The following is a 56,123-nucleotide window of genomic DNA, read 5'->3' as shown; positions in this document are numbered from 1 at the left end:
TGAAGTCCTGGTCACCGGTGACCAGCACGAACTGACCGCAGCCCTGGTGGAGGTAGTCCATGGCGAGCACGGTGAGGTGGATGTCGGCCTGTTCCTTCAGGCTGACCACCACCTCGGCGTCGATGAGGTGCTCCGTCATGGCGGTGGTGATGCTGCCGTCGAACCGCACCGCCGCCATGTGCTTGTACTGGAGGTGGCCACCGCACCTGGTGGTCGCGTCGCTCCAGAGCGCGTCGACGATGCCCCGCTCGACCAGGTGGCCACGACCGATGACGGCGCCGGCCAGGTTGTCCCAGTCGACGAGTAGGACGCCCGTGTTCCCGACCGGCATGCGCATTCCTCCCCGAGCTGATCGAGGTGCTTGTATCCGAATTCTGGCCCCCCGTCCTGCCGTTGCCGCTTCATCCGTTCGGGCACGATGCCTGTCAGTTCGGTGTGCGGTGCGTGACCTCAAGGTGACCGATCGTCTACAGAAGACGGTAATTCAGGTGGTGGAATGCCTGGCTGCCGCCCACCGACAATGAGGTTTCCTGTTCGTCTTCCGCCCGGAGGCGGTCTTGGCGCGCTTCTTCCCGCGGCATCAGCGAACGAACGCCACGCGCGGCGAGCGGGTCGTCTTCGAGCGTCTCCGCTCCCTGAACGACTCGTGGTGCGTGCTGCACAACCTGGCGTACGTCGACTCCGGCCAGGCCCGGCTCCGGATCGGTGAGACCGACTTCGTCCTGCTCCATCCCCGGCACGGGCTGCTGATCATGGAGGTCAAGGACGGCGGCTACCGGGTCACCGACCGGCAGTGGTTCGCCTCCCGGCGCGGCGCCGACGTGCCGCTCGGCGATCCGTTCGACCAGGCGGTGCGCAACCGGTACGCGCTGGCCAACTGGCTGCGCCGCAGCACGGGTATCCGGCAGGTGCCGGCCGGGCACTGCGTCGTGTTCACCGACGGGCGGCCGTCGGGCAACCTCGGTCCGCACGCCCCGGACACGATCGTGCTGACCGCAGCCTCGCTGGAGCATGCGCCGGTCCTGGTGGAACGCGTCATGGCCCACTGGGACCAGCGCGGATGGACCAGCCGGTCGGACTTCGAGCAGGCGTTGGCGGCGCTGGCGCCGAGCGCGGTGGTCGCGCGCACCCTGCGCTACGACGTCGACCTGGCCGCTGACGACCTGGACCGCCTGACCCGGCGCCAGATCCAGCTCACCGGGCGGCAGTTGGAGGTGCTGGCGGGCACGTCCCGCCGCCCGGCGTCGCTCGTACTCGGCGCGGCGGGCACCGGCAAGACCCTGCTGGCCCAGGAACGGGCGCGGGAGCTGGCGGCCCGCGGGCTGCGCGTGGCGGTGATCGGGCAGCAGCGTGACCTGCGCCTGGAGATCCGCCGCCAGTTGCGGGTACCGGGGGTGAGCTCCGGCGATCCGCAGGACGTCCTGTGCGACCTGTTCGGGGCCGACCGGATCGGCGGGTACGAGGGCGAGCCGTTGTGGGCCACCGTGCTGAGCCTGGTCGAGGCGTACGGGCGACCGCTGGACTGCCTCATCGTGGACGAGGCGCAGAGCCACGACGAGGACCTGCTGGTGGCGTTGCGCGAACTCGTCCGGCCGGACGGCTCGGTCGTGCTGTTCGCCGACCCGTACCAGCGGGACCGGTCCGGCACGTGGCGTCCGGACGGGGCGTTCAACGAGTTCTGGCTGACCGAGAACTGCCGCAACACGCTGCCCATCGCCAAGTTGGTGGCACGCGTCTCCGGGGCGCACACGCCGTTCACCGGCCCGGACGGCCGGCGGCCCCGGTTCACCGACGGCACGGCGGATCTCGTCGGGGCCTGCGTGGACGCGGTCGTGGAGATCGTGAAGGACCTGGCGACCAGCCAGGCGGTCCTGGTGACCGCGACGCAGGGCAGCCATGCCGCGATCCGCCGGGCACTGGCCGGCCAGGGCGTGCGGGTCAGCCCCGGACTGCGCGGTGACGGCCTGGCGGTGTGCACGGTGCGTCAGTTCCACGGGTGCGAGGCACCGGCCGTGGTCTACGCCGACGACGGGGACGAGGACTGGACGACCAGCTACATCGCGGTCAGCCGGGCCTGCGCGTTCCTGCACGTCGTCGGCGGTCACGACAGATGGGAACCCTTCCGATTCCTGATGGAGGATGATCGATGACGCTCTACGACGAGGCGGTGACGTTCCTCGAGTCGGAGGGGTGGTCGGTTCCCGTGCAGACGCGGGCCGAGGTGGTCCGGGCCCGCCGTGCGGCGTACGCGGACAACAGCGAGCACATGACCGTCTGGTGCCCCGCGGTCCCGGACGCCGACGACCTGCACCGGCGGGAGGCGAGCCTTCTGCAACGCTTCGCCGAGGAGGCCCGTACGCCGGGGGCGAAGTTCCTGCTCGTGGAGTCCACCCAGGGCCTGTCGACGGAGTTCCGCAGGCTTGCCAAGCACGAGTTCAACGTGGACATCCGGGTGCCGATCCAGTTCTTCGACGCCCGGTTCAAGTGGGACGACTCACCGACGTCGGCGATGGCCGGCACCGCCGCGCAGCAACTGTCCCGGGACGGGGAGTCGGCGGCTCGCCGGCGGACACCGCAGCCCTTCCGGGCGGTGGGTACCGGCGCGGTCGGCGACGACCTGCTGACCGAGCTGGCCCGCCGGTTCGACAGCCAGAGCGGATGGGACCGCCCGATCGTCCTGGTGACCGCGCCCGCCGGTTTCGGCAAGAGCGTGCTGTTCCAGTCGCTGTTCGCGACGCTCTACACCAACTTCCAGAAGGCGAAGAAGCAGCTCCGCCGTGCCTACCGGCCGTTGCCGCTGCTGCCCGACTACGCCGCGCTGGCGAGCGCGCCGGCGTTGGGCCCGATGGTCGACGCCCTGTTGCAGACCGAGGTCGCCCGCCCGGTCAAGCAGCCCACCTTCCAGTGGATGCTCACCCGGGGCTTCGCGAGCTGGCTGCTGGACGGGTTGGACGAGGTCATCGCCCAGGACCCCGACTTCTTCGAGTACATCCGTGAGATCGTGGCCCGGCCGGACAACCCGACCACGCCGCGCATCCTGCTCTGCGTCCGGGACTCGCTGCTCAGCTCCAATCAGGCACTGCGTGACTTCCTCGCGGTGGCGCACGAGTACGTCGAGGAGTTCCGCCTGCTGCCCTGGCGACCCGAGTCGATCCGCACGTTCGCGCGGATCCGCCTTCAGGACGACGACCAACGCCTGCTCGACATCGTCGACGCGAAGCCGCAGCTGATGCGGCTCTGCGGTACCCCGTACTACGCCGAACTGCTGGCCGAGCGGGTCGCGCTCGGCCAGACCGACGGCATTCCGGACGACTACTCGGAGATGGACCTGGTCCATGACGCGGTGGACGCGATCATGGACCGGGAGTACAAGAAGGAGCAGTTGCAGGAGAACGTCGTCAACCGGGCGGATCTCCTCGACATCATCAGCGACGTCGCGGTCGCCGAGCTGGAGAACGACAACCGGGGTGTGCCGGTCCACGAGATCGGCGAACTCGCCGCCTTCGTGCTCCCGGCCGACCTCTCCGACGTGGAGCGGGAACGCTGCACCGACGCCATCTGCCGCCTGCCGGTCTTCCGTGCCGCGTCGGAGCGGCAGCGGGTGCGCTTCGCCCAGGACGTCATCTTCGAGCATCAGATCGGCGACCGGGCCGCCCGGTACTTCGCGGTGAACCCGGTGCGATTCGCGCAACTGCTGGACTGCCGGCCCTTCCCGCCGGACTCCTTCGCCATCCGCGTGTTGTGCGCGCGGATCAGGGAACTCGCCGCCGGCGAGGAACTGCTCACCCGGCTGGCGAGCGCGACCACGGCGCCGACCGCGTTCCGCAACATGCTCCAGGTGCTGCTCGGGCTTCCCGACTGCGACCGGCTGCTGCCGCACGCTCCGCTGGAACGGCAGAACCTGTCCGGGCTGACCTTCGCGAACCTGTCGCTGGCCGAGGTCAGCTTCCGCGGCGCGAACCTGGAGTCGACCCGCTTCCAGAACTGCGAGATGGCCGGTTGTGACCTGTCCGACGCGACGCTGCACGGCACTCGCTTCGACGCCTGCCTGCCGAGTCTGGCCGAGGCCGACTTCGGGCAGCTCACCGGCTTCGTCTCGGTCGAGATCGACAGCCGTCCGGCGATCGAGGACGTCAACGACTTCGTCCGCCTGCTCGGCGGTGACGGCCGCCGGGAGCGCCACTTCGTCGGTCCCTGCCCCACCGCGCTGCAACTGCGGTTCCTGTTCCTGAAGTTCGTCCGGCCGGACGGGCACTACCGGCGCGATTCGCTCGACGAGAAGGGCCTGCTGTCGGGCCGTCGCATCGTCGACCCGGCCTCGGTGCTCAGCGGCGCGGTGCGGGCCGGCTTCCTCACCGCCATCCCGAAGCGTCGCCGCTACGAGCGCACCCACAACCAGCTCTACGCGGACATGGTGGGCTTTGCGCAGAACCTGCGGGTGACGCCGGCCATCCGCGCGTTGCTGGAGGACACCTGCCGGGTGGAGGGGTGCCCGCACGTGGTCCACGAGAACGCGGGCGCCGGCTGAGCCGCCGCCCTCGGCGCGCGGCGCTGGCGGCGGTGCGTTAGACAGGGATCATGACCGCGAGCGTGCTGCCCTGGCTGGGCGGGGGAGTGGTGGCGGTGGCCGCCGGTTTCCTCGCCGTGTCGCTGCCCCGGCGCCGCGTCCGGGCCGAGGGCCGGCGGGTCGCCTGGTCGTCGGCGCGGGCGGCGATCCACGACGCCACAGTCAGCCGGGACGCGTCTTCGACGACGGTGCCGGAGGCCGAGCGGCTGCTGGCCCACGCCGAGATGCTCGCCGCCGCCCGCGGCGGCGCCGACGCGGCCCGCGCGGCGGCCGAGCACGCCCGCCGCGCCGACGAGCTGTGGCGGGCCGGGCGGTGACGAGGGTACGCCGGGAGCTGCTGCGCTGGTCGCTGCTGGCCGCCGCGGCGGCGGTGCTCGTGGTGTTCCTGGTGGCGCAGCGGCAGAGCGTGGAGGTCAGCTACGGGCGTTCCCCGTCGACGGCCGCGCTGCCCGAGGGCTCGGCCGGGGAGTTGAGCGACGCGAGCGTGCCCTCGGTCGAGGAGATGACGGCGCTCGTGGCCGCCGATCCGGTGGTCCGGCTGCCGGGCGCGGTCGCGCGCTGGGACGAGCAGCGGGTCCGGGCCGCCGTCGGTGACCGGGGCACCCGCATCCTGGTCGCCCCGCCCGGTCTGGACGAGGCCGAACGCCGGCGGGTGAAGGACGTGGAGAACGCCGAGATCCGGATCGTCGGCACCGAGGTCAGCGGCGGGCTCTACGTGGCCTCGCCGGACGACCTGCCGGGCTGGCGGGCCCGGTTCGCCACCGGCGACGTGACCGGCTCGGTGCTCGCGCTGCTGGCCGCGCTGCACGACCAGCCGACCCCGCAGGACGGCGACGACCTGCGCTGGCGGGAGCCGACCGGCCCGGAACTGGCCCCGGTGGTCGCCGCGCTGCGCGCCACCGGCCGGTACGTGGGCACCGGCGCCACGCTGCCCGAGCTGCCGGAGAAGGCGGCGAGCGCCGCGTTCCCGGACGGCGCCTGGTTCGTGGTGCTGCCCGCCCAGCCGTACGGCGAGCCGTTGCCCGCGTACGGGCCGGCGCTGCACCGGCTCGCCCCGGACCAGCCGCTGGTGGTGATGTACGGCGACTGGATCGAGTACCACGGTCCGGGTGCGGCGTCGTTCGCCGAGGTGGCCGGCGCGAGCTTCTACGCCCAGTTCGGCGGACGGCTCGGCCGTTACGCCTATCCCCAGCAGAACGTGCTCGGCGCGTATCTGGCCCAGGTCACCGACGTGCGGTACGCGGGGCTGTTCGACCGTCCGCTGCCGTACCGGCCGTTCGACCCGCTGCGGGTGGCGTTGCCGGCGCTGCCCTGGATCTTCGCCGGGTGCGTGGCGGGTTTCGTGGTGCTGTCGATCCGTACCGTGCGGGGGTCCGGCCGCCGTCCGGCCGACGTCGGTCCGGGTGGCACGCCGGCCCGGCTGGCCGGGCTCTCCGCGCTGGCTGTGGAGTTGTCGCTGCTCACCGACGCGCGCAGCGACCCGGCGCTGGTCCGGGGGGTCGGCCGGTTGCGGGCGGCCCGGGACGCGTTCGACGAGGGGTTGCCCGACCGGCACGTACGCGAACTGCTCGCCGACGCGGCGGCCGAGCTGGACGACGTGGCCCGGGACGTGCGGATGCCCGGTTACCGGCCGGACGTCTACCTGCGGGCGAGGCTGTCGTGAGCCGCGTCGCGACCCGTCCCGAGCGGACGGCGACCCGTCGTGGCGTGGCGGCGACCGGCCCGCGCCGGCTGCTCGGCCGCCTGGTCGGCACCGCGTTCGGCCGCGCGGTGCTCGCCTGCCTGGCGCTGGCCGGCTGGGCGCTGTGGACCGGCGGCGTCCTGGACGGTCCGGCCGCCCGGCAGGTACGCGGCTCCTCGGTCTACGCGGCGCCCGGAGTGGACCTGGACCGGGCCGCCGCCGAACGGGTCATCGGCAACCGGCGGCTGGTGGTGCTGATCATGGAGCCGGGCGCCGACCTGCGGGAGGCGTGCGACGACACCGAACGCGCCACCCAGGGCACGCTGGTGCTGGCGATGAGCCGCGACGGCGAGGACTGGGACACGTACGGCTGCTCCCGCCTCGGCGGCGACGGCCCGCGTGACCTCGGGCGGGCCATGGTCGCCGAGACCACGATCAGCCGGGGCGCCGACGCGTTCGTGGACCGGCCGGTCGAGGCGCTGAAGGTGATCGTGCTCAACTACGACCGGCTGGTCCGGGCCGGTCTGGTGCCTGACGGCGCCCGTACCATCAGCCCGTCGCTGCCCCGGTATCTGCTGGCCGGCGGCGCGGTGGCCGGGGTCGTGGCCGGTGCGGCGGTGCTCTGGCTGGGCGGCCGGCGGGCCGGACGCCTGGCCGACGCGCGCCGGGCCGGGCGGGACGCACGCGCCGACGAGCGGGCCGCGCTCGGCGCCGCCACCGCGGTTCTCGCCCAGCAGATCATCGACCTGGACCGGTACGCCGGGCCGGTCGCCCCGGCGCACCGGCGGCTGGCCGCCGACTACGTCGGCCTGCTCGACGAGGTTTCCGACGTGGACGGGAACGCCGAGGCGCTGCGCCGGCTCCGGGAGCGGGTCGAAGGGCTGAGCCGCCGTGCGGCGGATCTCGCCGACGACGCCGCGTCGGGTCGGCGCGGGACGCGCGGACGGGGCCGGCGGTGACCCGCCGACCCCGTCGTCACTGCGTCGTCAGCGCTGGGCGCCCACCGTCGAGGCGGCCGGCCAGCTGCCGGTGAAGACCTGGGCGGGCGTCGCGCTGCGGGCGGCGAAGCCGAACAGCGAGTCGACCCGGGCGGCCTCGGTGGAGCTGGGGTACGGGTTGGTGCAGCTCGTGCCGGCGCTGCCACCGGACATCAGGATGGCGCAGTTGCCGTTGTAGTTGTCCGGCAGGCCGAGGATGTGGCCGATCTCGTGCGTCATGATGCGCAGCGGCGAGTACTGCTGGGCCTGGTAGTAGTCGATCACCACGCGGCCGTTGCCGAGGCTGGTGCGCTGGGCGTACGAGCCGCCGCCGTAGGTGTAGGTGATCCGCAGGTTGGACCCGCACTGGGCCATGTTGATGTTGTTCGTGTAGTTGTTCCAGATCGCCGCCGCCTGCACCGCCGTGTTGGCGAACGGGCCGGCCTGGCTGATGTTGTAGCAGACGTTGCGGACGGCGGCGGAGGCCGGAGCCGGGTTGACGGCTACCGCGCCGAGCGCTGCCAGCGTCGCGGCCGCGAGGGTGGCGAGGATCCGGGACAGCTTGGGCTTACGCATGGTTCACACTCCTTGGGATGGGGGGTGAGCGGAACGCCGCCAGCCTATAGATAGGTATTCATCGATATCAAGGGTTGCGATGAACTGACCGGACTCGATCATCCGTACCCCTGGTCGTGCGGACCACGGAGGTGGCGACCTGTTCCCGCGAGCCCCGCGACCGGCTCGGCCCGGTCGCCGTGCGCGCGGCGGTGCACCGCTGGCTGCGGCTGATCGCGGCCGACGCGGAGTTGGCGCCGTACCTGATCGGGGTGGACCGCCAGCGGCTCGCCGCGCTGTTCACCGCCCGGCTGGGCGCGGCGCTCGGCGGGGTGCGGCGGGGTTCGGACGGCGACCCCGCGGACGCCGGCGGACCGGCCCTCGGTGGATCGCGGCGCCCGCCGCTGACCGGGGAGCAGCGCTGGCGCGTCCTGGACTACCTGGCCGCCGCGCTCTGGGCGCTCGATCTGCCGGCGGCGACGGTCGTCGACGCGCAGCGGGCCGTCGCCGGGTTGCTCCGGGCCTGAGCGACGGCGGGTCGCGTGAATGCGGCACAGGAACAGTCGTTCACGCCGCCGGGTATCCCCGGCTTTCCTGTCGACCTCCCGTCACACAGGGTGTTTTCCTGATCGCTTCCGGTCGATAACGTCGGGCCACTGCCGTCGACGAAGGGCCGACGATGAACGACAACGGACACCCATTCGACCGTCGGCGACTGCTCGCCGGCGCGGCGGCGGCCTCGGCGGTCACAGTGACCGGCCTGGCCGTCGCCTCCACCACCGGCGCCGCGGCGGCCGCTCCGAGCCGCCCCGCGACGCCGCTCATCACCAGGGACCGCATCGCCACCGCCGCGCTGCGCGCGCCCGACGGGTCCGCGCTCGCGGTCGCCGTCCAGGCCGACTTCCACGCCCGGCTCGCCGCCTGGCTGGCGTTCTGGTCGGCGAACTCGCCGTCGGCCTGGAGCGTGCCGGTGCAGGTGGTCGCCCGGATCGAGGCGGCCGGCGACGCGCTGGTGCTGCACGGGATCCGGCACCGCCGCGACGACGAGCTGCGCGCCGGCTTCGCCGCCGGCCGGCGGGACGCCACCCACCTGGCCACGCTGGCCAGCCTGCACCACCACTTCCCGAGCGTGCGGGTCCGCCCGGACGGCACGATCCGGGTCGCCGACGGACCCGCCGGGTTCACCGGCGCGCCGGAACAGGCCGCCTTCGCGGTCGCGGCCTGCCGCGAACTGTGGGGCGACGCGGCGGCGACCGTCCCCCGCTGGGCGGAGCACGCCGCCCGGGTGCTCGCCCGCGCCGGGCACCGCACCGACGCCGCCTCGCACGCCGGCTGGGCGGCCTTCACCCGCACCAGCCTGCGTCGCGGGCTGGGCACCGAATCGTACGAGTGACCGGAGGTAGCACATGGCCCGCAACGAGTTCCGCTTCGTGGTCGACGGCGTCGACCTGAGCCCCGAGCAGCAGACCCTGATCGCCGCGGAGATCCAGAAGGCCGGCCTGGCCGCCCTGCGTACCGCCGACGCCAAGCTGACCAACCCGCTGACCGTCGGTCACGGCAACATCAAGCTGCGTCCCGAGTGGTACGGCCTCTGGGTCATCGACGGCCCGTTCGCCCAGGACCTCGGGCAGAAGATCAACGACATCGGGTTCTGGATCCAGCGGTGACCGACGCCGCCCGGCCGGCCGGCACGCCGGAGCGGATGTGCCCGAGCACCCCGGCGTCGAACGCCACCGTGTTCCTCGGCATGATCACTCCGGCGGGCCGGGTGGCCTACGTGACCCCGGCCGTACCGGCCGAGGTGGCGCTCGCCGGGCTCGGTGACTCCGACGAGCCGATCGAGTCGCGGGCCCGGCTCGCCGGCCCGTGCGTCACCTCGTCCTGCGGCTTCTGGACCGGCTCGCACTGCGGGCTGGGCGCCCGGATGGCCGCCTCGTACGCCGAGACCGCCCCGCCCGCGGAGGAGACGCTGCCGAAGTGCGCGATCCGGCGTACCTGCCGGTGGTTCGCCGAACAGGGACCGGCCGCCTGCCCGGCGTGCGCGCACGTCGTCACCGACGCGCGGATCTGAACGCTCCCCGGTTTGTCGGACCCTTCGACTAGCGTCGTGAGGTCATGGAGCCGAGGTTCGGCCAACACATCATCGGGCGGGAGCATCCCGCTGCGCTGCTGCGCGCCGAGGTGGCCCGGCTGGTCGACAGCCACGGCGGTCTCGTCCTGGTCACCGGCGAGCCGGGCATCGGCAAGACCACACTGGTCTCGGCCGCCGCCGACGAGGCCCGTCGCAGCGGGGCGCTGGTGCTCGGCGCCGCCTGCTGGGACTCCGACACCGCACCCGACTACTGGCCATGGGTGCAGGTCCTGCGGCGGCTGGCCCGGTCCGCCGACGACCGGCGCGGGGTGCGGGAGGCGGCCGACGCGGGCCTGGCGGCACTGCTCGGCGAGCGGGCGGCGGGTGACACCGCGGAGGCAACCGAGCCGGGCGACCCGACCGAGCCCGGCGACACGCACGTGGCCGAGCCGGGCGACGCGGGCCGGGACGAGTTTGACAGGCACGACGCGGTGACCGCCGCCCTGGTCGCCGTCGCCCAGCACCGCCCGGTCGCCGTGGTCTTCGACGACCTGCACTGGGCCGACCCGGCGTCGCTGCGGCTGCTCCAGTTCGTCACCCAGCACGCCTGGTTCGAGCGGTTGCTGCTGATCGGCACCTACCGGGACGCCGAAGTCGAATCCGTCGAGCACCCGCTGCGGCCGTGGCTGCTGCCGCTCACCGCCAAGGCGACCACAGTCACGCTCGCCGGGCTCGATCGCGCCGAGGTGGCCGCGCTGATGGCCCGCACCGCCGGCCGGGAGCCCGACGCGAGCCTGGTCGCCGAGGTGCACCGGCGCACCGGCGGGAACCCGTTCTTCGTGGAGCAGACCGCCCGGCTCTGGCACACCCACGGCCTCACCGACACCGTCGCCCCCGGCGTACGGGAGGTGGTGCGCCGCCGGCTCGACCAGCTGCCCGCCCCGGTGGTCGAGGCGCTCACGGTGGCCGCGGTGCTCGGCCGCGAGTTCGACAGGCTGACGCTCGCCGCCTGCGTACCCGCCCCGGTCGCGCAGGTCGACCGGTTGCTCGGCCGCGCCGCCGCGGCCCGGCTGGTGCTGCCCCGGAGCGACGGACGCTTCGTCTTCGTGCACGACCTGGTCCGCGAGACGCTCTACGACGGGCTGGCCGACGACGATCGGCGGGCCCGGCACGCGGCTGTGGTCCGGGCCGTCGACCGGTCGGACGCGCTCGCCGGCGTGCTCAGCCCGGCCCACCTGGCCCGGCACGCCTGGCTGGCCGGCGCCGAGCTGGAGCCGGAACGCGCCGGTGACCTGCTGCTGGCCGCCGCCCGCGACGCCGGGGGCCGGATCGCTGTGGACGAGTCGGTACGGCACTACCGGCGCGCGCTGGAACTGACCGGCGAGCCCGGCCGGCGGGTCCGGGTGCTGCTGGAACTGGCCGGGCTGTTGCACCACGCCGGCCCACCGGCCGAGGTCGAGCGGCTGCTGGCCGAGGCCGCCGCGCTGGCCCGGGAACTGCCCGATCCCGGCGTGCTGACCCGGGTGGCGCTCATCGCGCACCGGCAGCACTCCGCCACCCGCCGCAGGCTCGACGCCGCCGAGCTGGTCCGGGAGGCGTACCGGCGGTTGATCGCGGAACCGGAGCCGGAGCGGCCGGTACGCGCGCTGGTCACCGACCTGATCACGGCCACCGAGACGCTCGCCCGGCACGGCCGCGACGACGAGGCGCTCACCTTCAGCCTGTGGGCCCGCCACGACACCACCTGGGGGCTCGGCACCGCGCACGAACGAGCCGTGGTGACCGCTGAGATCCGCGAGGTGGCCCGTCGTAGCGGCGACCGGGAGACCGAGCTGTGGGCCACGGCGCTGCGCTGGGTCGCGTTGCTGGAGCTGGGCGATCCGGGCTACCGGCACGAGCTGACCGCGTTCGTGACCGGCGCGCGACGCGGCGACGTGGCCCGGCAGCGGGTGGCGGCGACCGCGGACAGCGCGATCATCGCCGCGTTCCGGGGTGACCTCGCCACCGCCGAGGCGTGCTTCGCCGAGGCGGAGAGCTACCGCGAGTCGGCGCACTCCGACCACGCGTTCATGACGCACCACATGCGCTGGTCGGTGCTGCTGCTGTACGGCCGCCTCACCGAGGCCGAGGCGGTGCTCGACCGGGTGGGCGCCGCGCACCCGCAGGCCGAGCTGCTCCGGGCGATCACCGCCGCCGAGCGCGGCGACGCGGCCACCGTGCTTCGGCTCACCGCCGCGATCGAGGCCGCGGGCACCGCGTACCCCCGGTCGGTGTCGCCGCTGTGGCTGCGCCTGCGGGCGCAGGCGGCGGCCGTGGACGGCGACCCGGCCCGGTGCGCGGAGGTGCGGGCCGCCCTGGCCCCGCACCGCGGGCAGTGGACGGCGGCGCTGTTCGGGTGCGACATCGGTGGCCCGGTCGACCTGTGGCTGGCCATGGCGGACGCGGCCGAGGGCCGGTGGGACGACGCGATCGACTGTTACCGGGCGGCCCGGGACGCCGCGGACCGGCTGGGCGCCCGGCCCTGGTCGGTGCTGGCCCGGGCCGGGCTGGTGGGCGCGCTAGCCGGGCGCGACGGGCCGGGCGACGCGGCCGAGGCGTGGCGGCTGCGGGCCGAGACGTTGGCCGAGGCGCGGACGCTGGGCATGGTCCAGGTGGTGGACCGGCTGGGCGCGACGGCTCCCGCCCCGGCGGCGGCCTCCGCCGTGGTCGCGCCGGTGGCGGTCCGGCTCGGCGCGGGCGCCCCGGCTCTGGTCGCGTCGTCGTCGCCCGGCCGCCGCGCCGCGTCGGGTCTGTCCCGGGCGGGTGCCGTCCACGGCAACGCACGGCCGCCCGACCCCGGCGCGGGCGGCGCGGACGTGATCCGGCCCGAGTTCCGGCCGGACGGGCCGGTGTGGCGCCTCGCGTACGACGGCGTCGTGGTGCACCTGCCCGACGCCAAAGGGCTGCACGACCTGCGGCTGCTGCTGAGCCGGCCCGGCACGGACGTGCCCGCCGTCGAACTGCTCGACCCGGCGGCCGGCCCGGAACTCGCCGCCGCGCGCCGCCTCGGCGCCGATCCGGTGCTCGACGACGAGGCGAAGGCCCGCTACCGACGGCACCTGCGGCGGCTCGACGACGAGATCGACCGGGCTGCGACGCGCGACGACGGGCGGCGGCTGGCCGAGCTGGACGCCGAGCGCGCGGCGCTGCTCGACCAGTTGCGTGCCGCCGCCGGGCTGGCCGGGCGCAGCCGGCGTCTCGGTGACCAGGCGGAACGGGCGCGCAAGGCGGTGACCGGGCGGATCCGGGACACCCTGCGCCGCATCGGCGAGCGGCATCCGGCGCTCGCCGCCCACCTGCGCGAGTCGATCACCACCGGCGGCGCCTGCCGGTACCAGCCGGCCGAGCCGGTGCCCTGGTGGCTCTGACCGGCGAGGTGGCGGGGCCGTGTGGACCCCGCCACCGGTGTCACGTCAGCGACGGTTGTAGCGGTACATCGTCAGCGTGCCGAACACGACCACGAAGAGGGCGCTCCAGAGCAGCATCCACATGGTGCTCGGGCCGTCCATCGAGCCGGCCATCGCCGCTCGGACCGAGGTGACGAGCTGGGTGATCGGGTTGACCTTGACGAACGCCTGCAGCCAACCGGGCATGGTGGACGGGTCGACGAACACGTTGCTCAGGAACGTCAGCGGGAACAGCACCATCATGCTGGTCCCCATCACCGACTTCTCGCTGCGCAGGACCAGGCCGAAGAACGTCCACACCCAGGAGAACGCGAACGAGAAGACCACCAGCAGCCCGATTCCGGCCAGCACCCCGAGCAGCCCGCCGTCGGGACGGAAGCCGAGCACCACGCCCACGGTGAGGATGACCACGGCGGCCAGGACGTAGCGCAGCACGTCGCCGAAGATCATCCCGACGAGCGCCGACGGCCGCCAGACCGGCAGCGTACGGATCCGGTCGAAGACGCCCTTCTCGATGTCGCTGTTGAGCCCGACCCCGGTGTACATGGTGATCATCACGACGCTCGTGACCATGATGCCGGGCAGGAAGAACTGGAGGTACGCACGCGGGCTGTCGGCGAGCGCGCCACCGAACAGGTACGTGAACATCAGCACCATGATGATCGGGAACGCGGTCACGTCGAACAGCTGCTCGGGCACGTGCTTGATCTTCAGCAGCGCGCGCCAGCCGAACGTCAGCGACGCCGACAGCGCGCCGGGCCGGGCCGGCCGCTCGGCCGGGGCGAGCACAGTGGCCAGCGCCTCGGCGGACGGCATGTAGACGGACGGCGCCCGCCCGGTGGTGATCGCGGTGTCGCTCATCGCGCCGTCTCCAGTTCGTCGTCCCGCTCGTCCGCCGGGACGGCCGGGTGGTCGGTCAGGGCCAGGAAGACCTCGTCCAGGCTGGGCTGGCCGAGGGAGAAGTCGTCCACCACGATGCCGGCGGCGGCCAGCTCGCCGAGCGCCCGCGCCGCCTGCGTACCCGCCTCCAGGTCGGTGCCGTGCTCGCCGACGCGGGCGGTCAGCGCCGCCGGGTCCGCGGCGAGCTGCACCGGTACGCCGAGCGACGCCCGCAGCACCTGCTCGGCCTGCGGCCGCTGCCCCGGATCGCGCAGCCGGATGTGGACGCTGCCCGCGCCGATCGACGCCTTCAACTCGCCCGGGGTGCCCTCCGCGATCACCCGGCCGTGGTCGACCACAGCGATCCGGCCGGCGAGCTGGTCCGCCTCGTCCAGGTACTGCGTGGTCAGCAGCACCGTCGTGCCGTACGCCACCACAGCCCGCACGATCGCCCACACCTGGTTGCGGCTGCGCGGGTCCAGCCCGGTGGTCGGCTCGTCGAGGAACAGCAGGTCCGGGGTGTTGAGGATGCTCGCGGCGATGTCGATGCGTCGCCGCATCCCGCCGGAGTACTTCTTCACCTGCCGTCCCGCCGCCTCGGTCAGCCCGAACGCGGCGAGCAGCTGCTCGGCCCGGTCCCGGGCGCCCGCCCGGCCCAGCCCGAGCAGCCGGCCCAGCAGGACCAGGTTCTCCGCCCCGGTCAGGTCCTCGTCCAGCGAGGCGTACTGGCCGGTCAGGCTCACCCGGGAGCGCACCGCGTCGGCGTCACGCACCACGTCGTGTCCGAAGACCCGGGCCGTGCCGCCGTCCGGGCGCAACAGCGTCGCCAGCACGCGTACGGCGGTGGTCTTCCCGGCGCCGTTCGGGCCCAGCACTCCGTAGACGGTGCCGGCGGGAACCCGCAGGTCCAGCCCGTCGAGTGCCCGGGTCGAACCGAAGGACCGGACCAGGCCCTCGGCCTCGACGGCCAGGCCGGTGTTCCGGTTGCTCATGAATCGCTACCTCTCCTCGTCGGTGTTCTCGACAGCCGTACGGGTGTGCCGCCCGACCGATCGCCTGTTTCAACGAGGCCGGGAAGCTGTGGTGTTGTGCCGGCCTCACCCCGAAGGCGCCAGACGGCCCGCCAGATCCGATCTGGCGGTGGCGATTCCCGGCCGACGATGGCCGGTACGGGAGGAAGGCGGGGTTATGACCGTTCCCGCAGCAGCCCGCCGGATGACCGATCGTGGACAGTGCTTGATCGATCGCCTGCCATATGCTGCGCCGGCATCCGACGCACGGGGGCGCGTCCCGGTTGTGGTTACGCGGACGCCTCTCTGCGCATTGAAACCGAGAGGGGTCCACCGTGTCCATCGTCCGAAGAGTGCTCGGCGCACTCGCCGTGGCGGCCCTGGCCGTCACCGCCGCACCCACCGCCGCCGGTGCGGCGGCGGATCCGGCAGGCGTGCTCCACCTGACCGTCAGCAGGCTCGACGGCAGCCCGGCCGCCGGTAACGTCGCCGTGACGGCCGCCGACAGCAGCTACGACAAGGACCTCCTGCCGCTGGACGAGTCCGGGCAGCTCAGCGTGGAGGTGCCGGCCGGCGACTACAAGATCGCTGTCACCCCGGTGTACAGCGACGGCCAGGACGACGAGGTGCTGAGGCAGTGGGTGCCGGGCCGGACCAGCTGGGCGCAGGCCGGAACGGTCCGGGTGTCCGCGGGGGACACGACGGAGGTCTCCGAGCGCCTGCTCGCGCCCAGCGGGTCGACCCTGCGGGCGCGCGACGCGGTCACCGGCGCCGCGGTCGACGGGCTGTGCGTGTTCCTCGACCCCCGGCGCAATCCGTGCGGCGACACCCGGGTGACCGTCCCGCCGCTGATCCCCGGCCCGCAGGAGGTGTGGGTCTACACCCGCGACGACACCCACCTGCCCCGCTACGCCACGGTGAACGTCCTGGCCGACGGCAGCGGCACCGCCGTGGTCGTCCTGACCCCGGCCGCGAACGTGGTCTCCCGGGTGGTCGACGCGGCGACCGGCGCGCCCGTCGCCGGGGCCTGTGTGACGCCGGTGCCCGCCGGTACCGGCGAGCTTCCCGACAACCCGGGACGGTACTGCTCCGACGCCTCCGGGAACGTCCGCGTCGGCCTGGTCGCGGCCGGCTCCTGGAACCTGTTCGCCCGTCCCGCCGGCGGATCGGCGTACGGCGCGCAGTGGGTCGGCGCGACCGGCGGCACCGGCGACGCGAAGCAGGCCCGGGTGGTCACCCTCCGGGCCGGGCAGACGGTCACCGTGCCCCCGATCCGGCTCGACCGCGCCGGTGTCGTCACCGGCACCGTGACCAGCGCGGCCACCGGCAGGCCGGCGACCTCCGGCGCCGTGACGCTCGCGCCCGAGTCGGGCTTCTTCCTGGATTGGGGTGTGAAGCTGGACGCGCAGGGCCGCTACCGGATCGACTGGCTCGGCCCGTACGCCTGGCCGCTGCTGTTCACCACTGCCGACAACGCCGCCCAGTGGTCCGGCGGGTTCGCCCTGCGCGGCAAGGCCGTGCCGGTCACGGTCCGGGCCGGCGCCACCACCGTCTACAACCTCGCCGTGCGGCGTGGCGTCCTGGTCACCGGCCGGCTCGTCGACCCGGAGGGCCGCCCGGTGGTCGCCGAGCTGACGGTGCGCAACGCGCGTACCCGTGAGGTCATCGGCTATACGTTGGATCTGGATCGCGACGGCGAGTACGCGCTGCGCGTGCTCGGCCCCCAGCCGGTCACCGTGGCGTGGCTGTGGACGCCGCCCTACGTCCTGTACGCCGGCTGGTACGACGGCGCGGCCCGCCCGGCCGACGCCACCGAGGTGACCCTGCCGGGCACCGGCACCCTGCGGCTCGACGTCGCTGTCGACCGGTTCCCCGCCGCTTGAGCGGCACGGGCCGGGTGGCGTGCGAGCCACCCGGCCCGGCGCCGGTCAGCGCGCCGAGTCCAGCCGGGTCCGCTGCTCGGCGGTCAGCTCCAGGTCGACGGCGGCAAGGCTCTCCTCCAACTGCGCCACCGAGGAGAAACCGACGAGCGGGATCGACGGGATGTCCCCGCCCGTCAGCCAGGCCAGCACCACCTGGTTGACGGTGGCACCGGTCTCGGCGGCCACCGCCCGCAGCGCCGCCAGCCGGGCGGGGGTGGCGGGCACCACGTACTCCTCGCCGAGCCGCTCCGGCCGGACGTACGCGCCCTTCAGCAGCGGCGAGTACGCGACCAGCGTGAGCTGCGGCTCCGTGCGCAGGTAGCTGAGCAGGTCGGGGCCGACCCAGCCGACGTCGCCGTCCGGGTCCAGCTCGCTCGGCACGTCCAGCCGCCGGGGCAGGTAGCTGCGGTGGTACTGGAGCACCTCGTACCCGGGCAGGCTGGCCGCGGCGGCGAGCGCACGGGCCCGCTCGACCCGCCAGGCGCGGTGGTTGCTGGCGCCCAGCAGCCCCACCGTGCCCTCGGCGACCAGCTCGGCGAAGCCCTCCACGGTCTCCCGCATCGGGATCGTCCGGTCCTCGATGTGGGCGTAGAGCAGGTCGATCCGCTCGACGCCGAGGCGCTCCCGGCTGCGCTCGGCGGACTCGCGGATCACCTTGGCCGACAGCCCTTCCGGGTTGTCCACATAGCTGGTGCCGGGCGCGAGCGGACGCGCGCCGAGCTTCGTGGCGATGACCACCTCGCCGCCGATTCCGCGGCTGCGCCGCCAGCGGCCGAGCAGCTCCTCGCTCTCGCCACCCTGGCCCCCGTTGTGCCAGAAGGCGTAGTTGTCCGAGGTGTCGATGAAGGTGCCGCCCGCCTCGACGTACCGGTCGAGGATGGCGAACGAGGTGGCCTCGTCGGTGGCGGTGCCGAACAGCATCGCGCCGAGGCTCAGCACACTGACCTCGCGACGCGTGGCCGGGTCCGTGCCGATGGTGCGGTAGCGCATGTCTTCCTCCCCGTCGGAGCTCTGGGGGTCACCCTGCCCCTTCGAGTGCGCGCGAAGTCAACAACGGAGGGGCCCCGGGATTCCGGGGCCCCTCCGACGCGTGACGCTCAGCTCGGGATGTAGTCGAACTCGTCCGGGTTGGGGCCCGTCCGGCCGGCCTCGCCCCGGTCCAGCGAGGTGAGCCGCTCCATCGCGGTGTCGTCGAGCGTGAAGTCGAAGATCGCGAAGTTCTCCTCGATCCGCTTCGGCGTGGTCGACTTCGGAAAGACGATGTCGCCGCGCTGCACGTGCCAGCGCAGCACCACCTGGGCCGGGGTACGGCCGACCTGCTCGGCCACGTCGACGACTGTCGGGTCGTCGAGCACCTTGCCCTGCGCGATCGGCGACCACGCCTCGGTGAGGATGCCGTGCGCCTTGTCGTACGCCCGCACCTCCTCGTTGCCGAGGTAGGGGTGCGCCTCGATCTGGTTGACCGCCGGCACCACGTCCGCCTCGGCGGCCAGCCGCTCCAGGTGGGCGACCTGGAAGTTGGACACGCCGATCGACCGGACCGTGCCCGCGTCACGCAGCTCCTCCAGCACCTTCCAGGTGGAGACGAAGTCGCCGTCGTAGCGGGTGGGCAGCGGCCAGTGGATCAGGAACAGGTCCAGGTAGTCGAACTTCAGCTCCCGCAGCGACTGCTCGAACGCCTTGCGGGCGTCGTCCGGGCGGTGGAAGCCGTTGTTCAGCTTGCTGGTGACGAAGACCTCGCCGCGGTCCAGCCCGGAGGCACGCAGCGCCTGACCCACCTCGGCCTCGTTGCCGTACATCTGGGCGGTGTCGATGTGCCGGTAGCCGACCTCCAGCGCGGTGCCGACGGCCCGGACGGTGTCCTTCGGCTCGATCTGGAAGACGCCGAAGCCGAGCTGCGGGATGGTGTTGCCGTCGTTGAGTGCGATGTCCGGAATGTCGTTCTGGGCCATGAGAGCCTCATCTCCGATCGTGCGGTGCCCGGGGGCGCGTCCGTGCCGACCGCCCCCGGCCGTGCCAACCGGATGTCTCTACCCGCTCGCGACGCTTCCTCACATCGGGGACGAGCGTCAACCCCAGATCGACCGTGCCCACTCGGGGTGGTCGACGAACGGGTTGCGGTTGCCCTGCCAGCGCTCGTAGATGCGCTGGTTGCGGCGCTTCTCGAAGGCGTCCGGCGGATCCTGGTCGTTCCAGGCCAGCAGCTTCGACAGCCGCCCGAGGCGGGGCGCGGAGCCGTTGGAGACCGAGTCGTTCGGTTCCAGGTCCGGCCAGCCGTCGCCACCCTCGTACCGGATCGCCATGTAGAGGATCATGCGGGCCACGTCGCCCTTGACCGCGTCGCGCGGCTCGAACGAGTCGGCGTCGGTGTAGCAGCCGGGCGCCTCGGCCACCGTGCCGCCGCCCGAGTCGAAGTCCTTGTTGCCGCGCGACGAGTTGACCGACACGTCCTCCGGGCGCAGGTGGTGCACGTCGGTGCCGGGCCCGGTGGCGGTGCCGAAGTCGCCGTGCGACTTGGCCCAGACGTGCTCCCGGTTCCAGTCGTTCGCGCCGCCGCCGTTGCTCGTCTTGCTCTGCGACCGTCCGCTGTAGAGCAGGACCACGTTCGCCGGGTTGGCCGGATCCTGGTCGGTGTCCTTGAGCGCGTCCCACACCTGGTCGTAGCTGAGCTTCGTCTGCACCTTGATGATGCCGTGCAGCGCGGTGCGCAGCGCCGGCCCGGTCTTGCCGGCCGCGCTCGCGTAGTACGCGTCCGGCCCGGCGGTGCCGGTCGGGCTCGGGGTCGGCGTGGGGCTCGGCGTGGCGCCGCCGCCGAGGCTCATCGCGGTCGGGTTCTTCAGCCCGCCGTGGCTGAAGTACGCGGTGAGCGCGCCGGTCGCGGTCACCTGCCGCCCTCGCAGCGACGGGTTGGTGAGTAGCCCGAAGGTGCTCCGCCAGGCGGCCGTCACCTGCACGTACAGCATCCGGCCGGTGCCGGTCTCGCCGGCCTGGTCGGCGAGGGCGATCGCGGTGTCGGCGGTGAAGCCGGACGTGAGCACCGTGTTGGTGGCGGTGGGCTGGCCGATGACGTAGCCGGTGACGGTGGCCGTCCGGCCGTCCTGGGCGGCGAGCGCCTGAGCCACGGTCAGGGGTGTCGCGGCCGACGCGGCGCCGGTCACGCCGAGCGGGATACCGACCGCGACGGCGAGCACGACCGCCGCGATCAACCGCCCGGGTCGCGAGCGGGTGACACGCTTCATATTCATGATCAGCGATGTTAGTCGGATCGAGGTGAACTGCGGGAGGTCAGCGGGCCAACTTTCCGTCCCGGCCGGCCTCGAACAGCACCGGCCACGGCCGGGCCGCCGGGGCGAGGAGCGCCGGCCCGCCCGGTTCGTCGGGTGCGGCGAGCGTCTCGGTGGCGAGGTGGCCGAACATCGGCGCGGCCGGGTGCGCCGCCCGGATCGGCCAGGCCGCGGAGATCCGCCGGACCAGCGGCGTACCGGTGATCGGTCGCCACGCGACACGTGGTTCCCGGCGGGCCAGCGCGGCGGGCTCGACGGCGACCGCGCCGCCGGCCAGGAGCAGACCGAACAGGAACTCCGGGTTGCGCGCGGGGCGGACCCGGGCCGGGGCGAAACCGTGCTGCCGGCACACGGTCAGCAGATGCTCGTGCCAGCCGGGCGCGGTGACCGGTGGCGCGGTGACCAGATCCATGCCGGCCAGATCGGCGAGCGCGATCTCCCGCGGCCGGGCCAGCGGCGAGGCCCGGGGCAGCAGCACACCCACCGGTACGTCCACCGGCTCGCCGAAGCGCAGCCCGGCCCCGTCGACCGGATGGTGCAGCAGGCCGACGTCCAGCCGCCCGTCCGCGAGCATCCGGTGCTGCTCGGCGCTCGTCAGTTCGTGCAGGTCGAGGGCGAGCCCGGGCGCGCGGGCCGCGAGCGCGTCGAGCAGCGCGCGCAACGTCACGGCCGGGGTCTCCGGGGGTACGCCGGCGCGCAGCACCCCGAGCGCGCCCCGGCGGACCCGCTCGGCGAGGTGACGCAGCCGGCGTTCACCGGCCAGCAGCTCGTCGGCCTCGCCGAGCAGCAACTGGCCGGCGGTGGTGAGGCCGACCTGGCGCTGTGACCTGTCGAACAGGGTGACGCCCAGCTCCCGCTCCAACCGCTGGATCGACTGGCTCAGCGGCGGCTGTGCCATGCCCAGCGTCTCGGCGGCCCGGCCGAAGTGCAGTTCCCGGGCGACCACCACGAAATGCCGCAGGTGCCGCAGCAGGTCCATCCGGGCACCCTAGCGTCGCCGCTGGTTACCGTGTCGGCGTGGATGTGGCGGAACGGATCGGGGAGATCTTCGGGCGGGCCGGGGTGCGGGGTTGCCTGCACGTCGTGGACGTGGACGACCCGGCCGGCGGTGAGGTGGCGCTGCGCGCCGACGAGCAGATCGTCATCGCCTCCGTCTTCAAGATCATGGTGGTGCTGGAGTTCGCCCGGCAGGCGGCCGCCGGCCAGCTCGACCCGACCGAACGGGTGCTCGTCGGTGCCGCCGATCGGCTCGGCGGCTGGGGCGTGGCCGGCTGCGCCGACGACGTGGAGGTCTCCCTGCGCGACCTCGCGTACCTGGCCATGTCGGTGAGTGACAACACGGCGGCCGACCTGCTCCTGCGCCGGATCGGGGCGGACGTGCTGCCGATGCTGGCCGCGGAGCTGGACCTGCCGCGTACCCGGATCGTCGGCGGCCCCCGGCAACTCGTCGAGACGATGCTCTCCGACGTGGGCGCACGCACCGAGGCGGACTTCGCGCGGATCTTCCCCACCCTGTCGCCCGAACGGGTCCGCGCGATGCGGGTCTTCGACCCCGAGCACACCAGCTCCAGCACCGCCCGCGAGCTGACCCGGCTGCTCCGTCTGGTGTGGCGGGACGAGGCCGGCCCGGCGCCCGCGTGCGCCATGGTCCGGGAGCTGATGGCACGGCAGCTCTTCTGGACCCGGCTGGCCGCCGGCTTCCCACCCGGGGTCCGGGTCGCCGGGAAGACCGGCACCCTGCCGGGACTGCACCTCGAAGCCGGCGTCGCGGAGTACCCCGACGGCCGCAGGTACGCGATCGCGGTGGCGGTACGTACCGAACGGCTGGCCGCCCGCCGGATCGACGTGGACCTGGCGATGGGGGAGGCGGCCCGGACCGCCGTCGATTCATTGCGTTGATCCAGGCCGGGCCACCGGCCTGGCCTGCGGTGATATCGGTCCGGATATCGGTCGTTGCGCTCGTCGATCTTGGACATCGACGCCGGCGGGGTGGTGGTCTGGGCCTACCGATCACCGATCCCGAACGGGGAGGACGACACATGCCCGAGAACCGGCCGTCCGGCTACGCCCGCCGTCGACTGCTACGCGACACAGCGGTCGGCGCCGCCGCCGTCACCACCGCCGGACTCGTCGCCGGCGCCCCGGCCCGCGCCGCCGGGCCGAGCCCCGTCGCCGCGCCGAGCCGCGTCGCCGCGCCGAGCCGCGCCGCCGGCGGTACGCGACGCGGCGGCGCGGTGAGCTTCCGCTGGTGGGGGACCTCCGGCTGGCGGATCGACATGGGGGACCGGACGGTGCTCGTCGACCCGTACCTGAGCCGGTACGACACCGGGCTGTTCCGGAAGCCGTTCAACCCCGACACCCGGCTGACAGTGGCCGCCGATGTGGTCGACCGGCTCGCCGACCGGGCGGAGAACATCTTCGTCACCCACACCCACTGGGACCACTTCAACGATGTGCCGCACATCGCCGCCCGGACCGGTGCCCGGGTCTTCGGCACGCTCACCGCCTATCACCTCGGCCTGGCGTACGGGCTGCCGACCGGGCAACTGGCCCCGGTCAAGGGCGGGGAGGTGCTCGACTTCGACGGGTACACGGTGGAGGTGGCCGGCTCGCTGCACAGCCGGAACCCCACCTGGTCGATGGCCTTCCCCGGGGTACGGGTCAGCCGGCCGCCCCGTCCGGAGACGATCGCCGACCTGCCCGAGGGCGACACGCTGGCGTACCAGATCCGGATCGACGGCGGCCCGGCCGTGTTCTTCATGGGTGCCAGCGACTTCGACGAGCGCAAGCTCAGCGGTCTCGCCCCGGACGTCGCGATGGTCGCCTCCGCCGCCACCACGGCGACCGCCGACTACGTGCCCCGGCTGATGGCCGCGCTGGACCGTCCGAAGGTCGTGGTTCCGGTGCACTGGGACAACTTCGAGACGCCGCTCACCAACCCGCCGACTGTCGCCGACAGCGACCGGGAACGCCTCGACGCCCTCGTCGCCGAGGTGCGCCGGGTCTCGCCGCGCAGCCGCGTGCTGGTGCCGGAGTACCACACCGCGTACCGATTCTGACGGCGCCGCTCAGGAGGCCGCCAGCCGGGCGTAGACGTCGCCGGAGCGACCGGCCGGGCGGTACGTCTCCAGCAGGCGTACCAGCCCGGCCGCGTCCAGCCACCGGTCGCCGGCGAACCGCATGGTCTCCACCGGCGAGTAGTTGTAGCGGTAGCCGCCCGCCGTCGCGCCCAGCCGTTCCACCAGCTCCAACGCGGCCAGCGCGGCGTCGTGCGCGGGCGGCAGGTACTCGAAGGACAGCCCGCGCACCGGACGACTCAGCCCGGCCAGCACGTCGACCTCGAAGCCCTCGACGTCGACCTTGCAGAACGCCGGTACGCCGTGCCGCGCGATCAGGTCGTCCAGCGTCACCACAGGCACCTCGACCGACCGGTCCCAGCGGACCCCGGCGAAGCTCGGATCGGCTGTGACCGACTCGATCCACGACGACGACATGGTGGACACCGTCGGCGTCGCGCTGGACAGCTCCAGCCGCGCGCTGCCGGACCGCGCACCGACCGCCGTCGGCTCGATCGTCACGTCGGCGTCCCGCCCGAAGCCCAGGCGCAGCACCCGCAGGCAGTCCGGCTGCGGCTCCACGGCGACCACCCGCGCGCCCAGCCGCCGCCAGGTACGCACCCGGCCGCCGACGTGGGCGCCGATGTCGAAGCCGAGGTCGCCGGGGGAGAGGAACTGCCCGTAGAGCTGCCGGGCACGCCGGTGCTTGGCCGGCTGACCGTGGTAGACGGCCAGGGAACGGGTGATCCCCCAAGCCCGCGCGAGCATCGTCACGACATCCCTAACTGTGAGTGGTGGACTTCGGTCCGAACGCGTGCAGGAACCGGTCACGGAACGACTCCATCGGCCAGACCGGGGCCTGCGGGTCGGGGTTGAGGCCGTCCTGCCAGCCCCACCCGGCGATGCGGTCGAGCACTGCCGGGTCCTTGGCGACGACTGTGATCGGCACGTCCTTGCCGGCGCCCTCACCGGTGACCGCCCGGGCCGGCTGGTGGTCGCCGAGGAACACGAGCACCAGGTTCTCGTCACCGTACCGCTGCACGTAGGAGATGAGCGTGCGCAGCGTGTAGACCACCGACTGCCGGTACGCCTCCCGGGTGCCCTCCTTGGCGCGGTCGGCGCGCGCGGTCCCCTTGTAGACCGAGCCGTCGCCGACGTCGTCCCAGTCCACCAGCGGCGGCACCGGCGTCCACGGGATGTGGCTGGACAGCAACGGGATCTCGGCCATCACGGGTGCGTGCCCGGGTCCGCGCTCGCGGCGCTGGAACGTCGACAGCGTGTACTGGTCCGGCGGTGAGGAGAAGCTGAACAGCGGCCCCCGGTAGCCGAGTTCCTTCACGCCGTACACCTGGTCGGGGGAGAAGAAGTCGGCCTCCGGCCAGGCCCGGGTGAGCGCCGGCATGACCAGTGTGGTGCGCCAGCCGGCACGCTTGAACGCGCCGTTGAGGGTCAGGTGGTCGCTGCGCACCAAATTGGTGTAGCGCAACTGGTTGTCCGCCCGGATGCCGCTCATCAGCGTGGCGTGCGCGAGCCAGCTCCCGCCGCCGGTGGTGGACGAGGTGAGGAACGCGCTGCGGCTGCCGTATCCGGCCGCGCGCAACTGGCGGGTTCCCTCGTCCAGGACGGCGTCCACCTCCGGTGCGAGGTCCGGGTCCTCCAGCGCGACCCGGCCGTAGCTCTCCACGAACGTGAACAGCACGTCCTTGCCGCGCAGCGCGGTCAGCAGCTCGTCGCCCGGCACGTTCTGGAACGGGTCGCCGGCGAGCTGCGTGTTCAGCGTCTCCTGGTCGTTGAGGCCCGCCCGTACCTGCCGGGCACGGTCGTAGAGACCGGCCGCCACCGTGTCTGCGGCGACCGGGACGCCCGGCACGATCTGCGCGCCGAGCACGGCGCAGACCACCCAGGCGGCGGCGAGCGCGGTGGTCGCGCGCGCGGAGACCATCCGGTGGCCGGCCACGACCCGGGCCAGCCGCCGTGCCGACAGCGTCACCAGCAGCGGTACGGCGAGAACGGCGACCACTGCCAGCGCCACCGCACCCACCTCGGCGGCCGGGCCGTACGACTCGGACAGGAACTCCGCGCCCGCGCCGAGGAACGTCCAGTCGGCGATCAGGTCGAAGGGGCGGTCCAGGACCAGCGAGAACCCGAGGTCGGCGACCTTGAGGACGAGGACCAGGCCGAGCAGCGCGCCGAGGATCGTGGCCACCACCCGGCGCGGACGTGCCGGCAGGACCAGCAGCAGGGCGACGGCGACCAGCCCTTCCACCGGGATGCGCAGGAACGCGCCCGGGCTGAACCCGTTGACGTCGCTCGGCGCGACGAGCGCCACCAGCACGAGTGCGGCGGCCAGCGCGGTGACCGTCGCGGCGAGCAGCCGCCGGGCGCGCGGTCGGCCGGGCGTCGCGACGCCGTCGTCCCCGGCCCCTGTGTGGCCGGGGGTGCGGTCGACCGGGCCGGCGTCGGACGCGGCACCGTCGCCCTGGTCGCTCGTGGCGCGGTCGCTCTCGGCCGTCGTGCCGTCGGTCGCGGTGCCGTCGGTCGTGGTGCCGTTGTTCGTCGTGCCGTTCGGGGCGTCGTCGCCGTCCGCCCGGCGGGACAGGTCGGTCACGGGCGCCGCCCGCCGACCTCGGCGGGCTCGCGCGCGATCCGCGCGCCCGGCGTCCACTCGGAGCGGTGACCGGCGGGCGCGGGGGACACCGGCGCGGCCGGGAGCGCCACCGGGCGCCGCCGCGACGGTACGCGGTGCCGCCACAACCAGGCGACGTCCCGGCCGAACGACTCGACGAGCATCGCGAGCGCGCCGAGAAGCACCGCGACGGCTGGCAGCCGGGGCAGGACGCCAGCCGCCACCACCGCCAGCGCGATGCCCTGCGTGGCGGCGACCACCTTGCGCCAGTAGCGCGGAGGCAGCGAGCCGCGCATCCACGGCAGCACCCAGCCGGCGGCGACGAAGACGTACCGCATCGCGCCGATCACCAGCACCCAGGCACCGACCTGGTCGGCGACGTACCCGCAGAGGACCAGGACCAGGAAGGAGTCGACCTCCATGTCGAACCGTGCGCCCAGCGCGCTCACCGTGCCGGTACGCCGGGCCACCTGCCCGTCGACCCAGTCCAGCGACAGCGCCACCGCGCTCAGGACGACGAGCACCGGCACCACGATCGGCTCGCGGAACGAGTCGACTGTCAGCGCGGCAACCCCGCCGGTGAGCGTCGCCCGGGTGAGCGTCACCCAGTCGGCCGGGCCGAGCCGGTCCGCGCCCGAGCGGCGCAGCCCGTATCCGAGCGCCGCGACCGTCACCACCCCGAAGAGCAGACCGGCAAGCCAGCCGTACGCGCTCAGGCCGACCGTGCCGGCCAGGGCCGCGAGTACGCCGACCTGGAGAATCGCCCCCGCGAATGGATCAGTTCGAAGTGCGGACACCATGCCTCCGAGGTAGACGTCACGAACCACACGTGTGTACGGAGAACATGCCCGAACAGTTCGTTCTGATGCCGGAAACGCGCCAGCGGATGTGGCATGTCACGTCGGCCGGCGGGGCGGCGCGCGGTCAGCGCGCCCGGTCGGCGGTGTCCTCGTCGCGCCGGGCCAGCGCCGAACGGCGGTAGCCGTACAGCGCGTAGACGAGCGCGCCGAGCAGGAACCAGGCGCCGAACCGCAGCCACGTCACCGGGTCGAGGAACGTGATCAGCCAGATCGAGAACAACGCGCCGAGCGCCGGCACCACGGGCATGCCGGGCAGCCGGAACGTCCGCGGCGCGTCCGGACGGCGGTAGCGCAGCACGATCACCGCCACGCACACCACCACGAACGCCAGCAGGATGCCGATGTTCGTCAGCTCGGCGGCCTGCCGGATCGGCAGGAAACCGGCGATCAGCGCCGAGCCGACGCCGACGATCCAGGTGACCCGGGTCGGCACCCGGCGTACCGGGTGGACCTTGGCGAACCAGCCCGGCAGCAGCCCGTCCCGGCTCATCGAGAACCACACCCGGGTCACGCCGAGCATGAACGTGAACATCACGGTGAGGATGCCGATGATCGCCCCGACCGCGATCACACTTGCGAGCCCGGAGAGCCCGACCGACGCGAACGCCGAGGAGAAGCCGCTCTCCGGGTCGATGTCCCGGTAGTTCTGCATGCCGGTGAGCACCAGCGTGGCCAGCACGTACAGCACCATCGAGACGACCAGCGACCAGATGATCGCCTTCGGCATGTGCCGGCGGGCGTCCCGCGACTCCTCCGCGGCGGTGCTCATCGCGTCGTACCCGAAGACCGCGAAGAAGACGGTGGCCGCGCCGGTGATCGCGCCCCCGACGCCGAACGGGAAGAACGGCGAGTAGTTGGCGGTCCTCACGTGGAAGAAGCCGACCATGATCACCAGCAGCACCACCGCGACCTTGAGGCCCACCACGAACGTCTCGAACCGGGCGGCGGCCCTGATGCCCCGGGTCAGCAGGAACGCGATGAGCAGGCAGAGCACCACAGCGAACAGGTCGACCCGGTGCCCGTCGCCGGTGCCGGGCGCGCCGAGCATCCAGGCCGGCAGGTCCGCGCCCAGCTCGTTGACGAGGAAGCCGAAGTAGCCGGAGATGCCGATGGCCACCACGGCGACGATCGCTGTGTACTCCAGCAGCAGGTCCCAGCCGATGAACCAGCCGACCGCCTCGCCCAGCACCACGTACCCGTAGGTGTACGCCGAGCCGGCCTTCGGGATCATGCCGGCGAACTCCGCGTACGACAGCGCGGCGGCGGCGCTGGCCAGGCCGGCGATCAGGAACGACACCAGCACGGCCGGGCCGGCGGTCTCGTTCGCCACCGCCCCGGCCAGCGCGAAGATGCCCGCGCCGATGATGCCGCCGACCCCGATCGCGGTGAGCTGCCACAACCCCAGTTCCCGGGAGAGGCCCGCGTCGGTCTCGTCGGCGATCTGCTCGACCGGCTTGCGCCGGAAGATGCCCTGTCCCACCGCCATGCCGGTCCCTCCCGTCGCACCGACGTACTCCGGCCGGGCCGCCGCCGTCCGGCGAGCCGCACCCGTATGGACGAACGTAGATCCTCGGCGCGAAGATCGCAGCCCGGCGGCGGTCACCCCGGCGGCGGGCCGGCGACCAGCCGCCAGTACTGCCGCTTGCCCTCGTCGCGGACCACGACGCCGAGCCGGGCCAGATCCCCGTGCAACTCCCGGGTCTCGGCGTCGTGGCCGCCGTCGAGCGCCCGCTGCCGGGCGCGCAACAGGGCGTCCGCGCCGGACGGCAGGCCGGGCAGCCCTTCCACCCACCGCCGGTACGCGTCCCGGTGCGGGTCCTGCCCGGTCCACGGCCAGCCCTGCCGGGTGAACGCCTCCCGCAGCCGCTCGGCGTCCAGGTCGGACTTCTCCCGGGCCAGCTCGCCACCGGCGGTGTCCAGCAGCACCAGCGCCTTGCCGTCGACGAACACCCCCGCAACGTCGGCGCGCGCCAGGTCCCGGCCGTGCCCGTCGCGGTGCAGCCGCACCGTCCGGTGCCCGACCGTGACGGTCAGCCGCTCGCGGACCGCCACCACCGCCAGGAACAGGCCGCCGAGCAGGCCCACCCCGGCCCCGATCGGGTACGCCCGATCGTCCGGCCACCGGTCGAGCAACTCGAACAGGCCCTGGAACGGGAACCAGGCCAGCCCGGCGATCCAACCGGACACCGCGGTCAGCCCGGCGCCCAGCCCCGCCCCGAGCAGCGGGAACCCCGCCCACATCAGCACCAGCTCGCCGCGTCCGCCGTCGACCACGACGTCCTCACCGGGCTGCCATGCGGTCACTGTCAGGACACCTCCCGGCGCATGGTGCGCACCAGACCGGCGACCAGCGGCAGGAGCACCCAGACGGCGAGCGAGACGCCGAGCCGGCCCCACTGCCCGCCGTTCATCTCGGCGCCGAGCAGCGGCTCCATCGTGTACGAGGTGTCCAGCCAGCGGGCCGGCTCACGCAGCGCGGAGATCATCGCGGCGAGCAGGCTCCACACGGTCGGCAGCAGGAGGTAGGTGACGATCACCAGCGGCGTGTTCAGCAGCAGCAGGCCGAAGGCGGCGCCCATCAGCACGCTCGCCACCTGGAACACCGCCGCGTGCGGCAGCAGTTGCCAGTCGAACGTCCAGGCGCCCGCCCCGCCGGTGACGCGGGCGGCGAGCGTGCCGGCGGCGGCGACGGCCAGGCTGACGAGCACCGAGGCCAGCGCGGCGAGCACCACCGCTGCGAGTTTGGCGACGATCACCCGCTCGCGGCGGGGCACCAGCGCGAACGTGGTGAGCGCGCTGCGCTGCGACCACTCGCCGGTGATGGAGAGGATGCCGAGCACCGGCAGCAGCAGCCCGACCGGCAGCAGCGACGGCGTGAAGAAAGCGGTGAACGTCTGGTCCGGCGCGTCGACGACGAACAGCTGCACCACCACGATCGCGGCGGCGATCAGCCCGATCGTGATCAGCAGCCAGCGTCCGGCCCGGGTGTCGGCGAGCTTGCGCAGCTCCACGGCGGTCAGCCGGGCCAGCGAAGGACCGGCGACGGCCGGCTCGTGCCGCGGCGGGGCGGTCGGAACGGCAGTGGTGGTCATCGGACGGCCTCCTTGGTCGACGCGCCGGCGGTGAGGGTGAGGAAGAGCTGCTCCAGGCCGCCGCTGCCGGCCGGGCGCAGTTCGGTGAGGACCAGTCCGGCGTCCGCCGCGGCCTGACCGACCTGGCCCGGCTCGGCCCGGACCACGAAGCCGCCGTCGGTGCCGGCGGTGGCGGGCAGCGCGGCCCGGTCCAGCGTCAGGCGCAGGGCGTGCGCGTCGCGGGCGCGCACGAGCGTGCCGGCGCCGGCGAGCAGCTCGTCCTTGCCGCCCTGGGCGACCACCCGGCCGCCGCCGATCACCACCAGCCGGTCGGCCACCGCCTCCACCTCGCGCAGCAGGTGCGAGGAGAGCAGCACCGTGCCGCCCCGGTCGGCGAAGTCGCGCAGCAGGCCGCGCATCCAGAAGATCCCCTCCGGGTCGAGGCCGTTGGCCGGCTCGTCCAGGATCAGGACCCGGGGGTCGCCCAGCAGCGCCAGAGCCAGGCCGAGCCGCTGCCGCATGCCCAGGGAGTACGCGCCGACGCGGCGCCGGGCCGCGGTGTCGTTCAGCCCGACCTGGTCGAGTACCGCCGCCACCCGCCCCCGGTCCACGCCCATGGTGCGGGCGGCGAGCGTGAGCGTCTCCCGCCCGGTACGCCCGGCGTGCTGCGCCGAGGCGTCGAGCAGCACGCCGATCTCCCGTCCCGGGTTGGGCAGGTGCCGGTACGGGCGTCCGCCGACTGTGGCGCCGCCCGAGGTGGGCGGCGTCATCCCGCAGATCATCCGCATCGTGGTGGACTTCCCGGCGCCGTTCGGCCCGAGGAAACCGGTCACGGAACCCGGTTCGCACCGGAACGTGACGTCCTCGACGGCGGTGTGCGGACCGTACCGCTTGGTGAGCTGGTCGACTTCGATCATGCCGTCGAGCCTGCCGGGGCCAACCGGTCACGCGCTGCGGCCGGCGGTCTGCGCCGCCGTCGACCTCGGTTCACGGCAGGCGTCGACTTTGGTAGCTGGTAGCCGGTCCGGAGGGCTTCCTAGCATGGACGGGTGACCAGTGCCGCCGTACCCGATCATCCCTGGCTCCTGCCGGGCTCCCTGGTGCCCGCCCGAGCCGCCCGGCGGACGCCGCGGGACTGGTTCGTGGACGGCGTGCTGTTCGTGGCCTCGCTGCTCTGGGTGCTGATCGCGCACGGCGACGTGACCAGCGCCACCCCGGAGTTCGGCCTCAACGCCGGTCCGGCCTGGCTGGAGGAGGTCGACCTGCTCGTCGGCCTGCTCGTCAGCGGCGCGCTCTGGCTGCGCCGGCGCTGGCCGGTCGGGCTCGCGGTGGCGACCGCGCCGCTGGCGCTCTTCTCGGTCACCGGCGGTGTCGCGCTGCTGGTCATCGTGTTCACCGTGCTGGTCCACCGGCCGCTGCCGGTGGGCCTGGCGCTGGTGGCCTGGCAACTGTTGAGCCTGCCGGTCTACCTCGCGGTCCGGCCCGACCCGACGCTGCCGGTCTGGGCCTCCGCCGTGTGGACCGGGCTGTTCATCTGCGTGGTGGTGGCGTGGGCGTTGTTCGTCCGCGCCCGCCGCCAGCTCGTGCTGTCCCTGCGTGACCGGGCCGAGCGGGCCGAGGCCGAGCAGCAGCTCCGGCTCGACCAGGCCCGGCAGCTCGAACGCGGCCGGATCGCCCGGGAGATGCACGACGTGCTCGCCCACCGGATCTCCCTGCTCAGCCTGCACGCGGGCGCGCTGGAGTTCCGGCCGGACGCGCCGCCGGAGGAGGTGGCGCGGGCGGCCGGGGTGATCCGGGCCAGCGCGCACGCCGCGCTCCAGGACCTGCGCGAGGTGATCGGCGTGCTGCGGGCCGAGGTCGGCTCCGAGGCCACGCCGGAACGGCCGCAGCCCACGCTGGCCGACGTGCCCGCGCTGGTCGCCGAGAGCCGCGACGCCGGGGTACGGGTCACCGTGGTCGACGAGGTGATCGAGCCGGAGGCGGTGCCCGCGGCGATCGGGCGCAGCGCGTACCGGATCGTGCAGGAAGGGCTGACCAACGCCCGCAAGCACGCGCCCGGCGCGGTGGTCACGGTCCGGCTGGCGGGCGGCCCGGGGGACGGGCTGGCGGTGGAGATCCACAACCCGTGGCCGGTCGGCGCGTCGCCCACCGCCATTCCCGGCGCCGGTACCGGGCTGGTCGGGATCGCGGAACGGGTCACGCTCGCCGGTGGGCGCCTCGAACACGGGCGGGACGCCGACGGCGGTTTCCGGCTGACCGCCTGGCTGCCCTGGGCGGTGGCTCAGTGAGCGCGCCGGTGCGGGTGCTCATCGTCGACGACGACCCGCTGGTCCGCGGCGCGCTGTCGATGATCCTCGGCGGCGTACCCGACCTGGCGGTGGTCGGCGAGGCCACCGACGGCGCCGAGGTGCCGGCGGCGGTCGCCGCGTACGCCCCGGACGTGGTGCTGATGGACATCCGCATGCCCCGGGTCGACGGGCTGGCCGCCACCGAGGCGCTGCGGGCCACCCCGCAACCGCCCGAGGTGCTGGTGCTCACCACGTTCGACGCCGACGAGCAGGTGCTGCGGGCGCTGCGCGCCGGGGCGAGCGGCTTCCTGCTCAAGGACACCCCGCCGGCCGAGATCGTGGCGGCGGTACGCCGGGTCGCGGCGGGGGAGGCGACGCTGTCCCCGGCGGTGACCCGCAAGCTCATCGCGCACGTCACCGGCACCGCGCCGGTGGCGAGCCCGGACCCGAAGCGGGAGCGGGCGGTGCGGCTGCTCGACGGCCTCTCCGAGCGGGAGCGGGAGGTCGCGGTGCTGCTCGGACGGGGCCGGACCAACGCGGAGATCTCCGCCGAGTTGTTCATGAGCGTGGCGACGGTGAAGGCGTACGTGTCGCGCCTGCTGACGAAGCTCGACCTGAACAACCGCGTGCAGGTGGCCCTGCTGGTCCAGGACGCCGGCCTGGTCTGACGCGCAGGACGGCCCGGACGAGCAGTGCTCATGCGAGGACGTCGCCGGGTGGGCAAGTCCCGCCTCGTGGAGGAGTTCGTCGAGCGTACGGGCGTACCTCACCTCTTCTTCACCGCCTCGGCGCAACCCACACCCGCCGCCGACCTGCGGCTCTTCGTTGCGGCGGCGGCCGGCTCGACACTTCCCGGAGCGGGTCTGTTCGCCGGGCAGGCGCCGGCCACCTGGGACGCGGCACTCACCCTCCTCGCCGCCGCGCTGCCCGCGGACCAGACCAGCGTCGTCGTGCTCGACGAGATGCCCTACCTCATCGCCACCGATCCAGGTTTCGAGGGCACCCTCCAGAAGGTCTTCGACCGGGAGTTGTCCCGTAGGCCGGTCCTGCTGATCTGCGTCGGCTCGGACCTGGCGATGATGGAGGCGCTCAACGACCACGGTCGGCCGTTCCACCAACGCGCGACCGAAATGGTCGTGCCGCCGCTGAGCCCCGGCGACGTGGGCGAGATGCTCCAGCTGCCGTCGGCGGATGCCATCGATGCGTACCTCGTCACCGGCGGCCTGCCGCTCGTCCTCGACGACTGGGCCCCCGGCGAGAACGTGCGCGACTACCTCGCCAAGGCTGTCCCGGACCCCACCTCCGCGCTGCTCGTCAGCGGGGAACGGGCCCTCGCCGCCGAGTTCCCGCCGCAGTCCCAGCCGGGCGTGGTGCTGCGCGCCATCGGCTCCGGGGAGCGCACCGCCTCCTCCATCGCGCGGACCGCCGGCGGAATCCCGCAGGCTTCGCTGCACCGCGCGCTCCGACTGCTGGCTGACAAACGGATCGTGGAGGCCACCCTCCCGCTGTCCACCCGTCCTTCGCGCGAGACCCGGTACGTGGTCCCGATCCGTATCTCCGCTTCTGGCTCGCCTTCCTCGATCCCTACCTCGCCGAGATCGAGCGCGGCAGAGGGGATCTGACCCTCGCCCGCATCCACTCGTCCTGGACCTCATGGCGGGGACGTGCGGTCGAGCCGGTGATCCGGGAGTCGCTGCGCCGGCTGCCGCCGGGGCACCTGCCGTTCGAGACGGCGGTGGTGGGCGGGTACTGGACGCGTATCAACGATCCCGAGATCGACCTGGTCGGCGGTGACCGTAGCCCGGTGGCCAAGCGGATCACGTTCGTGGGCTCGGTCAAGTGGCTGGAGAACGGCGCGTTCGACGGTCACGACCTGGCCCGGCTGCTTCACCACCGCGCCCAGCTACCGGGCGCCGACGACCAGACGCCGGTCGTCGCGGTGGTGCGCAGTGGCCGTGCGGTTGACGGTGTCACGGCGATCGGGCCGGCCGAACTGCTCGCCGCGTGGCGGGATTGAACTGCTGCCGTTTCCCGGCCGTACCAGTGGTCGAGGATGTGGTGCGGCCGTTCCGCCGCACCGCTGCCGAGCTGCGGGAGGCCTGCCGTGCGAGTTGGTGAGCAGTCGACGGATCCCATCGACCAGATCCTGGGCGAGGTGCCGGTACCGGCACCGTTGACCCCCGAGGACGTCCGCCTCGCGGTCCGGGCGGTGGTGGTGCACGCCGCCGAGGAGTGGCCCGCGGGGCCGAAGTGCCGCAACGACGGCTCGTCGTTCCCCTGCCGGTTGCATCGCTGGGGCCGGCGCGTGCTGGAGACACACGGTCTCAACGACCGCCAGATCGACGCGCTGATCCGGCACGGCAACCCGTTCGTGCACGTGCCCTTCCCGTTCGTGCTGACCGGCCCGTCCGGCGCCCGTCCGGCCGCCGGGCAGGCCGGACGTCCGGTGCCGGGACAGCCGGCGCGGGCGGTGCCGGGTCAGGCCGTCCGCCCGGCCGCCGCGGCTCAGGCGGCGCGCGGTCCGGTCCCGCGGGTCGCCGCGCCGCCGGTCCGGCCCGGTCTGCGACCCGTCGCCGCCCGGTCGGCTCCCACCGCCCGGCCCCGCTGGCCCCGGGCGAGCTGACCCCGTCGCCAGGCCCCGGGCGATCCGACCCGTCGCCCGGTCCGGGCGAGGTGACGCCACGCCTCGCCCGGTCCCCGGGCCCGCTCACCCGGCCCCTCCGGCCCGGGGTGAGCTGACGCTTGGCGCCCGGTTCCGGTCGCGTCGACGCCCCGTCGCGGAGCGGCGTCGGTCGTGCCGGAGCATGCCGACGGCGGCCCGGCCGGGGAGCCCCCACCCCCGTGCCGGGCCGCCGTCACCGCTTACTCGACCCCGCAGTCCGGGGCGGACCAGTCCCTGGTGTTCGCCACCTTGTCCCGGTTGTTCTCCCGCCGCGAGTCCACGTGCGTGTGGTCGTCGTGGTCCGGGTAGCCGGGGCCGTAGATGCCGCTGAAGCCCTGGTCACGGGCGGAACGGGCGATGTCGCAGAGGCTGCGGTGCTTGGCGATCAGGTCGGCCGCGTTGCCGTAGAGGTGCTGGCTGTCCGCGGCGCCGCCGACCTGCCGGTTGCAGGCGATGCTGCGGAACCCGCTGGTCACGTAGAGCGGCTTGTCGCCGAGGCTGCGCCGCAGCGCCTCCAGCTTCCACATGGTGCGCAGCGCGTTCTCCCGGGTGGCCGACGACGAGAGCGGGCCACCGGCCCACCCGCCCTTGCCGCAGCCGTTGTCCAGCTCGGCGTAGCTGAAGTGCTTCGGCGTGCAGTCGCTGTCCTTCTGCAGGTCGTAGATCTTGGCGAACGTCTTCGGTCCGGCCACGCCGTCGGCCCGCAGCCCGTACGCGGCCTGGAAGCGCTTGACAGCGGCGGCCGTCTCCGGGCCGTACACGCCGTCGACCCGGACGATGCCGCCGTACGCTGCCCAGCCGGCCACCCGGATCTGGAGCTGCCGTACGTCGGAGCCGGACTGTCCCTGGGACAGCATGCGGTTCCAGGTGTAGCAGCCGTCGGCGTGGGCCGGTGGCGCGGCCACGACGGTTGCCACGGCGGCCCCGGGCAGGGCCAGCGCGAACGCGACCGCCGCCCGCTTCAGGGTGTTGACGCGCACAGAGTCCTCCCGATGTCAGAGCGGAACTGGGGTTGGACGGGCACATCGACCGGTACGTCCCGTCTCTCTCACCGTGACAGGTGAGAGGATTCTTCGTGGTGATTAGCTGAAATTGTTCTCACATCGGGCGTTTGCTGGATATCGGCTGTGAATAGTGCCTGTTTGCGAACGCGCCGCCGGGTGTCGCCCGTCGGGGGTGAGCGGTAACGTCTGCTCCCGGACCCGGGCGGCGACCTCGACGGGCGGGGAGGTGGGCGTTGGCGCGTGGCGGCGTGTTCTGCGTCGAGGGGCAGTGGCACCGCGACCTCAACGAACGAGGATCCGTCCTGCCCACGCTCGACCTGCTCGAACGGCTCGGCCGCATCCGCTACATCCACAAGGACGCGGCCACCCGCGACGAGCTGTTCTACTTCGTCGACAGGTGGCTGCTCAAGCAGTACGCGGATCACCGGGTGGGCTTCTTCGCCATGCACGGCGAGCCGAGCCGGCTCTGCCTCACCGACTGGGACTCGGTCGAGCTGTCGGACGTGGCCGAGCGGATGGCCGGCCGCTGCGAGGGCCGCCGCCTCTACTTCGGCAGCTGCTCGGTGCTGCGCGCCTCCGACGCCACGCTGCGCGAGTTCCTCGACGTCACCGGCGCGGCGCTGATCTGCGGCTTCACCCGCGAGGTCGACTGGGTCGAGTCGGCCGCCTTCGAGACGGTGCTGCTCGACGTGCTCGCCAACGGTCAGCGCCACAACGCCGCCGAGGTGCGGATGCGCTCGGCGCACTGGGCGCCGCTCGCCGCGTACCTCGGTTTCCGGGTGATCTACGCCAACGGCCGTGCCTGGCGGCCCTCGGCCCGCCCGCGGGTGCCGGAGCAGGTCCCGGCGCAGCGGGCCGCCGGGCGTCCGCGCTGAGATCGACCGGCCGGCCTGGTAGAACCGAGGGCATGGCACGCAGCATCGCGAAGAACACCCGGGTCGACCGGGACGCCCTGATCGAGTTCCTCCGCCCCCGCCACCACGTCGTGCTCATGACCACCCGCTCCGACGGGCGCCCGCAGTCCTCGCCGGTGGCGTGCGGCGTGGACGCCGAGGGCCGCCTGGTCATCTCCACCTATCCCGAACGCGCCAAGGTCGCCAACATCCGCCGCGACCCGCGCGTCTCCGCGTGCGTGCTCTCCGACGACTGGAACGGCCCGTGGGTGCAGGTCGACGGCGTGGCCGAGGTGCTCGACCTGCCCGAGGCGCTGGAGCCGCTCGTCGAGTACTTCCGCAGCATCTCCGGCGAGCACCCGGACTGGGACGAGTACCGGTCGGCGATGGTCGCGCAGGGCAAGTCACTGATCCGCGTCACGATCGAGTCCTGGGGTCCGATCGCCACCGGCGGCTTCCCCGCCCGGCTGGCCGACTGAATCAGTACGCGCCGGATCAGTACGCGCCGGATCAGTACGCGCCGGATCAGTACGCGCCGGATCAGTACGCGACGGTGAAGCGGGCGTTGCCGAACCGGGGATTCTCGATCTCGTCGACGATCGCCACCGCCAGGTCCTCGTAGGTGAGCACCGACCGGCCCTGCGCGTCGGTCACCGGCTGGTCGGTGCCGGTGCGGTAGTGCCCGGTCCGCTCACCCGGGTGGAACTCCAGCGGCGGTGGGGAGACGTACGTCCAGGTCACCCCGTCCGCGCTGGTGCGGTAGAACTCCAGCGCGTCGGCCTGGCCGTGCGCCGAGTCCCGGTACTCCTCCGGGAAGTCCGGCTCGTCCAGGTAACGGGTGCCCTTCGGCGTGAGCAGCGTCGAGCCGCCGCCGACGTGGATCACCCGAGGTGGGTCGGGCAACTCACGCAGCGTGTCGACCAGCGTCCGCGCGGCGTCGCGCCACAACTCGCGCTCGCCGCCGCCGATGGCCACCACCAACACGTCCGCATCCTCGGCCAATTCGCGTACGCTCCGCGCCGAGGTGGCGTCGCCGGTCACCGTGCGTACGCCGGGTGGTAGGTAGCCGACCGCCTCCGGACGCCGCACCGCCGCTGTCACCCGATGCCCCCGCTCGACCGCCTCGGCCGCGATCCGCGAACCCGCCGTCCCGCCGGCGCCGAACACGACGATGTCGCTCATGCCTCACAGGCTAGGCAGCCCACGGGCGGGCGGCGGGAGTTCCGCCGAACCGGCTCAGTCGACGATCGCCGAGTAGACGAGCTGGCGCAACTGGCTGCGCAGCGGGTACGTGCTCGACGGCATCAGCTGGGTGAACAGCAGCGCGGTGACCTCCTCCACCGGGTCCACCCAGAACGCGGTGCTGGCCAGGCCGCCCCAGTAGAACTCGCCGACGCTGCTCGGCACCCGCGACGGCACCGGGTCCAGCACCACCGCGAAGCCCAGCCCGAAGCCGATCCCGTCGAGGATCGTCTCGGCGAAGCCCTCCGGCGAGAACGAGGCCAGATCCCGGTTGCCCGGCAGGTGGTTGCGGGTCATGAAGCGCACCGTGCGCGGGCCGAGCAGGCGGACCCCGTCCAGCTCGCCGCCGCGCAGCAGGAACTGGGTGAACCGGTGGTAGTCGGCCGCCGTGGAGACCAGCCCGCCGCCGCCGGAGTGCCAGGTCGGCTCCGCCAGCGCGGCCCGGCCCACCCCGTCGGCGCGTACCGCCTGGCCGGTGGCCGGGTGCGGGGCGTAGAGGGCGGCCAGGCGCTTGGAGTCCGCCGCGTCCACCCACCAGCGGGTGTCCGTCATGCCCAGCGGGCCCAGGATGCGCTCGGCGAAGAACGCGTCCAGCGACTGCCCGGAGATCACCTCGACCAGGCGGCCCAGCACGTCGGTGGAGACGCCGTAGTTCCAGCTCGTGCCCGGCTGGAACAGCAGCGGCAGCCGGGCCAGCCCGGCCGAGGCCGCCGCCAGGTCCGCGCCCGCCGGCACGCCCAGGTCGAAGCCGGCCGCCCGGTACAGGCCGTCGACCACCGAGACCTGGGCGAAGCCGTACGTCAGGCCGGCCGTGTGGGTGAGCAGGTGCCAGATCCGGATCGGCTCGACCGCCGGCACGGTGTACGGCTTGAGCACCGAACCCCGGTCGTAGACGCGTACGTCGGCGAACTCCGGCAGCCAGCGGCTGACCGGGTCGTTCAGCTCGAACCGGCCCTCCTCCCAGAGCATCATCGCCGCGACCGAGGTGATCGGCTTGGTCATCGAGTAGATGCGCCACAGCGTGTCCGGCTCGACCGGCGTACCGGCCTCCCGGTCCCGCAGCCCGTACGTCGAGGAGTGGGCGACCTCGCCCCGGCGGCTGACGACGATCTGCCAGCCGGCGAGCCGGCCGTCGTCGACGTACCGGGCGAAGTGCTCGTCGATCCGCCCCAGCCGGGCGGGATCGAAACCGACGCGGCCGGGATCGGTGCTCACCGTGACACTCACGACGCGAACCTACCCGCAGGTACCTCGGCCCCGGAAGTGTCATTAGGGTCGGTGGCATGCCCGAGCCGGTCGAGGACGTCACCTACCGCCAGCAGGACTGGTACGCCGAGGAGCTGGCCGACCGGCACTTCGTGCGATGCGAGTTCTTCCACGTCGACCTGACCGAGGCGGTCAGCCGGGGCGCTGTCTTCACCGACTGCGTGTTCGGCAACGTGGCGTTCAACGCCTCCCGGCACACCGACTCGGCGTTCACCAGGTGCTCGTTCAGCAAGTGCAACCTCTTCGAGGCCGAGTTCACCGGCTGCAAGCTGGTCGGCAGCACGTTCGACCGCTGCGACCTGCGCCCGCTGCGGGTCGACCGGGGCGACTGGTCCTTCGTCACGCTCGCCGGCGCCGACCTGCGCGGGGCGCGGATCACCGACGTACGGATGCGGGAGGTCGACCTGACCGGGGCCGACCTGACCGGCGCGACGCTGACCGGCGTGGACCTCTCCGGCGCCCAGTTGCACGCCGCCAAGCTGATCCGGGCCGACCTGCGCGGCAGCGACCTGTCCGCTCTCGACCCGACCGCGGTGCAGCGTTCCGGCGCGCGGATCGACGCCGAGCAGGCGGTGATGCTGGCCCAGGCGCTCGGTTTCCAGGTGGGCTGAGTCCGCTGGGAAATGTGCCGCGGGTTGTCAGGTTTTCCGGACACACTCGGGCGTATGACATGGTGGTCCGACCTGGTGGCGGCCGAGCCCGAGTTCGCGGCGCGGGTACGCGCCCGCTTCGCGGTCCGCAAGCACGGCACGATGGCGACACTGCGGCGGGACGGCTCGCCGCGGATCAGCGGCACCGAGTTCGACTTCGGTGACGACGGGCAGCTGCGGCTGGGCAGCATGGCCGGCGCTGTCAAGGCGCTCGACCTGCGCCGCGATCCCCGGGTGGCGCTGCACAGCCCGACCGAGGACGCCCCGCCGGACGACCCGTCCACCTGGGACGGAGACGCGAAGATCGCCGGCCGGGCGCACGAGGAGCCGCCCGCCGAGGACGGCTCGCACAGCTTCCGGATCGAGCTGACCGAGGTGGTGCTCACCCGGGTGGGCGACCCACCAGACCACCTCGTGATCGAGAGCTGGCACCCCACCCGGGGCCTCGAACGCCGCACCCGCCACTGACCCGCCGCCCCACCGCCCCGCCGGCCCGCTGACACGCGTCGATCATGAAGTTAGCGGCCTTGGATGCCCGTTTTGCCGCCGCCAACTTCATGATCGACCCGACGGTCTCGGGTGGGCGCGGTCCGCCGTGGCTGAGTACGGGAGATCTTGGTACGGAATGGCCCCTGCGGGGGCGGAAATCCTCCAAGATCTGTCCTGCTGGGATGGCCGGCGCCGGGCAGGCGTGGGAATTGCGAGGGCTGATGCCTTCTGCAAGATCGCGTTCTGTGTCATCCTCCCTACGGCGAGCCACGGGGCCGGGCCGCTCGCCGCCGGTGGCCGAGGGAGGGTCGGTGGCTGAGGACGACATCGCGCGTACCGGGATCCGGGTCGGGGGCTGGCTGCCCACACCGGACGACGGGGTCGACGCGCCGGAGCGCCCCGCCGGTCCACGCCGCCTCCCTGGGGACACGGATCCCGCCACGCCCCGGACGGTGAACCCGCCGGACGGCGAGCACCCAGCGGCCGACGCGGACGATCGGGTTTCCGTGGGGGACCTGGAACCGCCGGGTACCGCTGTCTGGCCGCCTCCGCGTACCGGCGGCCCGCCGACTCCCGATCTTCCCGCCGTAGGCCCGCTTCCAGCCAACATGCCCGTGCCCGGCACGCTCCCCGCAGGCCCTCCCGCGCCCGGCCCTCCTACGTCGACTCCGCCCAGCTCCGGCCCGCCAGCCTCCCGGACGCTCGGGCCAGGCCCGCCAACCTCCCGGACGCTCGGGCCAGGCCCGCTCGCCTCCGGGACGTCGGCGTCGGTGCCCGAGCCGCGTCCGAGTCCGCCCGGCGGCCGGGTTCCGCTGGTCGGGCCGGCCCCGATCGGGTTGCACCTGTCCGGCCCGTCACCGGTCCGGCCGGGCGCCGCCGACGAGCCGGCCGGCTCCGGTCTGCCTCAGGAGGCGGAGGCGAGACCCGGCCGGCACTCCGCCCGGGAGAGCATCCCGGCACGCCTCGCCGGCCTGACCGGCGGCCTGTCCGACGTGACCGGCGGGATGGGCGCCCGGCTGCGCGCCGCCGCCCGAGCGGCCAAGGCCCGGCTGAGCCGGACCCTAGCCCCGATCGCCGGTCCGATGCGCCCCCCGCCCGACGCCCCGGCCACCCGCGTCGCCGCGGCCCGGGCGCGGCGTCGACGCCGGCGCGCCGTACTGGCGGCCGTGGCCGTGACCGGCCTGGTGGCGGCGCTGGCGTACGCGGCCCGGTCGTCCACGCCACCCCCGCTGACCCGGGAGACCGCGCCCGTGGCGGCACCCGGCAACCAGGCACCCGGCAACCAGGCACCCGGCAACCAGCCACCCGGCAACCAGGCGCCCAGCGACCAGGCACCCAGCGGCCAGGCGCCGAGCCGACAAGCACCCAGCGACCAGGCACCGGCCACCGGCGACCCGGTCGCACCCGGCGGGCCGCTGCTCGACGTGGACCTGGCGCCGCTGCCGGGGTCGTTGTCGCTCACCGACCTCGGTACGCGGGACTGGCGGCACTGGGGCGGGACCGGCGCGGACAGCTTCCATCGCAAGGCGGGCGGTACGGGCGAGATCCAGGATCCGGGTGGCGAGCGGCTGGAGCACAACGCGGGCGCTTGTGATCTCCAGTGGACCGACGGCACGCCGACGGCGCGTCAGGAGGGCACCCGGGCGGGTGTCTTCCAGCGCGGCGCCGGGAAGAGCTTCACGCTCGGCGTGACCGGGAGCGGGGATGTGCGTACGGTCCGGCTGTTCGTCGGCACGTTCTCGGCCGGTGCGCGGCTCGACCTGTCGCTGTCCAGCGGTGGCGATCCCGCCGTCCGCGAGGTCGCCCTCGCCGCGGGCGACCGCTTCTACCAGTACGTCATCCGCTTCCGGGCGGCCCCCGGGGAGCGGCTGCTGATCAGGTGGCACGCCCTGACCGTGACCGGGGGGCAGAACGACGGGGTGGCGTTGCAGGCGATCACGGTAAGCTGAGCGGCCGGTCCGGCGGGCGGTCGTCAGGTAACGAACTGGAAACGCCCGTCACTCGACATATGGCGCAAAGAGCCGTGCGGTGACACCGTGAAGCCCGTCGCGCACCTGTCGTTTCCGGCGGTGTCGTGACCGAAGTGGAGGGTGTGGTGGGCCAGGAGGACCGTCCGCGTACCGGCCCCGGCTCGCACCGGCACGGCCTTCCGCGTACCCGGTCCGCGCTGCGCCGGCTGCGCCGCCGGCGGCGGCTGATGCTGGAAGGGCTGGCCGCGGTCCTCTGCCTGGCGGCGCTGGCCGTCTACCTCGGCGTCGAACGGCACGACACGCCACGCGAGGAGCACGCCGGAGTGCCGGTGGCGCCGCCCGGCCGGGTCGGGCTGCCGAACGAGGCCGGCGACTCGGTGGTCAACCCGGGGCTGCGTCCCCGGCAGCGGCCGCCGTCGCCGAGCCCGTCGCCGTCCACGCCGTCGCCGTCACCGACGCCCGCGCTGCCGCCGACCGTCACCGTCACCCGCGCAGAGGTGCCCGCCACTGTCGACCTCACCGCCGCCGGCCCCACCGACTGGGTCCACTGGGGGCTCACCGGTGCCGACCGGACGGTCCGCAAGCGGGGCGGCTCCGGCGAGATCCGCGACGAGGGCGGCCGGGGGCGGCGGGAGAGCTTCAGCAACAACCCCGAGGCGTACGCCTGGCGGGACGGCAACCCGGTCGCGTCGGCGAGCGGCACCATGTCCGGCGTCTACACCTGCAACCGGGGCAGCGGGTTCAACCTCGCGGTTGCGGCCGACGGGCAGCAGCGCACGGTGCGTCTGTACGCCGGGCTCTGGATGGCCCGCGGCCGCCTCGACGTGCGCGTCTCCAGCGGCGGCCCGGTGACCACGCTGCGGATGGAGGATCCGCACACCGCGCTCACCGCCGAGTTCACGATCAAGTTCCGCGCCCCGCGCGGCGCGAAGCTGCTGATGAACTGGACGGTGGAGGAGTCGCTCGGCGACTGCGGCAACGTCAGTCTCCAGGCGGTGGCGCTGCGCTGAGCGGGGACAGTTTGTCCGTCGCGTACCCGGCCGGGCGTCGTACGTTTCGGTTGTCCCGTCCGACCATCCTCTGTGGAGGCCCGACCGATGACCGGCCCTGCCCCCGTCGCCCCCGCCCGCCCGCGCACCGACTGTGACGTGCTGCGCGAGATCCCGATGCCGCCGTACGTGACGGTCGAGGACGTCCAGTTCGCGGTGCGGGCGGTGGTGGTGCACGCGCCGCGGGCCTGGTCGGGCGGGACCATCTGCCGCAACGACGCCAGCCCGCACCCGTGCCGCCTGCACGTGTGGGGCCGCCGGGTGCTCACGCTGCGCGGGCTGCCGTCGGCCGAGATCGACGCGCTGGTCGAGCGCGGCGATCCCGCGGCCGACCCGCGTCCGTACCGCCCCGGCGCCTGAGCACCGGGGCGGCACGGGCCGGTCAGCAGAGCGCGGGCTTCACCCAGGAGCACTCCCGGCCCTCCGGCACGCGCGGCGACTCGGGCGCGGCCGGCACCGTCCGCCGGGCGGTCGCCGTCTCCTTCTCGGTGTATGAGGCCAGCGCGATGGCGATCTGGTCCTCCAGCCTTTTCACCGACGAGGTGAGGTAGTTGTTCAGCACGATCGAGAAGGCGAGCAGCCGCCCGTCGGCGTCGGTGACGTAGCCGGAGAGCGCTGACGCGCCGGTCAGGCTGCCGGTCTTGGCGTGCACGTTGTTCGCTGCTGCCGTGCCGCCCATCCGGCTGCGCAGCGTTCCGCCCACGAACCGGTCCGGGTTGCCGGCCACCGGCAGCGCGGCGTACCAGGTGTCGAACCACGGTTCGGCGCGGACCGCCGAGAGCAGCGTGACGAACTGGGCCGGCGGGACGAGGTTGCGCCGGGACAGCCCGGAACCGTCGCGTTGGCGCAGCGTGCCGGTGTCCACTCCGGCGTCGCCCACGTACCCGCTGATCGCTGACAGCCCGGCGGCCCAGGTGCCGGATCCGGAGAGCTGCCGGCCCAGTTCCTTGGTCAGCACCTCGGCGTGACCGTTGTTGGAGAGCTTGAGGAACGGCACCATCAGGTCGGCCAGCGGCATCGAGTCGTGCCGGGCGAGCGGCTTGGCGGTGTCGGGGGTGGCGGTGCCGAGCACGGTCCGGCCGAGCACCCGTACGCCGTGCCGCCGCAGCGCGGAGCGGAACACGTCGGCGGCGTACCCGGTCGGTTCCCACACGGTGACCCAGTCGCTCTCGGCGGCCTGGCCGACGGCGATCTGGCCGGTCACCACCACCGTGTTGCCGCCGTGCTCGCGCTCGAAGGAGATGGTGGTCTCGCCGTCGGCGACCGTCTCGGCCCGGTTGTCGATCCGCAGCCAGCCGTTGTCAGGCGTCATGGTGATCTTCGGCCGGGCGCCGGCCCGGGTGCCCGGCGCGGCGTGGACGATCACGGTGCCGGCGTCGTAGTCGGTGTCCGGGGCCACTGTCAGCGCCGACACCTGGGCGGCGTAGTAGTAGGGCTCGTCGTCCCAGGTCCAGTCCGGACCGAGGCGGCCCTTGTCGTACCGGGTGTCGTCGGCGATCAGATCGCCCGCGACCACGCGTACGCCGGCCGCGGCGACCTGCTCGGCGAGCCGGTCGTAGTCGGCGGCGAGGATGGTGGGGTCGCCGCCGCCACGCAGGTAGAGGTCGCCGGAGAGCATCCCGGCGCGCCGCGGCCCGTCGACGCTCACCTCGGTGGTGAACCGGTGGCCCGGACCGAGGAGTTCCATCGCCGCCGCCGAGGTGAGCAGCTTCGTGTTGGAGGCGGGGATGAGCCGCCGGGTGCCGTTGCGGTCGTAGAGCGTGCGGCCGGTGGCGGTGTCCACGACGACCACGCCCGCCTGCGCTCCGTTGAGCCGGCTGTCGGCGAGGACGGCGTCGATGGTGGCGTTCAGCCGGGTCTGCGCGGGGGTGGGCGCTTCGGCGGTGGCGGTGGTGGTGCCGGCGGCAGCCGCGGTGGCGACCAGCGCCAGCACCGCGAGCGCCCGGGGGAATAGGCGACGATGCATGGGAAGATGCTGCCACGGAGATTTCCTGCGGGAAAGGCTCCGGCGCGAAAGGTTATTTGCGGCCGCCGATGCGGTCACCGCAAACCCCCGGTGTTCCCGGTACGGCTCGGGGAAAACACCTGTTCACCGGGGAGCGGCCGATCGCCGGGTTCCGTTTGACGGATGACCTGGCAGCGGGCACGGTGGGGGTGAGGGCGGTGGAACCGCCCTGCTTCCAGCGCGGCGAGATCGTGTCTCGCCCGCTTCCGGGTCGCGAGCCGACCGCGTGGGCCGTGTCGCCCGCGAAACCCGACATCCAGCCATGAGGAGTTCAGCCATGCTGACCATGACCGACAACGCCGTCCTGGTGATCCGTGACCTCGCCGCCCAGCAGGACGTCGCCGACGCCGGCGGGCTGCGCATCGCCGCCGACACCGACGCCGGTTCGCTCTCGATCGAGCTGGTGCCGCAGCCGGTGCAGGGCGACCAGGTGGTGGACACCGAGGGTGCGCGCATCTTCCTCGACTCGGACGCGGCCGAGCTGCTCAACGACACGTCGGTGGACGCGATGGTCGACGAGGAGGGCGTGGTCCAGTTCGGGTTCACCGAGAAGGAGTGAGCTCAGCCGGCGCGCTGGTCCGGTTCCGGCCGGACCAGCGCGGCCAGCACGTGCGCCAGGTGGTGCGAGGTGCTCCACGCGATCCAGTTGGCGGGTGAGCCCGCGCCGGCGCCCCGCCGGGCCCGCCGGACGATCTCGTGGTCGCCCCACGAGAAGCCGGCCCCGGCCGAAGACCAGTGCGGCGCGGCAGTGAGTGTGCGGCACAGGTCGGCGAAGCGCTCGTCGCCCCGCCCACCCCGCCGCGACCAGCGGTAGACCCACCACGCGTCGTCGGCTGCCCAGCGCAGCGTCGGTGTCCGGTCGCCCGGCTCGTCCGCGTCGCGTACCGCGCAGCCGACGCCGTAGTCGCCGTACCCGAGGCGCAGATCGGCCAGACGCCGCCAGAGCGACCAGTCGTACCGTTCCAGGCGGACCGGTTCGTCCACCGGCAGCCGGGACAGGGCCGGCGGCATCCCGCCGGCCGCCACCGTCACCGAGCGCCAGGCGTGCCGCCGGGCCCACTGCGCCGCCCGCCGGACCCTCGGCTCGGCCAGCCGGACGTCGGCCTGGCAGCACACGTCCCCGGCATCGAGCAGCAGGTCGCACTGCTCGGGCAGCAGGCCGGTCACCCGCCACACCCGTTCCGCGGCCGCGGTTGCGGCGTCCGGCCCGGCCCGGTCCGGACCGACGCGCAACCGGACGACCGCGTGGTGTGCCCAGACCCGGGCCGCCGCGCCGTGCGCGGCCAGCCGCCGGTCACTGTCCGCGAGACCGATGACCGGCACCAGCGGTACGCCCCAGCGGACCGGGTCGTGTTCCGTGGCGTCCGGCAGCGCCGACACGTCGACGGCGGGCAGCAGCCCGGCGGGCAGCCGGGTCAGGGAGTCCACGATGGACGTCGCGTCCGCCGGGACGTCGAGGATCGGTGCGAGCAGCGCGGCGGAGGCGTCGTCGAGCCGGGCCAGCGCCTCCAGTTCCCCGCGCCGTGCGGCCAGCACCGGGCGGTAGACCGGAGATCGACCTCGGAGCGGCGGCACCATACTTCAATGTAGCCAGACGATTGCGCTGCGTCATGGTTTCCGATCGGCTCCGGTGCCGGAGCGGGCGTCGCAGGGGTCGGCGGAGCCGGTCGCGAATCGACCGCAAGGCCGACGTTTCCGCAGCTCAGAGCTGTCCACTGTCAGTGATCGGACAGTCCTCCGGCTGGTTGCCGGGCGGTTCGCCGACATAGCGTCGGAATCACCGAGGGGGACCGCCGACGATCGCCCGGACGCGTACGAACGCCTCCTGCCGGCGTACCGGCGGGAGAGAGGATCACCATGCCCAGCCGTAGAGCTAGGAGGGAAACCACCGGCCAGCCGATCCCGAGCATGCGGGAGGCCGCGCGCGCCGACACCGAGATCAACTCGTGTTCGCCGGTCGGGTTGCCGGCCACCGCACGCATGCTGTTCGCCGTGGTCGACGCCAACGGAAGGCTCGTCCGCGGCCTCGGCGCCACCTCGGCCACCCGGCTCGCCGCCGGGATGTACCAGGTCTCGTTCGACCAGGACGTGGCCGGAGCGGCGTACGTCGGGACGGTCGGCCCCGCGACCGCCAACGGGCTGGTCCCGCAGGGTGTCATCACCGTGGCGCCGCGCTCGGGCATCGCCAACGCGGTGTTCGTCGAGACGCACGGCACGAGCGGGCACGCGGACCGCCCGTTCCACCTGGCCGTGCTGGCCTGACCGGACGCGCAGACGAGCGCACGGCGCCGCACGACCTCCGGTCGTAACGTCGCCGCGCTCCGGCCGTCTCCCACCACCGCAGCCGTACGGCGGTACGCCGGCGGGGACCTGGCTCGACCGGCCCAGCCCGCACCGGTCTTGTCGGCAGCACATGCCCCCTCTCAGGGGATCCAAACCGGATCGGCGTGGGGAATTCCACCATCTGCGACTCCCGGCGTGGCGGGCGTGGGATCGGGGTATGAGCGGACCATGGAGCATTTCACGATCGCGACAGTCGCCGAGAAGAGTCCCGACTTCCGCCGCGTGCTCTGGACCGGGGAGCACACCCAGCTGGTCATCATGACCATTCCGCCGGGCGGCGAGATCGGCGAGGAGGTCCACGAGGGCATCGACCAGATCCTCACGTTCGTCAGCGGCACCGGCGAGGCGCGGGTGGCCGGGGAGAAGAAGGAGGTCGTCTCCGGCGACCTGGTGGTCGTGCCGGCCGGCACGAAGCACAACTTCGTCAACACCGGGCCGAACCCGCTGGTCCTCTACACCGTCTACGGTCCGCCGGAGCACGCCGACGGCGCGGTGCACAAGACGAAGGAGGAGGCGGACGCCGCCGAGGAGGCGGGCGAGGACGAGCCGCCGACGTCCTGACGCCCGGTGCGCACGTGTTAAGCGGGGGCCCCTGCTCTACCGGAGACGTTAAGAAGGGGCCCCTCCTTGCACCAGGCCGGGGTATTTCAGGCCCGCGCCGGTGTTGAGCACCACCACGCGCTCCCCGGGCCGGATCCACCCGCCCGCGCGCAGGTGCCGGGCGGCGGTCAGGCAGGCCGCGCCCTCCGGGCAGAGCAGCAGCCCTTCCCGGGCGGCGAAGTCACGCAGGTCGGTGAGGATCTCCGCGTCGTCCACCGCGATCGCGGTGCCGGCGCTGTCCCGCAGCGCGGACAGGATCAGCTCGTCGCCGAGCGGTGCGGGCACGGTGATGCCGAATGCGACGGTGTGCGCGTCCTCCCACGGGGTGACGCGCTCCTCCCCGGCCGCGAACGCCCGCACGATCGGCGCGCACCCGGTGGACTGCACCGCGACCAGCCGGGGCAGCCGGTCCTCCACCCAGCCCAGCTCGCGCAGCTCGTGCAGCGCCTTGTGGATGCCGATCAGCCCGACGCCACCGCCGGTCGGATAGACGATCACGTCGGGCACCTGCCAGCCGAGCTGCTCGACGATCTCGTACCCCATGGTCTTCTTGCCTTCGAGGCGGTACGGCTCGCGCAGCGTGCCGGCGTCGAAGATCCCCCCGTCCGACCCGGCGATCAGCTCGGCGATGTCCCGGCCCGCGTCGTTGATCAGGCCGTCGATCAGCCGCAGGTCGGCGCCGGCGGCGAGGCACTCCTCGCGGCAGATCGTCGGCGCGGCCAGCGGCATGGCGATCGTCGCGCCCATCCCGGCCCGCGCCGCGTAGGTGGCCCAGGCCGCGCCGGCGTTGCCGTTCGTGGGCATGGCGATCCGCTTCACGCCCAGCTCCCGGGCCCGGCTCACGCCCACCGACGCGCCGCGCGCCTTGAACGACCCGGTCGGGGTCAGCCCCTCGTCCTTGACGATCAGGTCCGCGATGCCGATCTCGTGGCCGTACGCCGGCGCGCGCCACATCGGCGTCCAGCCCTCACCCAGCGTGGTGACGAAGCGGGGATCGGCCACCGGCAGCAGCTCCCGGTAGCGCCACAGGTCGGCCGGGCGCAGCCCGAACTGCTCCGGGGCGACCGTGGCGGCCACCGCGGCGAGGTCGTAGCGGGCCAGCAGCGGCGATCCGCAGCCGCACAGGTTCTGCAACACGTCGGCCGGGTGTTCACTGCCGCAGCGCGGGCACTCCAGGTGCGTCAGGTGCACGGTGGTCCTCAGCTCGCGTCGATGCTCAGCCAGTGCCGGCTGCGCCGGCCCGGCTCGTACGGGGAGTCGAGGCGTTTCGCCACCACTCCCGGGAGCCCCTGCTCACGGGCGGCCCGTAGGGCGTCCGCGCCGACTCCCGGGAACCACGGCGGAGTCTGCCAGTGCGGACCGGTGAGCGCCAGACCGTCGAGCAGGTCACGGCGTTGCGCGTACGGCACGTCGAGGCTGGACACGCCCTCCAGCCAGAGCAGGTCGACGGCGAGGAACTGCCCGTCGCGCCGGGTCGGCGGACGGACCCGGCCGGCCGGGTCGATCCTTACCAGCACGCCGTCGATCACCGCCTCGGCCGGGGCCAGCGCCTCGGCCATCGCCCGCGTCCACGGGTAATCCCCGGTGACCTCCGTGTCGTCGCCGTCGAGCAGCCGCAGCCGGCCGCCCGAGACGTACGCCATCGCGCGCACGCCCGCCCAGCGCAGCTCGTACCCCCAGGAGGCGGCGTCGCGCGGCAGCCGCCCGCCCTCGGCGGGCAGCATCGGGCGGACCAGCTCGGGCATCGGCGTCCAGCCCTCCGGCGCCGGGTCGGTACGCCTGATCATCCAGTCCCGGCCCCGGCCGCCGGTGGCGAACAGCACGTACCGGCCCTTCGTGCGCTCGCCGTCCAGCACCACGATCACCTCGCCGTCGCGCCACTTCTCCGCGCGGTAGGTGCCGGTGTCGTGCACGATCATCCGCCCGCCGCCGTACTCCCCGGCGGGGATCTCCCCGTGGAACGTCAGGTACTCCATCGGGTGGTCCTCGGTGTGCACGGCCAGGTGGTTGCGGCCCGGGTCGCGGGGCAGGCCGCGCGGCACGGCCCAGGAGGCCAGCACGCCGTCGTGCTCCAGCCGCAGGTCCCAGTGCAGGCTCCGGGCGTGGTGCTGCTGGATGACGAAGCGGGGTGCGCGCCGCGCCGACCGCTTCCGCCCGGGAGCCCGCTCGGGCACCGGTTCCGGGGTACGCGCGGCGTCCCGTTTCCGCCGGTACTCCTCCAGCCGGTCCGCCATCCCCGCATCCTCCCCCAGACGCGCCGTGCGCGCCGGGATGCCGGTGTGTGTGCGGCGAACCGGGGTAGAACGGGGGACATGGACAGCGACCAGCCCACCCTTCCGCTCGCCGGCGACGTCCGGATCCCGCTGCTCGGCTTCGGCACGTGGCAGGCCACCGGCGAGGCCGGGTGCCAGGCGGTGCTCGCCGCGCTGGACGCCGGCTACCGCCACATCGACACGGCCACGATGTACGGCAACGAGAAGGAGGTCGGGCGGGCGGTCAAGGAGAGCGGGCTGCGCCGGGAGGACGTCTTCATCACCACCAAGCTGCCGCCGGACCGGGTGGGCCGGGAGCGGGAGACCATCGAGGCCAGCCTGGCCGCCCTGGACACCGATTACGTCGACCTGTGGCTGGTGCACTGGCCGCCGTCCGCGCCCGGCGACAGCATCCCGGTGTGGCGGGAGATGCTCGCCGCGCGGGACGAGAACATGGCGCGCACGGTCGGGGTGAGCAACTACTCGATCGGCCAGATCGACGAGCTGATCCAGGCCACCGAGGAGACGCCGGCGGTCAACCAGATCCGCTGGAGCCCGTCGCTGTACGACAGGCACACGCACGCCGCCCACCGGGACCGGGGCGTGGCGCTGGAGGGGTACAGCCCGTTCAAGGCCAGCGACCTGTCCGACCCGGTGCTGGTCCGCATCGCCCAGGCGCACGACGTGTCACCGGCCCAGGTGGTGCTGCGCTGGCACATCGACCACGAGATCGTGGTCATCCCGAAGTCGGTCACGCCGGAGCGCATCCGTGCCAACGTCGACGTGTTCGGGTTCTCGCTCACCGCCGAGGAGATGCGCGACATCGACGCGCTCGCCGGCTGAGACGTACCCGCGGAAAGGGGCGCGGTCCGCAGCGGACCGCGCCCCTTTCCGCGTGCGGTGGTCAGCCGCGGGCGCAGGTGGAGCCGTTGAGCGTGAAGCTGCTCGGCGCGGAGTAGCTGCCGTTCAGCGTCGCCTGGTAGCCGAAGCTGGTCGACGCGCCGGGCGCCAGCGTGCCGTTGTAGCCGGCGTTGCGGGCGGTCACCGCCGAGCCGCTCTGGCTCACGGTGGCGTTCCACGCGTTGGTGACTGTCTGCCCGGAGGGCAGGTTGTAGTTCAGGGTCCAGCCGTTGATCGTGCCGGAGCCGGTGTTCTTGACCGTCACGTCGGCGGTGAAGCCGTTGTTCCACACGTTCGCCGCCTTGTAGGTGACGGTGCACGACGCGCCGCCCGACGGCGGGGGCGTGGTCGGCGCCGACGTGGTCGGCGGAGCCGACGTGGGCGGCGGGTTCGAGCCGGTGTTGACGCTCTGCGAGAACGAGTTCACCGCGAGCCCGACGCCGCCCTGCCACGGCTCGAAGCCGGCCTGGATGCTGGTCAGGTACCAGTCGTTGGTGATCGCACCCCGGTTACGGGTGTCGTTGATGAATGCCATCGCGTCGAAGCTGAAGCTGGGGATGGCCGACGGCGACAGGTACGAGATGACGTTGTTGGAGCCGTTGCTGCCGCGCCAGACCTCCCAGGTGCGGCCCGCGATGCTGGCGGTGCCGACCGGCGAGCCGATGGGCTGGATCGAGCCCTGCCGGTTGAGCCAGATCATGATCTCCATCTGGTTCACGCCGTCGCGCTTGGGCGACGGGTCGAGCCAGATGTCGTACGACGCGTTGAAGATCGCGCCGCTGACGTAGTTGTAGCTGATGCTGGACGGTGCGCTGCTGATGTTCTTCACCTGCACCGGCAGGTTCGTGCCGGGCGAGCAGTTGGTGTAGTGGCAGCCCACGAAGATCGACGGGTACGCGACCGGTGCCCCGTTGGTCGGCGCGGAGCCGTCCGCGCGGGTGATCGAGAAGCCGGTCGAGGTGACGTTGATGCACTGCTGGGCACTGGTGCCCCAGCGGTTGTTCTGCACCACGTACTTGCCGCCGATGGTGGTCGAGCCGTACTGCTCGCAGATCTGGGTGTCGGCGGAGGCGGTGCCGCCGAGCGCGACGGCGACGAGGGTGCCGGCGGCCAGCAGTCCGGCTGCCGCGAGGGCCCTGAGTGGACGCTTCATGATGCTCCTTGGCTCGGCGCGGGACGGCGCCGGTTCGGTCGGTGATACGGGCGGGAGCGCTCCCACGATGCAAGGAATACATTTACATGTCTGAAATCATTGCGCAATTGCGCCGGGCTCGTTAACGCTCCGCGTCCGGCCGGTGGCACGGCGGAGAGCCGCGACCGCCCCCTTCCCCCAGATGGAGGCGGGATTCCTGCCGGTGGGACGGGGTGTGCCGCCGACCGGCGGCCCGCGCCAGGGCGCATGGGCACTTCCGCCGCCTGGTTGCGGCGAGTAATGTCTTGCCTCCAACGCGTTCCGATCCCCCTCCGGAGGCGTACCCCGTGATGGGTGGTTCCCCCCTGCGCATCCTCGTCGTCGGCGCGGGCATCGCCGGCCTCGCCGTGGCCCGGGCGCTGCGCCTGGCGGGGTTCCGGCCCGACGTCACCGAGCGGCTGCCACCCACCGAGTCGATCGACTCCGGCCTCTACCTGCCCGGCAACGCCGCCCGGGCGATGCGCCGGCTCGACCTCGACGGGCCGCTGCGCCCGCTCGGTCAGGTGATCCACCGGCAGCGCTTCCTGGACGCCGCCGGAGCACCGCTGTGCGAGGTCGACCTCGACGCGCTCTGGGCCGGCGTGGGGGAGTGCCGGGCGCTGCCCCGGGCCGAACTGCACCGGGTGCTGCTCACCGGCGCCGGCGGCGCGGTGCGCCACGGTGCCGAGGTGAGCACCGTCGACCTGCTGCCCGGCCGGGTCGCCGTCGGCTTCACCGACGGCACCAGCGGCGAGTACGACCTGGTCGTCGGCGCGGACGGGCCCCGCTCGGCGGTACGGACGCTCGCCGCGCTCGGCGGACCACCACGCCCCGCCGGGCAGGTGGTCTACCGCGCCCTGGTGCGCGGCGGCCCCCGGATCGCGGACTGGACCGCCCTGCTCGGCCAGCGGGCCGGGTTCCTGGTCGTGCCGCTCGGCGCCGGACGGCTCTACTGCTACGCCGACGAGGCCGGCACCGAACTGCCCGCCGACCCGCTCGCCCGCCTGCACGAGCTGTTCGGCTCGTACGGCGGCCCGGTGCCCGAGGTGCTGGCCGCGCTGGAGACCGTGTCAGTGGAACGCACCGAGGAGGTCGAGCTGGGACGCTGGTTCCACGGCCGGGTGCTGCTCGTCGGTGATGCCGCTCACGCCACCGCGCCGACGCTGTCCCAGGGCGCCGCGATGGCGCTGGAGGACGCCGTCGTGCTCGCCGAGTCGCTGCGGGCCGCCGGCAGCGTCGAGGCCGCGCTGCTCGCGTACGAGAGTCGTCGCCGGCCGCGTACCCGCTGGGTGCGGGACCGGACCCGGGACCGCAACCGCACCCGCGACGTGCCGCCGGCGCTGCGCGACCCGTTGCTGCGCGGACGCGGCGGCCGGATCTTCCGGGAGCACTACCGGCTCCTGACCGGCCCGCTCTGAAAGGCGGGAGATCGTAGCCGCCCACCCCACGCGGCGAGGCCACCTACCGGGGACTATCCTCCCTACGGATGACGGCTGCGCCGATGACCAGCGCGCCGAGCGGGACAACCAGAACCGGAGGCCACTCGTGACCACCGTCGCACCCAAGCCGGTCGTGACCCGGCCCTGGCCGGTCCGGGAGCCGGTCAAGGGGTCGGCCATCGCGCGGCTGCTGCGCACCACGGACGCGAAGCAGATCGGGATCATGTACATGGTCACCGCGTTCGTGTTCTTCATGATCGGTGGCCTGATGGCCCTGATCATGCGCGCCGAACTCGCGCGACCGGGCCTGCAGTTCCTGTCGCCCGAGCAGTACAACCAGCTCTTCACGATGCACGGCACGATCATGCTGCTGTTCTTCGCGACGCCGATCGTGTTCGCCTTCGCGAACTACGTGGTGCCGCTGCAGATCGGCGCGCCGGACGTGTCGTTCCCCCGGCTCAACGCCTTCGCCTACTGGCTGTACCTGTTCGGTGGCACGCTCGCCACCGCGGGCTTCATCGCCCCGGGCGGCGCGGCCGACTTCGGCTGGACCGCGTACACGCCGCTGAGCACCGCCGACCACGCCCCGGGCGTGGGCGCGAACATGTGGGTCGTCGGTCTGGCCATCTCCGGTCTGGGCACGATCCTCGGCGCGGTCAACCTGATCACCACGATCCTGACCCTGCGCGCGCCCGGCATGACCATGTTCCGGATGCCGATCTTCACCTGGAACATGCTGGTCACCAGCCTGCTGGCGATCCTGGTCTTCCCGCTGCTGGCCGCCGCGCTGTTCGCGCTCGCCGCGGACCGCCTGATGGGCGCCCACGTGTACGACCCGGCGACCGGCGGGCCGATGCTGTGGCAGCACCTGTTCTGGTTCTTCGGTCACCCCGAGGTGTACATCATCGCGCTGCCGTTCTTCGGCATCATCAGCGAGATCATCCCGGTGTTCTCCCGGAAGCCGATCTTCGGCTACAAGGGCCTGGTGGCCGCCACCATCGCCATCGCCGCCCTGTCGATGAGCGTCTGGGCGCACCACATGTTCGCCACCGGCCAGGTGCTGCTGCCGTTCTTCAGCTTCCTGAGCTACCTGATCGCCGTGCCCACCGGTATGAAGTTCTTCAACTGGATCGGCACCATGTGGCGGGGCCAGATCACCTTCGAGACGCCGATGCTGTTCTCGATCGGCTTCCTGGTGACGTTCCTCTTCGGTGGTCTCACCGGTGTGCTGCTGGCCAGCCCGCCGCTCGACTTCCACCTGCACGACTCGTACTTCGTGGTGGCGCACTTCCACTACGTGCTCTTCGGCACCATCGTGTTCGCGGTGTTCGCCGGCATCTACTTCTGGTTCCCGAAGATGTTCGGCCGGATGCTCGACGAGCGGCTCGGCAAGATTCACTTCTGGCTCACCATGATCGGCTTCCACACCACGTTCCTGGTGCAGCACTGGCTGGGCAACGAGGGCATGCCGCGCCGGTACGCCGACTACCAGGCCGCCGACGGCTTCACCACGCTGAACACGATCTCCACGATCGGCGCGTTCATCACCGGTATCTCGACGCTGCCGTTCATCTGGAACTGCTGGAAGTCGTACAAGACCGGCCCGGTCGTCGAGGTCGACGACCCGTGGGGCCACGGCAACTCGCTCGAGTGGGCCACCAGCTCCCCGCCGCCGCTGCGCAACTTCGACCGGATGCCGCGCATCCGCTCCGAGCGGCCGGCGTTCGACGCGAAGTTCCCCGAGCTGGCCGCCGGGCAGAGCCTGGCCGGTCCGCCCGAGGGTGGCGCGAAGCCGCTGACCAGCGAGGTCAACGGTGGCGCCAGCTACCAGGAGGACACCGCAGGCAACCTCGACCAGCGCTGACGCAGTAGTTCAAGGCCGGGCGCCGCACCCC

At 73.3% G+C, this 56,123-nt stretch carries 54 protein-coding genes (1 of these 54 running past the window's edge); 31 read left to right on the top strand and 23 right to left on the bottom strand.

Going from position 1 to position 56,123, the window contains the following annotated elements; all coding sequences use genetic code 11:
• Window positions 1-331, bottom strand: partial view of an NYN domain-containing protein gene (locus tag IF06_RS0120870; RefSeq protein ID WP_030272975.1) — the 5' portion only. 1,127 nt of this gene lie to the left of the window's left edge; the window shows 331 of its 1,458 coding nt (coding positions 1-331); its start codon is at window positions 329-331; its stop codon lies off the left edge, out of view.
• A 226-nt stretch (window positions 332-557) separates the two neighbouring features.
• Here IF06_RS0120870 and IF06_RS0120865 point away from each other — a divergent pair, with 226 nt between their 5' ends.
• Genes IF06_RS0120865 through IF06_RS0120845 form a run of 5 tightly spaced genes read left to right on the top strand, consistent with a single transcriptional unit; the run spans window position 558 to window position 7,207 of the window.
• Window positions 558-2,150, top strand: coding sequence for a nuclease-related domain-containing DEAD/DEAH box helicase (locus tag IF06_RS0120865; protein WP_013474179.1), 1,593 nt, complete (start codon window positions 558-560; stop codon window positions 2,148-2,150).
• A complete protein-coding gene (locus IF06_RS0120860) occupies window positions 2,147-4,528 on the top strand; it encodes a pentapeptide repeat-containing protein (RefSeq protein ID WP_030272973.1) in 2,382 nt (793 codons plus the stop codon). Before IF06_RS0120865 ends, IF06_RS0120860 begins: the two co-directional genes overlap by 4 nt.
• Window positions 4,529-4,578: 50 nt before the next feature.
• Entirely contained in the window at window positions 4,579-4,884 is a 306-nt protein-coding gene (locus IF06_RS0120855) for a DUF6403 family protein (protein ID WP_030272971.1), read from the top strand.
• Window positions 4,881-6,230, top strand: a complete 1,350-nt coding sequence (locus IF06_RS0120850) for a hypothetical protein (RefSeq protein WP_030272970.1) — start codon at window positions 4,881-4,883, stop codon at window positions 6,228-6,230. The genes IF06_RS0120855 and IF06_RS0120850 overlap by 4 nt, the downstream gene beginning before the upstream one ends.
• On the top strand, window positions 6,227-7,207 hold the full coding sequence (locus IF06_RS0120845; protein WP_013284301.1) for a hypothetical protein: 981 nt from the start codon (window positions 6,227-6,229) through the stop codon (window positions 7,205-7,207). Before IF06_RS0120850 ends, IF06_RS0120845 begins: the two co-directional genes overlap by 4 nt.
• Window positions 7,208-7,234: 27 nt before the next feature.
• Here IF06_RS0120845 and IF06_RS0120840 read toward each other — a convergent pair whose 3' ends face one another.
• Window positions 7,235-7,801, bottom strand: coding sequence for a snapalysin family zinc-dependent metalloprotease (locus IF06_RS0120840; RefSeq protein ID WP_013284302.1), 567 nt, complete (start codon window positions 7,799-7,801; stop codon window positions 7,235-7,237).
• Between the two features lie 116 nt (window positions 7,802-7,917).
• On the opposite strand from IF06_RS0120840, the gene IF06_RS0120835 reads away from it, so the two are divergent.
• From IF06_RS0120835 to IF06_RS0120815, 5 genes are all read left to right on the top strand, one after another.
• Window positions 7,918-8,307: a globin gene (locus tag IF06_RS0120835; protein ID WP_232236736.1), complete on the top strand. Its 390-nt coding sequence runs from the start codon at window positions 7,918-7,920 to the stop codon at window positions 8,305-8,307.
• 152 nt (window positions 8,308-8,459) lie between these two features.
• Window positions 8,460-9,173, top strand: coding sequence for a hypothetical protein (locus IF06_RS0120830; RefSeq protein WP_030272964.1), 714 nt, complete (start codon window positions 8,460-8,462; stop codon window positions 9,171-9,173).
• A 13-nt stretch (window positions 9,174-9,186) separates the two neighbouring features.
• Window positions 9,187-9,447: a hypothetical protein gene (locus IF06_RS0120825; RefSeq protein ID WP_013284305.1), complete on the top strand. Its 261-nt coding sequence runs from the start codon at window positions 9,187-9,189 to the stop codon at window positions 9,445-9,447.
• Window positions 9,444-9,851, top strand: a complete 408-nt coding sequence (locus IF06_RS0120820; protein WP_013284306.1) for a hypothetical protein — start codon at window positions 9,444-9,446, stop codon at window positions 9,849-9,851. Before IF06_RS0120825 ends, IF06_RS0120820 begins: the two co-directional genes overlap by 4 nt.
• A 44-nt stretch (window positions 9,852-9,895) precedes the next feature.
• A complete protein-coding gene (locus tag IF06_RS0120815; RefSeq protein ID WP_030272962.1) occupies window positions 9,896-13,258 on the top strand; it encodes an ATP-binding protein in 3,363 nt (1,120 codons plus the stop codon).
• Between the two features lie 45 nt (window positions 13,259-13,303).
• On the opposite strand, the gene IF06_RS0120810 is transcribed toward IF06_RS0120815, so the two are convergent.
• Window positions 13,304-14,158, bottom strand: coding sequence for an ABC transporter permease (locus tag IF06_RS0120810; RefSeq protein WP_013284308.1), 855 nt, complete (start codon window positions 14,156-14,158; stop codon window positions 13,304-13,306).
• The gene (locus IF06_RS0120805; protein ID WP_030272960.1) at window positions 14,155-15,168 is read right to left on the bottom strand and encodes a daunorubicin resistance protein DrrA family ABC transporter ATP-binding protein; all 1,014 of its coding nucleotides are present in this window, start codon (window positions 15,166-15,168) and stop codon (window positions 14,155-14,157) included. Before IF06_RS0120805 ends, IF06_RS0120810 begins: the two co-directional genes overlap by 4 nt.
• 353 nt (window positions 15,169-15,521) lie before the next feature.
• On the opposite strand from IF06_RS0120805, the gene IF06_RS0120800 reads away from it, so the two are divergent.
• Window positions 15,522-17,069 (top strand): hypothetical protein, encoded by a 1,548-nt coding sequence (locus IF06_RS0120800; RefSeq protein ID WP_157551512.1) that lies wholly within the window; start codon window positions 15,522-15,524, stop codon window positions 17,067-17,069.
• Window positions 17,070-17,114: 45 nt separating this feature from the next.
• Here IF06_RS0120800 and IF06_RS0120795 read toward each other — a convergent pair whose 3' ends face one another.
• The 4 genes from IF06_RS0120795 to IF06_RS0120780 all read right to left on the bottom strand — a co-directional run bounded on the left by IF06_RS0120795 (window position 17,115) and on the right by IF06_RS0120780 (window position 21,371).
• Window positions 17,115-18,098, bottom strand: coding sequence for an aldo/keto reductase (locus IF06_RS0120795; RefSeq protein ID WP_030272956.1), 984 nt, complete (start codon window positions 18,096-18,098; stop codon window positions 17,115-17,117).
• A gap of 107 nt (window positions 18,099-18,205) precedes the next feature.
• Window positions 18,206-19,060, bottom strand: coding sequence for an aldo/keto reductase (locus IF06_RS0120790; protein WP_030272954.1), 855 nt, complete (start codon window positions 19,058-19,060; stop codon window positions 18,206-18,208).
• A gap of 117 nt (window positions 19,061-19,177) precedes the next feature.
• Window positions 19,178-20,353, bottom strand: coding sequence for an endonuclease (locus IF06_RS0120785; RefSeq protein WP_013284314.1), 1,176 nt, complete (start codon window positions 20,351-20,353; stop codon window positions 19,178-19,180).
• A gap of 40 nt (window positions 20,354-20,393) precedes the next feature.
• Entirely contained in the window at window positions 20,394-21,371 is a 978-nt protein-coding gene (locus IF06_RS0120780) for a LysR substrate-binding domain-containing protein (RefSeq protein ID WP_030272952.1), read from the bottom strand.
• 38 nt (window positions 21,372-21,409) lie between these two features.
• Here IF06_RS0120780 and IF06_RS0120775 point away from each other — a divergent pair, with 38 nt between their 5' ends.
• Window positions 21,410-22,291, top strand: coding sequence for a serine hydrolase (locus tag IF06_RS0120775; RefSeq protein WP_030272950.1), 882 nt, complete (start codon window positions 21,410-21,412; stop codon window positions 22,289-22,291).
• A 140-nt stretch (window positions 22,292-22,431) separates the two neighbouring features.
• Window positions 22,432-23,451, top strand: a complete 1,020-nt coding sequence (locus tag IF06_RS0120770) for an MBL fold metallo-hydrolase (protein ID WP_030272948.1) — start codon at window positions 22,432-22,434, stop codon at window positions 23,449-23,451.
• A 9-nt stretch (window positions 23,452-23,460) separates the two neighbouring features.
• On the opposite strand, the gene IF06_RS0120765 is transcribed toward IF06_RS0120770, so the two are convergent.
• The 7 genes from IF06_RS0120765 to IF06_RS0120735 all read right to left on the bottom strand — a co-directional run bounded on the left by IF06_RS0120765 (window position 23,461) and on the right by IF06_RS0120735 (window position 30,922).
• Complete coding sequence (locus IF06_RS0120765) at window positions 23,461-24,216, bottom strand: FkbM family methyltransferase (RefSeq protein WP_030272946.1); 756 nt, start codon at window positions 24,214-24,216, stop codon at window positions 23,461-23,463.
• A gap of 13 nt (window positions 24,217-24,229) precedes the next feature.
• Window positions 24,230-26,056 carry a sulfatase gene (locus IF06_RS0120760; RefSeq protein WP_030272944.1) on the bottom strand — a complete coding sequence of 609 codons (1,827 nt, stop codon included), beginning with the start codon at window positions 26,054-26,056 and terminating at the stop codon, window positions 24,230-24,232.
• Window positions 26,053-26,874 carry a CDP-alcohol phosphatidyltransferase family protein gene (locus tag IF06_RS0120755; protein ID WP_030272941.1) on the bottom strand — a complete coding sequence of 274 codons (822 nt, stop codon included), beginning with the start codon at window positions 26,872-26,874 and terminating at the stop codon, window positions 26,053-26,055. The genes IF06_RS0120760 and IF06_RS0120755 overlap by 4 nt, the downstream gene beginning before the upstream one ends.
• 124 nt (window positions 26,875-26,998) lie before the next feature.
• Window positions 26,999-28,420 carry an amino acid permease gene (locus IF06_RS0120750; protein ID WP_030272939.1) on the bottom strand — a complete coding sequence of 474 codons (1,422 nt, stop codon included), beginning with the start codon at window positions 28,418-28,420 and terminating at the stop codon, window positions 26,999-27,001.
• 113 nt (window positions 28,421-28,533) lie between these two features.
• A complete protein-coding gene (locus IF06_RS0120745) occupies window positions 28,534-29,238 on the bottom strand; it encodes a hypothetical protein (protein ID WP_036311233.1) in 705 nt (234 codons plus the stop codon).
• Window positions 29,239-29,240: 2 nt separating this feature from the next.
• Complete coding sequence (locus tag IF06_RS0120740; RefSeq protein WP_030272936.1) at window positions 29,241-30,026, bottom strand: hypothetical protein; 786 nt, start codon at window positions 30,024-30,026, stop codon at window positions 29,241-29,243.
• Window positions 30,023-30,922 carry an ABC transporter ATP-binding protein gene (locus IF06_RS0120735; protein ID WP_030272934.1) on the bottom strand — a complete coding sequence of 300 codons (900 nt, stop codon included), beginning with the start codon at window positions 30,920-30,922 and terminating at the stop codon, window positions 30,023-30,025. The genes IF06_RS0120740 and IF06_RS0120735 overlap by 4 nt, the downstream gene beginning before the upstream one ends.
• 132 nt (window positions 30,923-31,054) lie before the next feature.
• On the opposite strand from IF06_RS0120735, the gene IF06_RS0120730 reads away from it, so the two are divergent.
• The 5 genes from IF06_RS0120730 to IF06_RS0120715 all read left to right on the top strand — a co-directional run bounded on the left by IF06_RS0120730 (window position 31,055) and on the right by IF06_RS0120715 (window position 34,916).
• Window positions 31,055-32,293: a sensor histidine kinase gene (locus tag IF06_RS0120730; protein ID WP_030272932.1), complete on the top strand. Its 1,239-nt coding sequence runs from the start codon at window positions 31,055-31,057 to the stop codon at window positions 32,291-32,293.
• Window positions 32,290-32,961 carry a response regulator transcription factor gene (locus tag IF06_RS0120725; RefSeq protein ID WP_030272930.1) on the top strand — a complete coding sequence of 224 codons (672 nt, stop codon included), beginning with the start codon at window positions 32,290-32,292 and terminating at the stop codon, window positions 32,959-32,961. The genes IF06_RS0120730 and IF06_RS0120725 overlap by 4 nt, the downstream gene beginning before the upstream one ends.
• A gap of 30 nt (window positions 32,962-32,991) precedes the next feature.
• On the top strand, window positions 32,992-33,915 hold the full coding sequence (locus tag IF06_RS32250; RefSeq protein ID WP_232236735.1) for an AAA family ATPase: 924 nt from the start codon (window positions 32,992-32,994) through the stop codon (window positions 33,913-33,915).
• The gene (locus IF06_RS34430; protein ID WP_332258993.1) at window positions 33,891-34,310 is read left to right on the top strand and encodes a DUF234 domain-containing protein; all 420 of its coding nucleotides are present in this window, start codon (window positions 33,891-33,893) and stop codon (window positions 34,308-34,310) included. The genes IF06_RS32250 and IF06_RS34430 overlap by 25 nt, the downstream gene beginning before the upstream one ends.
• Window positions 34,311-34,397: 87 nt before the next feature.
• Window positions 34,398-34,916, top strand: a complete 519-nt coding sequence (locus tag IF06_RS0120715) for a hypothetical protein (protein ID WP_013284328.1) — start codon at window positions 34,398-34,400, stop codon at window positions 34,914-34,916.
• 239 nt (window positions 34,917-35,155) lie between these two features.
• Here IF06_RS0120715 and IF06_RS0120710 read toward each other — a convergent pair whose 3' ends face one another.
• On the bottom strand, window positions 35,156-35,935 hold the full coding sequence (locus IF06_RS0120710) for a D-Ala-D-Ala carboxypeptidase family metallohydrolase (protein WP_013284329.1): 780 nt from the start codon (window positions 35,933-35,935) through the stop codon (window positions 35,156-35,158).
• Window positions 35,936-36,192: 257 nt separating this feature from the next.
• Between IF06_RS0120710 and IF06_RS0120705 the strand changes: the two genes are divergently transcribed.
• Complete coding sequence (locus IF06_RS0120705; protein WP_030272928.1) at window positions 36,193-36,834, top strand: DUF6642 family protein; 642 nt, start codon at window positions 36,193-36,195, stop codon at window positions 36,832-36,834.
• Between the two features lie 32 nt (window positions 36,835-36,866).
• Window positions 36,867-37,331, top strand: coding sequence for a PPOX class F420-dependent oxidoreductase (locus tag IF06_RS0120700; protein WP_030272926.1), 465 nt, complete (start codon window positions 36,867-36,869; stop codon window positions 37,329-37,331).
• Window positions 37,332-37,392: 61 nt separating this feature from the next.
• On the opposite strand, the gene IF06_RS0120695 is transcribed toward IF06_RS0120700, so the two are convergent.
• Window positions 37,393-38,034 (bottom strand): NAD(P)-dependent oxidoreductase, encoded by a 642-nt coding sequence (locus IF06_RS0120695; RefSeq protein WP_013284332.1) that lies wholly within the window; start codon window positions 38,032-38,034, stop codon window positions 37,393-37,395.
• Between the two features lie 54 nt (window positions 38,035-38,088).
• Window positions 38,089-39,321: a serine hydrolase domain-containing protein gene (locus IF06_RS0120690; RefSeq protein WP_013284333.1), complete on the bottom strand. Its 1,233-nt coding sequence runs from the start codon at window positions 39,319-39,321 to the stop codon at window positions 38,089-38,091.
• A 56-nt stretch (window positions 39,322-39,377) separates the two neighbouring features.
• Here IF06_RS0120690 and IF06_RS0120685 point away from each other — a divergent pair, with 56 nt between their 5' ends.
• From IF06_RS0120685 to IF06_RS0120665, 5 genes are all read left to right on the top strand, one after another.
• A complete protein-coding gene (locus tag IF06_RS0120685) occupies window positions 39,378-39,971 on the top strand; it encodes a pentapeptide repeat-containing protein (protein WP_013284334.1) in 594 nt (197 codons plus the stop codon).
• Window positions 39,972-40,025: 54 nt separating this feature from the next.
• Window positions 40,026-40,478 (top strand): pyridoxamine 5'-phosphate oxidase family protein, encoded by a 453-nt coding sequence (locus IF06_RS0120680; RefSeq protein WP_013284335.1) that lies wholly within the window; start codon window positions 40,026-40,028, stop codon window positions 40,476-40,478.
• A gap of 791 nt (window positions 40,479-41,269) precedes the next feature.
• Complete coding sequence (locus tag IF06_RS0120675) at window positions 41,270-42,448, top strand: hypothetical protein (RefSeq protein WP_232236734.1); 1,179 nt, start codon at window positions 41,270-41,272, stop codon at window positions 42,446-42,448.
• 125 nt (window positions 42,449-42,573) lie between these two features.
• Window positions 42,574-43,479 carry a hypothetical protein gene (locus IF06_RS0120670; RefSeq protein ID WP_232236733.1) on the top strand — a complete coding sequence of 302 codons (906 nt, stop codon included), beginning with the start codon at window positions 42,574-42,576 and terminating at the stop codon, window positions 43,477-43,479.
• A gap of 87 nt (window positions 43,480-43,566) precedes the next feature.
• Window positions 43,567-43,878 (top strand): hypothetical protein, encoded by a 312-nt coding sequence (locus tag IF06_RS0120665; RefSeq protein WP_013284338.1) that lies wholly within the window; start codon window positions 43,567-43,569, stop codon window positions 43,876-43,878.
• 22 nt (window positions 43,879-43,900) lie between these two features.
• On the opposite strand, the gene dacB is transcribed toward IF06_RS0120665, so the two are convergent.
• Window positions 43,901-45,484, bottom strand: coding sequence for a D-alanyl-D-alanine carboxypeptidase/D-alanyl-D-alanine-endopeptidase (gene dacB, locus IF06_RS0120660; protein ID WP_030272922.1), 1,584 nt, complete (start codon window positions 45,482-45,484; stop codon window positions 43,901-43,903).
• Window positions 45,485-45,800: 316 nt separating this feature from the next.
• Here dacB and IF06_RS0120655 point away from each other — a divergent pair, with 316 nt between their 5' ends.
• A complete protein-coding gene (locus tag IF06_RS0120655) occupies window positions 45,801-46,082 on the top strand; it encodes an iron-sulfur cluster biosynthesis family protein (protein WP_013284340.1) in 282 nt (93 codons plus the stop codon).
• Window positions 46,083-46,084: 2 nt separating this feature from the next.
• Here IF06_RS0120655 and IF06_RS0120650 read toward each other — a convergent pair whose 3' ends face one another.
• Entirely contained in the window at window positions 46,085-47,101 is a 1,017-nt protein-coding gene (locus IF06_RS0120650) for a beta family protein (RefSeq protein WP_030272920.1), read from the bottom strand.
• A gap of 279 nt (window positions 47,102-47,380) precedes the next feature.
• Between IF06_RS0120650 and IF06_RS0120645 the strand changes: the two genes are divergently transcribed.
• Complete coding sequence (locus tag IF06_RS0120645; RefSeq protein WP_013284342.1) at window positions 47,381-47,785, top strand: hypothetical protein; 405 nt, start codon at window positions 47,381-47,383, stop codon at window positions 47,783-47,785.
• A 249-nt stretch (window positions 47,786-48,034) separates the two neighbouring features.
• Window positions 48,035-48,427, top strand: coding sequence for a cupin domain-containing protein (locus IF06_RS0120640; protein ID WP_013284343.1), 393 nt, complete (start codon window positions 48,035-48,037; stop codon window positions 48,425-48,427).
• Between the two features lie 48 nt (window positions 48,428-48,475).
• Here IF06_RS0120640 and IF06_RS0120635 read toward each other — a convergent pair whose 3' ends face one another.
• Together IF06_RS0120635 and IF06_RS0120630 are read right to left on the bottom strand one after the other, a co-directional pair.
• A complete protein-coding gene (locus tag IF06_RS0120635) occupies window positions 48,476-49,657 on the bottom strand; it encodes a threonine synthase (RefSeq protein ID WP_030272918.1) in 1,182 nt (393 codons plus the stop codon).
• An 8-nt stretch (window positions 49,658-49,665) separates the two neighbouring features.
• Window positions 49,666-50,700, bottom strand: coding sequence for a DNA polymerase ligase N-terminal domain-containing protein (locus IF06_RS0120630; RefSeq protein WP_030272916.1), 1,035 nt, complete (start codon window positions 50,698-50,700; stop codon window positions 49,666-49,668).
• A gap of 78 nt (window positions 50,701-50,778) precedes the next feature.
• On the opposite strand from IF06_RS0120630, the gene IF06_RS0120625 reads away from it, so the two are divergent.
• Entirely contained in the window at window positions 50,779-51,561 is a 783-nt protein-coding gene (locus IF06_RS0120625) for an aldo/keto reductase (RefSeq protein WP_013284346.1), read from the top strand.
• A 61-nt stretch (window positions 51,562-51,622) separates the two neighbouring features.
• Here IF06_RS0120625 and IF06_RS0120620 read toward each other — a convergent pair whose 3' ends face one another.
• Window positions 51,623-52,771 (bottom strand): GH12 family glycosyl hydrolase domain-containing protein, encoded by a 1,149-nt coding sequence (locus IF06_RS0120620; RefSeq protein WP_013284347.1) that lies wholly within the window; start codon window positions 52,769-52,771, stop codon window positions 51,623-51,625.
• Between the two features lie 329 nt (window positions 52,772-53,100).
• On the opposite strand from IF06_RS0120620, the gene IF06_RS0120615 reads away from it, so the two are divergent.
• Both IF06_RS0120615 and ctaD read left to right on the top strand, forming a co-directional pair.
• Window positions 53,101-54,207: an FAD-dependent monooxygenase gene (locus IF06_RS0120615; RefSeq protein WP_030272913.1), complete on the top strand. Its 1,107-nt coding sequence runs from the start codon at window positions 53,101-53,103 to the stop codon at window positions 54,205-54,207.
• Between the two features lie 127 nt (window positions 54,208-54,334).
• Window positions 54,335-56,092 carry a cytochrome c oxidase subunit I gene (ctaD, locus tag IF06_RS0120610; RefSeq protein WP_013284349.1) on the top strand — a complete coding sequence of 586 codons (1,758 nt, stop codon included), beginning with the start codon at window positions 54,335-54,337 and terminating at the stop codon, window positions 56,090-56,092.
• Window positions 56,093-56,123 lie beyond the last annotated feature (31 nt).

The organism is Micromonospora globosa, from assembly GCF_000717585.1.
Classification (GTDB): domain Bacteria; phylum Actinomycetota; class Actinomycetes; order Mycobacteriales; family Micromonosporaceae; genus Micromonospora; species Micromonospora aurantiaca.
This window is presented reverse-complemented; position numbering and strand designations above follow the sequence as displayed.

What these genes read in the sequence shown, in the direction of transcription:
- IF06_RS0120860 (WP_030272973.1), top strand. Translation starts at nt 2,147, where the DNA reads ATGACGCTCTACGACGAGGCGGTGACGTTCCTCGAGTCGGAGGGGTGG.
- IF06_RS0120855 (WP_030272971.1), top strand. Translation starts at nt 4,579, where the DNA reads ATGACCGCGAGCGTGCTGCCCTGGCTGGGCGGGGGAGTGGTGGCGGTG.
- IF06_RS0120840 (WP_013284302.1), bottom strand. Translation starts at nt 7,801, where the DNA reads ATGCGTAAGCCCAAGCTGTCCCGGATCCTCGCCACCCTCGCGGCCGCG.
- IF06_RS0120830 (WP_030272964.1), top strand. Translation starts at nt 8,460, where the DNA reads ATGAACGACAACGGACACCCATTCGACCGTCGGCGACTGCTCGCCGGC.
- IF06_RS0120825 (WP_013284305.1), top strand. Translation starts at nt 9,187, where the DNA reads ATGGCCCGCAACGAGTTCCGCTTCGTGGTCGACGGCGTCGACCTGAGC.
- IF06_RS0120815 (WP_030272962.1), top strand. Translation starts at nt 9,896, where the DNA reads ATGGAGCCGAGGTTCGGCCAACACATCATCGGGCGGGAGCATCCCGCT.
- IF06_RS0120810 (WP_013284308.1), bottom strand. Translation starts at nt 14,158, where the DNA reads ATGAGCGACACCGCGATCACCACCGGGCGGGCGCCGTCCGTCTACATG.
- IF06_RS0120805 (WP_030272960.1), bottom strand. Translation starts at nt 15,168, where the DNA reads ATGAGCAACCGGAACACCGGCCTGGCCGTCGAGGCCGAGGGCCTGGTC.
- IF06_RS0120795 (WP_030272956.1), bottom strand. Translation starts at nt 18,098, where the DNA reads ATGCGCTACCGCACCATCGGCACGGACCCGGCCACGCGTCGCGAGGTC.
- IF06_RS0120790 (WP_030272954.1), bottom strand. Translation starts at nt 19,060, where the DNA reads ATGGCCCAGAACGACATTCCGGACATCGCACTCAACGACGGCAACACC.
- IF06_RS0120785 (WP_013284314.1), bottom strand. Translation starts at nt 20,353, where the DNA reads ATGAATATGAAGCGTGTCACCCGCTCGCGACCCGGGCGGTTGATCGCG.
- IF06_RS0120780 (WP_030272952.1), bottom strand. Translation starts at nt 21,371, where the DNA reads ATGGACCTGCTGCGGCACCTGCGGCATTTCGTGGTGGTCGCCCGGGAA.
- IF06_RS0120770 (WP_030272948.1), top strand. Translation starts at nt 22,432, where the DNA reads ATGCCCGAGAACCGGCCGTCCGGCTACGCCCGCCGTCGACTGCTACGC.
- IF06_RS0120765 (WP_030272946.1), bottom strand. Translation starts at nt 24,216, where the DNA reads ATGCTCGCGCGGGCTTGGGGGATCACCCGTTCCCTGGCCGTCTACCAC.
- IF06_RS0120755 (WP_030272941.1), bottom strand. Translation starts at nt 26,874, where the DNA reads ATGGTGTCCGCACTTCGAACTGATCCATTCGCGGGGGCGATTCTCCAG.
- IF06_RS0120750 (WP_030272939.1), bottom strand. Translation starts at nt 28,420, where the DNA reads ATGGCGGTGGGACAGGGCATCTTCCGGCGCAAGCCGGTCGAGCAGATC.
- IF06_RS0120740 (WP_030272936.1), bottom strand. Translation starts at nt 30,026, where the DNA reads ATGACCACCACTGCCGTTCCGACCGCCCCGCCGCGGCACGAGCCGGCC.
- IF06_RS0120735 (WP_030272934.1), bottom strand. Translation starts at nt 30,922, where the DNA reads ATGATCGAAGTCGACCAGCTCACCAAGCGGTACGGTCCGCACACCGCC.
- IF06_RS32250 (WP_232236735.1), top strand. Translation starts at nt 32,992, where the DNA reads ATGCGAGGACGTCGCCGGGTGGGCAAGTCCCGCCTCGTGGAGGAGTTC.
- IF06_RS0120700 (WP_030272926.1), top strand. Translation starts at nt 36,867, where the DNA reads ATGGCACGCAGCATCGCGAAGAACACCCGGGTCGACCGGGACGCCCTG.
- IF06_RS0120695 (WP_013284332.1), bottom strand. Translation starts at nt 38,034, where the DNA reads ATGAGCGACATCGTCGTGTTCGGCGCCGGCGGGACGGCGGGTTCGCGG.
- IF06_RS0120685 (WP_013284334.1), top strand. Translation starts at nt 39,378, where the DNA reads ATGCCCGAGCCGGTCGAGGACGTCACCTACCGCCAGCAGGACTGGTAC.
- IF06_RS0120680 (WP_013284335.1), top strand. Translation starts at nt 40,026, where the DNA reads ATGACATGGTGGTCCGACCTGGTGGCGGCCGAGCCCGAGTTCGCGGCG.
- IF06_RS0120665 (WP_013284338.1), top strand. Translation starts at nt 43,567, where the DNA reads ATGACCGGCCCTGCCCCCGTCGCCCCCGCCCGCCCGCGCACCGACTGT.
- dacB (WP_030272922.1), bottom strand. Translation starts at nt 45,484, where the DNA reads ATGCATCGTCGCCTATTCCCCCGGGCGCTCGCGGTGCTGGCGCTGGTC.
- IF06_RS0120655 (WP_013284340.1), top strand. Translation starts at nt 45,801, where the DNA reads ATGCTGACCATGACCGACAACGCCGTCCTGGTGATCCGTGACCTCGCC.
- IF06_RS0120650 (WP_030272920.1), bottom strand. Translation starts at nt 47,101, where the DNA reads ATGGTGCCGCCGCTCCGAGGTCGATCTCCGGTCTACCGCCCGGTGCTG.
- IF06_RS0120645 (WP_013284342.1), top strand. Translation starts at nt 47,381, where the DNA reads ATGCCCAGCCGTAGAGCTAGGAGGGAAACCACCGGCCAGCCGATCCCG.
- IF06_RS0120640 (WP_013284343.1), top strand. Translation starts at nt 48,035, where the DNA reads ATGGAGCATTTCACGATCGCGACAGTCGCCGAGAAGAGTCCCGACTTC.
- IF06_RS0120630 (WP_030272916.1), bottom strand. Translation starts at nt 50,700, where the DNA reads ATGGCGGACCGGCTGGAGGAGTACCGGCGGAAACGGGACGCCGCGCGT.
- IF06_RS0120625 (WP_013284346.1), top strand. Translation starts at nt 50,779, where the DNA reads ATGGACAGCGACCAGCCCACCCTTCCGCTCGCCGGCGACGTCCGGATC.
- IF06_RS0120620 (WP_013284347.1), bottom strand. Translation starts at nt 52,771, where the DNA reads ATGAAGCGTCCACTCAGGGCCCTCGCGGCAGCCGGACTGCTGGCCGCC.
- IF06_RS0120615 (WP_030272913.1), top strand. Translation starts at nt 53,101, where the DNA reads ATGGGTGGTTCCCCCCTGCGCATCCTCGTCGTCGGCGCGGGCATCGCC.